Genomic DNA, 57,671 nt, shown 5'->3' with positions numbered 1-57,671 from the left:
CGCGAGCGTGACCAGGTCCAGATAGCTCTCGTTCCAGAGGTCCTCCACGCCGTCGGGCAGCAGGACAACGCGCTCCGGGTTCAGCGCTTCCACTGCCCCCTCGTCGTGGCTGACCATGACCACCGCGCCGCTGTAGTTGCGCAGCGCGCCGAGGATCTCGGCACGGCTGGCGGGGTCGAGGTTGTTGGTGGGCTCGTCGAGCAGCAGTACGTTGGCCGAGGACGCAACAATGGTGGCCAGCGCCAGACGGGTCTTCTCACCGCCGGAGAGTACGCCGGCAGGCTTGTTGACGTCGTCGCCGGAGAACAGGAACGAGCCCAGGATGTTGCGTACTTCGGCGTCCTGCAGATCCGGGGCGGCCGTGCGCATGTTTTCCAGCACGCTGCGTTCGGTGTCGAGCGTTTCATGCTCCTGCGCGTAGTAGCCGATCTTCAGCCCGTGCCCGGGAATGACCTCGCCGGTATCCGGCGAGTCCACGCCGGCGAGCATCCGCAGCAGCGTGGTCTTGCCCGCACCGTTCAATCCCAGAATCACTACCCTGGAACCGCGGTCAATGGCCAGGTCCACGTCGGTGAAGATTTCCAATGAGCCATAGGACTTGCTCAGTCCCTCGGCCGTCATCGGGGTCTTGCCGCAGGGAGACGGATCCGGGAAACGCAGCGCTGCGACCTTGTCGCTGGCACGTACGGCATCCAGTCCGCTGAGCAGCCGCTCGGCCCGCTTGGCCATGTTCTGCGCTGCTACGGCCTTGGTGGCCTTGGCGCGCATCTTGTTGGCCTGATCCATCAGGACCCCGGCCTTCTTCTCCGCATTCGCTCGCTCACGCTTGCGGGCGCGCTCATCGGTTTCGCGCTGGAGCTGGTAGCGCTTCCAGTTCATGTTGTAGATGTCGATGGTGGCGCGGTTGGCATCGAGCAAGAAGACCTTGTTGACGGTGGCTTCGAGCAGCTCGGTGTCGTGGCTGATCACGATCAGCCCGCCGTGATGGTTCTTCAGGAACTCGCGAAGCCAGCTGATGGAATCGGCGTCCAGGTGGTTGGTGGGCTCATCGAGCAGCATGGTGTCGGCGCCCGAGTACAGGATCCGGGCCAGTTCAACACGGCGGCGCTGGCCGCCGGAAAGAGTTTTGAGCGGCTGGTTCAGGATCCGCTCCGGCAGCGCCAGGTTGGAGGAAATCGCGGCCGCTTCCGCTTCCGCAGCATAGCCGCCGCCAGCAAGGAACTCGGCTTCGAGCCGGTCGTAGCTGCGCATGGCCTTGGCCTGGACCTCCGCATTCTCGCTGGCCATGTCGGCCTGCGCGGCGCGGAGTTTGCCGGAGACGATATCCAGCCCACGGGCGGAAAGAATCCGGTCACGTGCCAGCTGGTCCATGTTCGGCGTCCGCGGGTCCTGCGGCAGGTAGCCAATGTCTCCGCTGCGGGTGACCTGGCCTGAGGCCGGAATGCCCTCGCCGGCGAGAACCCGGGTCAGGGTGGTTTTGCCGGCTCCGTTACGGCCCACCAGCCCGATCTTGTCGCCCTTGTCCACACGGAATGACACCGCGTCCATGAGCAGACGGGCTCCAGCGCGCAGCTCAAGATCATTAACGGTAATCACAGGTGGGACCTCTCCAAAGGGAATATAAGGGAATGTGCAGTACACGATGCTGCAGAAATCAGCCTTTCCAGTCTACCGGCCCGTATGACTTCGAAGGAAACCTACAAACGATCCTTGGCGCGCAGGCGCTATTCTCGGTAGTTGGGGTAGACATGTTGTCCCCATGCCATAGAAGGAGCTTTCGATGCCGAAGCAGTCCGCCCACAATCGGAACCTTGCAGCCTCCGACGTCGTCGGCGGCTCCCCTGCCGCCGGAAACGCACCCCGCCGCCGCTCCTGGAACGGCACCGATCTCGCCCTCATCGGCGTCTTCGCCGCCCTGACCGCCGCATCGATCGCAGTTCCCCCGATCCCGGCTGGCAATATCCTCGGTGTGCCCATAACGCTCCAGACCATGGTGGTTGCCTTGGCCGGACTGGTTCTCGGCGGCGCCCGAGCGTTCGCCGCGGTGGGACTGTATGTGCTCCTTGGCCTGGTCGGCCTGCCCATTTTCGCCGGCTACCAGGGCGGCCTGGGCGTGCTGGCGATGGGTTCGGCCGGCTACCTGCTTTCCTTCCCCTTCGCGGCGGCTCTCATCGGGGTGCTGGCGCGGCCGGCGCTCCGGCGGGCCCGCAAACTGACGACGCTGACCACGCTGTGGCTGTTCGCGGCGGCCACCGCAGGCACCGTTCTGACGCATCTGTGCGGCATCGCCGGCATGATGCTCAACGGCCAGCTGGCCTTCGGTGCTGCGCTGGTTGCCGACCTGCCGTTCGTCCCCGGGGACCTGGTCAAGAACGCCGCGGCTGCTGCAATCGCCGTCGGCATCCACAAAGCCTTCCCTGATCTGCTTCGCCGGCCCCGCTGAAATGATCAAATTCCGCGACGTCCTGGTCCGTCCTGACTTCGCCGAAGACGCAGCACCGATCCTGTCCGTGCCGCATTTGGCGCTCGGGGAGCAGCGCATCAGCATCATCGGCGCCAACGGCTCCGGTAAATCCACCCTGCTTAAACTGATCAACGGCCTGGTCCTCCCCGACGTCGGTACCGTGGATGTTGACGGCCGTGATACGGCCAAGCACGGAGCCGCGGTACGGCGGAAGGTCGCGTTCGTCTTCACCGACCCTCTGTCCCAGCTGGTCATGCCCACGCCGCTCGAAGACGTCGAGCTGTCGTTGCGGCGGATCCACCGCAACCGTACCGACCGCCGGAACGCGGCAATGGAAATCCTAACCGGTTTCGGCCTCGCCGCCCTGGCCGACCAGAGCATCTACCAGCTCTCCGGCGGGGAGCGTCAGCTCGCTGCCCTGGCCAGCGTGCTGGCAGTGGATCCGGATGTGCTGGTGCTGGACGAACCCTCCACCCTGCTTGATTTGAAGAACACGCTGCTGCTGCGGGACCGGCTGGCCTCGCTGCCGCAGCAGGTCATTCTGGCCACCCATGACCTGGAACTGGCCCGGGACAGTGAACGCACGCTCGTCGTGGACTCAGGCGAAGTGGTTTACGACGGCGATCCGCCCGCCGGCGCGGACTTTTACCGCAGGCTTTGCGCCGGCATCCGGGAGTCGACGCCGTGAGAGGCCGGGCCCACCTGATCAGCGCCTACGTACCCGGGCGGAGCTGGCTGCACCGGGCGCCACTGCTGCTGAAGTTCCTGCTGCTTGCCGCAGCCGGCATCACGGTTCTGGCCCTGCCCGGCGCCCTCCCCCGCACGGCGGTTCTGGCCGTCGTCGTTGTCCTTCATGTAGCCGCGGGCCTTCCGCTCCGGAAGCTCGTGACTCCGCTGCGCGCCATGTGGCTTTTCCTGCTGGTAGTGGTCGCCTACCGCTGGTGGGTCGACTCTCCGGCAGGGGCACTGGCGGTGGTGGCGGCCCTGCTGACCTGTATCTATGCGGCCAATCTGCTGACCTCCACCACCGAGACGCAGCGGCTGCTTGACGGGCTGGTTGCGGCCGTGGCTCCCCTGCGGCGGTTCGGCGCCGATCCCGAGCGTTTCGCCTTGACTATCTCCTTGATGCTGCGCAGCATCCCGTACCTGCTCGGGTCCCTGCACGATGTCCGGGATGCGGCCAAGGCCCGCGGGCTTGGCTCGTCCCCGCGCGCCATCGTGCAGCCCGTCATCATCGGCGCGGTGGCTTATGCCCGGCAGACCGGGGACGCCTTGGCCGCACGCGGACTCGGGGAAAAGGAGCAATAGCGCCTCCACCGGCGGCCGGCGGCGCTATTCTAAGCCCATGAGTTTCAACCAGGGCTCCCGGCTGGACACGTCCCAGGTCCAGGACCGGCGCGGTGGCATGGGCAGCAAGATCGCCATCGGCGGCGGCGGATTGGTGGTGCTCATCGCCTCGCTGCTGGGGGTTCCACCGGAGCTGCTGCAGGGGCTCGGACTTGGCTCCGGAACCTCAGTGCAGCAGGAGGCCACGGGGCCGGACAGCATCTCGGCCCAGTGCGAGACCGGCCAGGACGCCAACACGCGCCGCGACTGCCGGGTAGTGGGCACGGTCAATAGTCTCAACCGGTTCTGGGGCGAGGAACTCCCCCGCTTCAACATGACGTACCCGCGGCCGTCCGTGGTGCTTTTTGACGGCCAGGTCAGTACCGGCTGCGGCACGGCTTCCAGCGCCGTCGGACCGTTTTACTGCCCGGTCGATACCACTGCGTATTTCGACACCGGCTTCTTCGACCAGCTGACCGACCAGCTGGGTGCCGCCGAGGGCCCGCTGGCCGAAGAATATGTGGTGGCGCACGAGTTCGGACACCACATCCAGAACCTGACCGGCGCCATCAATTACTCGCAGCAGGATCCCCAAGGAGTTGCTTCCGGCGCCGTCAGGGTCGAGCTGCAGGCAGACTGCTATGCGGGTGTCTGGGCCGGCAACGCCACCGAGCAGATCGACGAGACGACCGGCCGCCCGTTCATGCAGCCCATCGGCCGGGACGACCTGCGGGACGCGCTGTCGGCGGCAGCCGCCGTCGGCGATGACCGGATCCAGCAGGCCAGTACCGGCCAGGTCAATCCCCACACCTTTACGCACGGTTCGAGCGAGCAGCGGCAGGCGTGGTTTGTCCAGGGCTACGGGACCGGCGATCCGGCACAGTGCGATACCTTCAGCGCCACCGATCTGGACAACCCCTCGTAGCAGCTTCAGCCGGCCGACGGCCTGTCCGGCTGGATCTTCGTACTGGCGGCAACGCCGTCCACATCGGTATCGGTGCCGGAACCGTCGTCGGGACCAAAACCAGGGAGGTAGCCGTCGGGCTCCCGTCCCATCCGGGCGTCCAGGAGCAGAAAGAGGAACCCGGCTCCCAGCCAGATCAGCAGCAGCAAAAGGCCGTTAACAACGACGGCGGCAAGCGGGTTGGCCCCGGCGTCGAGCGGAGGGTAGGGGTACCAGCCGGTGGCGGCGCCGCGGACGAGACTACCGATGAGCCAAATGGCGGGATACAGCAATGACCAGACTATGGTCTGCAGGCTGATCCGTGGGCGGGGCCCGAAGATGAGCCAGCCGGTCACCGCCAGCACCGGGACGGCATAGTTCAACATCCGATCGGCCATTACCGCCGTGCTGCTGAGCGCGGTGAAGTCCGGCAGTCCCCGGAACGCCGTGAACTGGAACAGGAAAACGAGCAGGACGGCTATTAGCGAGACCGCACGCACGGCCCGCCAGACCGGACCCGCCTCGCGGGCAGAGTCCATCAACAGGCTCAGGGAGACCATGAAGATCAGCACACTTGCCTGGACACTGAAGTAGCCCAGATAGTTCCACCACAGGTGCGCCGGTTCAAGGTCATAGGCTGGCGATTCGAGCATGGCGATTATCTGAAGCACCAAGCCGAGGACGGCGGCCAGCGCCACCACCCCGTGGTACATGCGTGCCACGAAAACTTCGTCGTAGCGTCCGCTGGCGGACCTGGTCACGGCGACTTCACCCATAACCTTGATGCTAGCGCCGAAGCTTCGCCGGCGGGGGTTTAACCGACCAGAGGCCGGGTCCCGTTTCCGGTCCCCGGCCCTCTGTCGGGGCGCACTTCTGCAGGGAAGTCCGCCCATCAGCAATGAGGCTGATTAGATATTGAAGCCGAGCGCCCGCATCTGGTCGCGGCCGTCGTCGGTAATCTTTTCCGGACCCCACGGCGGCATCCATACCCAGTTCAGCCGCCAGTCATCGACAACGCCGTCCAGCGCCTGGGCAGTCTGCTCCTCGATGACATCCGTCAGCGGGCAGGCAGCCGTGGTCAGGGTCATGTCGATCAGCAGCGCGCCGTCCTCGGCGTACTTCAGTCCGTAGAGCAGGCCCAGGTCGACGATATTGACGCCGAGTTCCGGGTCAATGACGTCCTTCAGGGCCTCTTCAACATCCTCGAGAGAGGTCTGCGAAATGTTGGCTTCGGTCATGATCAGGCCTTTGCTGCAGTCGGCAGGAAACGGTCGTAGCCTTCTTCTTCCAGACGGTCGGCCAGCTCGGGGCCGCCCTCTTCAGCGATGCGTCCGTCGACGAACACGTGGACGAAGTCAGGCTTGATGTAGCGCAGGATGCGCGTGTAGTGGGTGATGAGCAGGGTGCCCATCGCTCCGGTTTCGTGGACACGGTTGTGGCCTTCGGAGACAACCTTCAGCGCGTCGACATCCAGGCCCGAGTCGGTCTCGTCCATGATGGCGAACTTCGGCTTGAAGAGTTCGAGCTGCAGGATCTCCACGCGCTTCTTCTCGCCGCCGGAGAAGCCTTCATTGACGTTGCGCTGGGCGAAGTCCGCATCGATGCGCAGCTGGCTCATGGCTTCCTTGACGTCCTTGGTCCAGGTGCGCAGCTTCGGAGCTTCGCCATCCAGGGCAGTCTTGGCCGTGCGCAGGAAGTTGGTCATGGTCACGCCGGGCACCTCGACCGGGTACTGCATGGCCAGGAAGAGGCCGGCGCGGGCACGCTCGTCCACGCTCATCTCCAGCACGTCTTCGCCGTCCAGGGTGATGGAACCGGAGTCCACGGTGTAGCGCGGGTGGCCGGCGATGGTGGAGGCCAGCGTGGACTTGCCCGACCCGTTGGGGCCCATGATGGCGTGGATCTCGCCGGTCTTGATCGTCAGGGACACGCCCTTGAGGATTTCCTTCTTGCCCTGCTCAGTCTCAATGCTGACGTGCAGGTCCTTGATTTCCAGAGTAGACATCTGTCTGCTTTCTCCTCTGCGGCCGTTCTGCCCGGCCGCGGTATGAAGTTCGTAAAGTTTTTAGTGCAAATCCGGAGCGGGAGCTCCGTTGGTGACCGTGGTGACGTCGACGTACACATCGTCGCCGTCCAGCTCCAGCGCGAAGACCGGCACCGGCTCGAAGGCCGGCAGGCTCAGCGGTTGGCCGCTGCGCAGGTCGAACTGCGAGCCGTGGCCCCAGCATTCGATGGTGCCGTCTTCGACATCGCCCTCGGACAGGGAATAGTCCTCGTGCGAGCAGGTGTCACCCAGCGCATGGAGGCCGCCCTCGGAGTCCCGGACGATGGCGACCGGATAGTCGTCTACCAGGATGCGCAGCGCCGCCTTCACCTCAATGTCGGAGGCCCTGCACACCAGCTTGCCGCGTGGAGCTTCGGACATCAGAAGTTCCCTGCCGCCAGTTCCCGCTCAACAGCCTCGGTCAGGCGCTCTTCGAGTGCCGGAACCTTGATCTGCTGGATGATTTCGTTCAGGAAGCCTCGTACCACCAGGCGGCGGGCGGTCTTCTCGTCGATGCCGCGGGCCATCAGGTAGAACAGGTGCTCGTCGTCGAAACGGCCGGTGGTGCTGGCATGGCCGGCGCCATCGATCAGGCCCGTCTCGATCTCGAGGTTCGGCACGGAGTCCGCCCGGGCGCCGTCGCTGAGGACCAGGTTGCGGTTGGCCTCGTAGCTGTCGGTTCCTTCGGCTTCCTTGCGGATCAGGACATCGCCCACCCACACGGTGTGCGCGTTCTCGCCCTGCAGGGCACCCTTGTACAGCACGCGCGACTTGCAGTTCGGCACTGCGTGGTCGACGAACAGGCGCTGTTCCAGGTGCTGGCCGGCGTCGGCGAAGTACAGGCCGAACATCTCGACGTCGGAACCGGTCTGCTTCAGCCGTGCGGACGGCGTGACCCGGATCAGGTCGCCGCCAAGGCTGACCACGACGTGCTTGAACTTCGCGTCACGGCCGACCTTGGCCTGCTGCGAGGAAGCGTGTACAGCGTCGTCGTCCCATTCCTGGACGGAAACCACGGTCAGTTCCGCGCCGTCCTGCACGTCGATCTCCACGTTCTGGGAGAGGGTGGCGCTGCCCTTGTGGTCCAGCACGACAACAGCCCTGGAGAATTTCTCCGCGACGATCACGATGTGCTGCGCGGACGGGTCCTTGCTGCTGCCGGTCACCGAGATGCCTACGGCGGTCTCGATGCTGGCCTCGGCCGGGATGGTCACCACGGTGGCTTCGCTGAAGGCTTCCCAGGCCGCCGCGGAAACGCGGTCCTCCGGGATGCCGGCGCTGCCGATGCGCGCGTCGTCGCGGCCCACGGTTTCCACCGTGATGCCGGCCGGACGCTCGGCGCCTTCGGGACCGGTGACGGCAACGGAGGGCGCGGCGCCGGTCAGCGCCTGGGTGTGCAATCCACGCAGCCGCTTGAGCGGGGTGAAGCGCCAGTCTTCTTCGCGTCCGGTCAGGACAGGAAAATCCTCGACCTTGTACGAAGTCAGCCGGCCGGCGCGGGAGCTGTCCGGAACGCCTACACCGCCGCCGTGGCTGTGGCTCTTGGCGCTGGCGCCTGCCAGTGGGGAGTTGTCCGGGTTCGCCGGCGAGAGGTTTTCGCCCTCTTCGGTGAAGCCGTCAATGGCCGGAGCACCGATCCTTGCTTTTTCAGTGATCTCAGTCATTAACCTACGGATCCTTCCATTTGCAGTTCGATCAAGCGGTTCAGCTCAAGCGCGTATTCCATCGGCAGTTCGCGGGCGATCGGCTCGATGAAGCCGCGCACGATCATGGCCATGGCTTCGTCTTCGGCCAGGCCGCGCGACATCAGGTAGAACAGCTGCTCTTCGCTGACGCGGGACACGGTTGCCTCGTGGCCCATGGTCACGTCGTCCTCACGGACGTCGATGTACGGGTACGTATCCGAGCGCGAGATGGTGTCCACCAGCAGCGCGTCGCAGACGACGCTGTTCTTCGAGTTCTTGGCACCTTCGCGGACCTGGACCAGGCCGCGGTAAGCCGAGCGGCCGCCGCCGCGGGCCACGGACTTGGCCACGATCGCGCTGGAGGTGTTCGGCGCGAGGTGGACCATCTTGGAACCGGTGTCCTGGTGCTGGCCCTCGCCGGCGAAGGCGATGGACAGAGTCTCGCCCTTGGCGTGTTCGCCGACCATGTAGACGGCCGGGTACTTCATAGTGACCTTGGAGCCGATGTTGCCGTCGATCCATTCCATCGTGGCGCCCTCGTGTGCAATGGCACGCTTGGTGACCAGGTTGTACACGTTGTTGGACCAGTTCTGGATGGTCGTGTAGCGGACGCGTGCGCCCTTCTTCACGATGATTTCGACGACGGCGGAGTGCAGCGAGTCCGACGTGTAGATCGGGGCGGTGCAGCCTTCAATGTAGTGGACGTAGGAGTCCTCGTCGGCGATGATCAGCGTGCGCTCGAACTGGCCCATGTTTTCCGTGTTGATACGGAAGTAGGCCTGCAGCGGGATTTCGACGTGGACGCCTTTGGGGACGTAGACGAAAGATCCGCCGGACCAGACTGCGGTGTTCAGCGACGCGAATTTGTTGTCGCCCACCGGGATGACGGAGCCGAAGTACTCTTCGAAAATCTCCGGGTGTTCCTTCAGACCGGTGTCAGTGTCCAGGAAGATGACGCCCTGGGCTTCCAGGTCCTCGCGGAGCTGGTGGTAGACAACCTCGGACTCGTACTGGGCGGCGACGCCGGAGACCAGGCGCTCACGCTCGGCCTCGGGAATGCCGAGCTTTTCGTACGTGTTGCGGATGTCCTCGGGAAGGTCTTCCCAGGTCTTGGCCTGCTTTTCGGTGGACCGGACAAAGTACTTGATGTTGTCGAAGTCGATGCCGGAAAGATCCGCGCCCCAGGTCGGCATGGGCTTGCGGTCGAAGTACTTCAGGCCCTTCAGTCGCAGATCGAGCATCCACTGCGGCTCGCTCTTCTTGGACGAGATGTCGCGGACAACCTCTTCATTCAGTCCGCGACGTGCGTTGGCGCCGGCGTCGTTCTTATCTGCCCAGCCATATTCATAGTTGCCGATGCCGTGCAGCTCGGGGTTCTTCTCAAGAATTTCGGAAATGGTGGTGTCCGGCACGTCGGTGCTACCGACGGCATCCTGGACTCGCTGATCCACTTGGTCCGTCATCACGGCCTCTCTTGCAGATTGATGGATACTCTTCTGGTGCCTGCCGTCGGTCCGGAATCCCGGACCGCAGACTTTGTTCGGCCCACTGGTATATGGGTCGTACAAACATGTCCCCCGCTGGCCAGCGTGGACAGACGCCTGACGTCTACCCCCAGCAGGCGGGAGAAAACTTCGGTTTCACTGTCGCAAAAGACAGGGAAATCAGCAGCCAACTGCTGGACGGGGCAGTGCCCCTGGCACAGCTGGACCGCCAGCATGGTGCTGTGTGCGGCCTTGGCTCCCACCACAGTGGTGGACCCGACAAAGCCGTCCTCGTTCAGGGCCTTCGCCAAGGCCTCGGCCCGCGCCTCTACGGACTCCCCGGCGGCTTCGACCACGGGGCGGTACCGCCGCTCCATGTCTTCGTAACGCTGGCGCGCAAACTCCGCTATGGCGTCGGGGCCGGCAATGCTGCCCAGCGTGCTGAGGGCTCCGCGTGCTATGTCAAGATAGTCATTGCCCAGTTTTGACTGGCCCTGCCGGCTGAGGACGTATTTGCGGGCCGGCCGCCCGGCGCCGGTGGCGGAATTGGCCACCATTTTGACCTCGATGAGGCCGCCGCGGGACAGGGCATCGAGGTGGCGGCGGACCGCAGCCGGCGTGAAGCCGAGGCGATCGCCGAGCTCGGCGGCACTAACGGGACCGTGTTCCAGGACTGCGCTCAGCACCCGGTCCCGGGTACGCTCCTCGGATTCCGCGGCCTGGGCGCGCGAAACAGCAGAGTTGTTCATGGAATACACAACACAATCATGACTTATTATCTTCCCGCCCTCCAGTAAGGCTGGCCTTAGCCTCCAAGCCGGAGCGCAAAGCGGCTGGAGGCACCGCCCGCGGCCATCTCTACATCACGTAGAATGATCTGGTGCCTAACACCGAACCGTGCCTCGATATCCAGGGGCTCGTTAAAGATCTTGGGCCGGTATCAGCTCTCGACGGCAAGATGGTCAGGGTTATCGACGGCGTGCATCTGCGCGCCTTTCCCGGCCAGGTAACGGCCCTGCTCGGCGCCAACGGAGCCGGCAAGACCACTACCCTTGAATGCGCCCAGGGCCTGTCCCGGCCGAACGGCGGAACCGTGCGCCTGCTCGGGCAGGACCCCCAAGAAGCTGGCGCCCAACTACGGAGCCGTGTGGGGGTAATGCTCCAGGAGGGCGGCCTGCCCCAGGCCATCCGCCCTATCCCGCTGCTCAGGCACGTCGCGGGCATGTACCGCAGCCCCCGCGATGTGGATGCGCTGGTCAAGCGCCTGGGCATCGACAATTTCGGGAACACACCCGTGCGGCGGCTCTCGGGTGGCCAGAAACAGCGCGTTGCCCTCGCCGCGGCACTGGTCGGAGACCCCGAGGTCCTCTTCCTCGACGAGCCCAGCGCCGGACTGGATCCGCAGTCCCGGGCGGTCGTTTTCGATCTCATCCAGGAACTGCGAACAGAGGGCCTGGGCATCATCCTCACAACCCACCTGATGGACGATGCCCAGCGGCTCGCGGACTACGTTTTCATTATCGACGCCGGCAAGACAGTTGCGCACGGCACCGTCGCCGAACTGACGAAGGCAACCGACGAAAGCAGCGGCGTCGAACGGCTGCTGACCTTCGACTCCCGCCCCGGACTGGATCTCACCGGCCTGGCAAGCCTGTCCGTCCATGAGACGGTACCCGGCCGGTACACCGTAGCGGGGAATCTGATCCCGGCCGATCTTGCCGCGCTGGCAAGGTTCTGGGAAGAACAGGACATCATGCCTACTGCCATCCACATGGCTCCGCGATCACTCGAGGACGTGTTTCTGGACATTTCCGGGAAGGGGCTGCGGTGAACGCGCCTGCCTCCCTGGCCCGCAGGGTCCTCCTGCAGGGCCGTTACGAAACCATGACGATGCTGCGCAACGGCGAACAGTTGCTGATCGCCGTCATCCTGCCGCTCATGGCCCTGATCGGCCTGACGATCACGCCGTTGCTGGACGAGTTCACCGATAGCCGGGTCGATATGGCCGCTCCGGGTGTGCTGGCCCTGTGCGCTGTATCGACCGGGCTGACCGGCCAAGGCATCGCGACCGGTTTCGACCGGCGGTACGGGGTGCTGCGGTTCCTCTCCACTACACCGCTGGGGCAAAGCGGACTGATCCTGGGCAAGGTCATAGCCGTCCTGTCTGTGCTCGCCATCCAGGTGGTCGTCATCGGCACGGCCGCCCTGCTGCTTGGCTGGAGCCCGGAACCGGGCGGGATCCTGCCCGCGGCCGTACAGCTCATTCTAGGTGCCGGGGCCTTCACCTCGCTGGGACTTCTGATCGCCGGCACGGCCCGGCCGGAAGCAACGTTGGCCATCACGAACCTGCTCTGGGTCCTGTTGGCCGCTGCCGGCGGACTCCTGTTTCCCGCGGCAAGCTGGCCCGATGTCTACGAACCCGCCGCCCAGCTGCTGCCCTCGAGTGCTTTGGGAGATGCCTTGCGCGGTGCCCTGATGGACGCCGAGTTCAACCTCACAGCATCGATTGTCCTGCTGGCCTGGACGGTGCTCGCCGGCCTAGCCGCTATCCGCTGGTTTAAATGGAGCTGACCTAAGTGACTATTGAGCAACTGACGCGCCGACTGCCGGGCTCGCCCAACAAGACCGTCCGCGGTCTGGCCGTCGCCTCGCTCGCCTCCGAAATCCTCATCATCGTGACCGGAGGCGCGGTCCGGCTGACCTCCTCCGGCCTGGGCTGCCCCACCTGGCCCAAATGCACGCCGGAATCCCTGGTCGCCACGCCCGAGATGGGCATCAACGGCGCCATCGAATTCGGCAACCGGCTGCTGACCTTCCTGCTGGCGGCCATCGCCTTCGCCATGCTGGCCTCCGTTTGGAAAATGGCGCAGCGTCGCAAAGACCTGTTTTACCTTTCCGTCGCACTGCTGGCCGGTATCCCGGCCCAGGCCATCATCGGCGGCATCACGGTCTGGACGCAGCTCAATCCTTGGGTGGTCGGGTGCCACTTCGTCGTGTCCATCACGATGGTCGCCGCAGCCACAGTCCTCGTCCATCGGGCGTGGCTGGACAATGACCAGGCGGGCACGGTCCAGCAACAGCGCTCGACGGCGACCATACGCCAGCTGCTTTGGGCCAGCGCGGTCCTGACCTTGGTAGCAATCGTGCTGGGAGTCATCGTGACCGGCTCCGGCCCGCATGCAGGCGACGCCGAGGCGCCACGGAACAACCTGGACCCTGACCTGATGACCCGCGTCCATGTGGCACCTGTCTACCTGCTGGTTGCCACCGCCGTCGTACTTCTGGTCATGGTGCACCGGCACGCGCAGCTGGCCGAACTGCGCCGGCCGATGGTGCTTTTCGCCGTCGTTATTCTGCTGCAGGGTGCCATTGGTTACGTCCAGCACTTCACCGGGCTGCCCATCGTGCTAGTAGGCCTGCACATGCTTGGCGCCGCGCTGCTCGCCGCCGCCTGTACACATGTTGTGTACGTGGGCGTCACCCGGCAGCCGCTCTCCGCGCAAGGCGCGCACTCAGCCGGTCAGAAGCAGGTTCACAGCAGCTAGACGGAGGCGGGGTCCGGCAGGGCGTCCAGCAGCCGGGCCAGCTCACGCTGGCTGCTGCCGGGCAGCGGGAGCAAAGGCCGCCGCGGATCGCCGGCGTCCACCCCCGCGGCGCGAGCCAGAGCGTAGAGGTTGCTCAGTTTCCGCAGACTGTTAAAGTAGTTCAGCAGCGGCGCCAGGACCTGCCGGGCCTCGTCCAGTTGTTCCGTATCCGCGTTGACCACCGCATCGCGCAGGAGGCGGTAGTGATGCGGCAGCACCGAGGCCGGCCCGCTGTGCCAGGCATCCGCAGCTGCACCGGCTTCGCCGATGAGGACATCACCGCTCATCCCGTGGCTGAAGCCCTCCGGAACCATCCGCCGCAGTTGTTCATCCCGGTGCAGGAAGGTATCGGCATCGGCGGCGGATTCCTTCACTGCCACGATATTGCGCACCCGGGCCAGCTCGGCGATGAGTTCCAGGCTGAACGAGAACTGCGTTGTCACGGGGTTGCTGTAGAGACAGATGGGCAAGGCGGTGGACGCTGCCGCTGCCAGGGATTGGGTGTGCACCTCATCCTCATTGAGCGGCACGTAGGACACCGTGGAAACCAGGAGCCCGTCCACACCGGCTGCCTGCGCGTCCTCGATGTTCAGCAACAGCTCACGCGTTCCCACGGCGCTGACCCCGCCAATCACCGCAAGGTCAGGATTTGCTATCTTAATTGCTTTGACACCGACCTCCAGGACCTGCCGCCGTTCAGCACGGTCCAGGTAGGCGAAGCTGCCGGAGCTGCCCAGGATGGCGATTGAATCAACCCCGGAGACAGCCAGCTCCGCCAGGTGGCGTTCGAGTTCGTCGAAGTTGATCTCTCCGTCCGGCCGGAACGGAGTGATGGGATACGCAATGAGGCCGCGGAAGACTGTCATTGGGCCATCCTAGAACACCGATGGCCCAATCGAGCGGGCTAGAGCGCGGCGAAGACCGGGCCGCCCACAAACGGATCCACGGCGAGGGCCAGGAACAGTACCGTCAGGTAGCTGATGGAGCCGTGGAAGACCCGCATGGCGGACTTGTTGGTGGTCTCCACCGTCTCGGTTCCGCGCTTGGCCAGGCTGTAAAGCCGGTGGGATTCGTAGACAAACCAACCGCCACCGAGCAGCGCGGCGATGGTGTATACCCAACCGGCGCCGCCCACCGGGGCAAGCAGCAGCGAGCAGGCCAGTGTGGCCCAGGCGTAGAGAACTACCTGGACGGACACCTGGCGTGCGCTAGCAATGGCGCCGAGCATCGGGACGTTGGCAGCGTTGTAGTCGTCGCTGTACTTCATCGACAGCGGCCAGTAGTGCGGCGGAGTCCAGAGGAAGATCACCATGAACAGGATCACGGCAGGCCAGGCAACGGTATTGGTCACCGCGGCCCAAGCGATTAGTACCGGGAAGCAGCCGGCCGCGCCGCCCCAGACAATGTTCTGCGCAGTGCGGCGCTTGAGGATCAGCGTGTAGATGACCACGTAGAAGAAGATGGCGCCGACCCCGAGCATGCCTGCCAGCGGATTGGCCCCGAACCACAGCAGTACCACTGCCACGATGCCAAGAATCCAGGAGAATACCAGCGCCTCACGCGGAGTCACCTCGCCGGTCACCAGCGGCCGGTTCTCGGTCCGCTGCATGAGCTTGTCCATGTCCCGGTCGATATAGCAGTTGAATGATCCGGCCGATCCGGCTGCCAGGGCTCCGCCGATCATGGTGGCCGCCATCAGCCAGATATCCGGAAAGCCGCCTTGCGCGAAGATCATCGTGGGCAGCGTCGTGACGAGCAGCAGCTCCATGACACGAGGCTTGGTGAGCGATACATAGGCCTTGGCCTTGCGTCCGAAACCGGTCTTTACGGGTGCGTCAGCTACCTGTTCCGGAGCGCTCTGGATCTTCAAGGAAAAAACCACTCAGTTCTGCTGGAGATGATCTGGGTATCAGCGTAGCCAGCGCGGCCACGGCACGCGGCGCCGCCCATCCGGGCAGGCAAGGGCCAAAGTGCATCTTCATTATACGCTCTATCGCTTGTAGAAATCTCCCGGCATCCAGAACGGCCGCTGGACCGGATGCTCGCGGGCCATGCTGTGTGTCCGACTGTTACTCATCCCACCCATGCACCTCCTCTGTACGCGACCCGCTGAGACGCTAAGGTGGGACTTGATGGCCATGCGGACTGTGGCGGGCGCCATACCGGGCAAACCCCGGTGAAGCGCACGACGTCCGGTGTAATGGCCACGTAGCAGTCTCATGACTGGAACTGCATGGGACCTTCATCCGGGTTCCTGCTGGCCGAACGATTAGAGAGGGGCCCGCAACGGTGCCACATACGGAAGAACTGTCCTGGACAGACCTGGACCAGCGCGCGGTAGATACCGTACGCGTACTGGCGGCAGACGCCGTGGAAAAGGTCGGCAACGGCCACCCCGGTACCGCAATGAGTCTGGCCCCTGCCGCATATCTGATCTTCCAGAAGATGATGCGCCACGATCCGGCCGATCCGGCCTGGGTTGGCCGCGACCGCTTCATCCTCTCCCCCGGGCACACGTCGCTGACGCTCTACATCCAGCTTTTCCTCTCCGGCTACGGCCTGGAAATCGAGGACCTGCGCCGGCTCCGAACCTGGGACTCGCTGACTCCGGGACACCCCGAGTACGGCCATACTGCCGGCGTCGAAATCACCACCGGTCCGCTGGGCCAGGGCCTGGCGTCCGCGGTGGGCTTCGCGTACGCGCAGCGCCGCACCCGCGGTCTTTACGACGCAGACGCTGCCGCCGGCGAAAGCCCGTTCGACCACACCATCTGGGTCATCGCCTCCGATGGCGACCTACAGGAAGGTGTGACGTCAGAAGCTTCTTCGCTGGCGGGGCACCAGGAACTGGGCAACCTGGTGGTGCTCTACGACGAGAACCACATCTCCATCGAGGACGACACGGACATTTCGTTCACGGAAGACGTGCTCAAGCGCTACGAGGCCTATGGCTGGCACACCCAGCGTGTGGACTGGACGAAGACGGGCGATTACAAAGAAGACATCGAGGAGCTGTACAACGCCCTCAAGACCGCGAAGGCCGAAACCACCAAGCCTTCCATCATTTCGCTGCGGACCATCATCGGCTGGCCGGCGCCGAAGAAGCAGAACACCGGCAAGATCCACGGCTCGGCCCTCGGCGCTGAAGAAGTTGCCGCGGTGAAGGAAGTCCTCGGCTTCGACCCGGAGCAGCGCTTCGAGATCGCTTCCGAGGTGCTGGACCACGCGCGGCAGGTTGCTGCCCGCGGCAAGGAAGCCCGCGCCGAATGGGAGAAGAGCTACCAGGACTGGCGCCAGGGGAACGCTGACGCTGCCGCCCTGCTGGACCGGGTCCAGAAGTACGAACTTCCGCAGGGCTGGGAAGAAGCCCTGCCGGAGTTCGAGGCGGGCAAGGACGTCTCCACCCGGGCCGCCTCGGGCAAGGTGCTCAACGCCATCGGTCCGGTGCTGCCGGAACTGTGGGGAGGCTCGGCCGACCTGGCGGAGTCAAACAACACCACCATCGAGGGCTCCCCGTCATTTGTGCCGACCGGCAAGCAGACCGATGCCTGGTCCGGCAATCCGTATGGCCGGGTCCTGCACTTCGGAATCCGCGAACACGCGGCGGCGGCCATCGTCAACGGCATCGTGCTCAGTTCCAAGACGCGCGCCTTCTCCGGAACCTTCCTGATCTTCAGCGACTACCAGCGTCCGGCTATCCGGCTTGGCGCGCTGATGGGTGTGCCCTCGATCTATGTCTGGACCCACGACTCGATCGGTCTGGGCGAGGATGGCCCCACGCACCAGCCGGTGGAGCAGTTGGCGAGCCTTCGCGCGATCCCGGGTCTCGACGTCGTCCGCCCTGCTGACGCCAACGAGGTAGCGCAGGCCTGGAAGACGATTCTGGAAAACCATGAGCACCCGGCCGGCATCGTGCTGACCCGCCAGAACCTGCCGGTCTTCGACCGTGGCGAGGGCGGATTCGCTACTGCCGACAATGTTGCCAAGGGCGCCTACGTCCTGGCTGAAGCCCAGGCCGAAGGATCCGACGTGCAGCCGCAGGTCATCCTGCTGGCTACCGGTTCCGAGGTCCAGCTGGCGGTCGAGGCGCGCGAGGCGCTGCAGGCCGACGGCGTTGCCACTCGGGTAGTCTCCGTTCCCTGTGTGGAATGGTTCGACAAGCAGGACCAGGCATACCGGGATTCCGTGCTGCCTGCCGAGGTCAAGGCACGCGTTTCCGTCGAGGCGGGAATCGCCCAGAGCTGGCACCGCCTGGTGGGCGACGCCGGACGTTCGGTCAGCCTTGAACACTACGGCGCTTCTGCCGACTACAAGACGCTGTTCCGCGAATTCGGTATCACGGCCGAGGCTGTTGTGGCCGCTGCCCGTGAGTCGCTCGCCCAAGCCACTGCCTCTTAAGGAGATCCCCCCATGTCAAACAAGAACACCCAAGCCCTCTCCGACGCCGGAGTCTCGATCTGGCTTGATGACCTGTCCCGCGAACTGATCACCTCGGGCTCGCTCAAGGACCTGATCGCGGAGAAGAACGTTGTCGGCGTGACGACCAATCCGTCCATCTTCGCCGCCGCGCTTAAGGACGGCGAGTCCTATGCTTCGCAGGTAGAGGAACTCGCTATCGAGGGTGCGGACGTCGACTCGGCGGTCTTCGCCATCACGACGGACGACGTTTCAGAAGCCTGCGATGTCTTCTCCGGGCTCTCGCGGGCCACCGGCGGCGTTGACGGCCGTGTGTCCATCGAAGTGGATCCCCGCCTTTCCCGCGATACCGCAGGAACGATTGCTGAGGCCAAGAAGCTCCATGCCAAGGTCAACCGCAGCAACGTGCACATCAAGATTCCCGCTACGGTAGAAGGTCTTGAAGCCATCACCGCCACGCTCGCGGAAGGCATCAGCGTCAACGTCACGCTGATCTTCTCCCTGGAGCGCTACCGCGAAGTCATCAACGCGTTCATGCTCGGGCTGGAGCAGGCCAAGGAAAACGGCCACAAGCTCTCGCACATCCACTCGGTTGCTTCCTTCTTCGTGTCCCGCGTGGACACCGAGATCGACAAGCGCCTGAATGCGGTCGGAACGGACGAGGCGAAGGCACTCAAGGGCAAGGCCGGCATCGCGAATGCGCGGCTGGCCTACCAGATCTACGAAGAGCAGTTCAGCAGCGAACGGTGGCAGGTCCTGGCCGAGGCCGGAGCGAAGCCGCAGCGCCCCCTCTGGGCGTCCACAGGTGTCAAGGACCCGTCCTACCCGGACACGATGTACGTGACCGAACTCGTTGCCAAGGGCGTTGTCAACACCATGCCGGAGAAGACACTCGAAGCCATGGTTGACCACGGCGAAGTCACCGGGGACACTGTTTCCACCACCTACGCCGATGCCAACAAGGTCCTCGATGCAGTGGATGGCCAGGGCATCTCCTATAAGGAAGTTGTTGAGCAGCTCGAGGAAGAGGGCCTGGATAAGTTCGTAGTCAGCTGGAATGAGCTGCTGGGAACCGTCCGCACCGCCCTGGACGACGCGGGACAGGACTAAGCGGATGGGGTCGTTGTCATTCCAGGCAGCGGGGGCCGCGCTGGCAGCCGTTGACCAGCACGTGCCCAAACTGGCCGAGAATAAGGTGGCCTCGCGGATAGCTGCCAAGGACCATACGCTTTGGGGACCCGACGCCGAACCGGAGGCATCAATCCGTCTGGGCTGGGTCGAGGCCGTGGAGGTTTCCCGGCCGTTGATCCCTCGGATCCTGAAGCTGCGTGACGAACTGCGCACCGAAGGCGTGACGCGTATTGTGCTGGCAGGCATGGGCGGTTCCTCGCTCGCGCCCGAGGTCATCAGCAACACGGCCGGCGTCGAACTGACCGTCCTGGACAGCACCGATCCCCAGCAGGTCGCCGCCGCGTTGGCCGAACGTTTGAGCGAAACCGCGATCGTGGTGTCTTCCAAGTCCGGTTCAACGGTGGAAACGGACTCGCAGCGGCGCGTTTTTGAAAACGCGTTCAAGCAAGCAGGCATCAATGCGGCCGAGCGGATCATCGTCGTGACGGATCCCGGCTCCCCCATGGACTCCGCGTCCAGGGGAGCCGGATACCGTGCCGTCTTCAACGCGGACCCGAACGTCGGCGGACGCTACTCTGCGCTCACCGCCTTTGGCCTGGTTCCGTCGGGTCTTGCCGGCGTGGACATCGACGCACTGCTCGCCGACGCGGAAGAGGCAGCCGAGATACTGTCCGAAGACGCGGCGGAAAACATGGCGTTGGCCTTGGGCGCTGCCCTTGGTGGCACCGAGCCTCTCCGCAACAAGATCGTCATTACGGATGAAGGCTCCGGCATCGTTGGCTTCGCCGACTGGGCGGAGCAGCTGATAGCCGAATCGACGGGCAAGCAAGGGACCGGAATCCTGCCGGTGGTCGTGGAGCCTGAAGCTCCGGAGCTGTCGATGGATGCGGCAGATGTGCTGGTCATCCGGCTGGTAGACACCGAGGCGGAAATCGAACTGGGCGCCAACGAAGTAGCGGTTGCGGGCAGCCTCGGCAGCCAACTCCTGCTGTGGGAGTACGCCACCGTGGTCGCCGGGTTGCTGCTGGGCATCAACCCCTTCGACCAACCGGATGTGGAAGCGGCCAAGACTGCTGCCCGAGGAATGCTGGACGAACGTCCGGAAACACCGGAACCTGCGGCCGTGGACCGTGCCGTGGAAATCCGTGCCAACGGCACCTGGCTCAAGGGCGCCGGCACGGTGGCCGAAGCCCTCGAGGCGCTGCTGGCAACCCTCGACACGGACAGCTACCTCAGCGTGCAGGCGTATCTGGACCGGTTTGGCCAGGCAGAGCTGGCGCAGCTGAGGCCGCGTCTGGCGTCGCTGGCCCAACGCCCGGTCACCTTTGGCTGGGGTCCTCGTTTCCTGCATTCCACCGGGCAATTCCACAAGGGTGGCCCGGCCGTGGGCGTGTACCTGCAGATCACCGGGGCGAGCGATGAAGATGTCCGGATTCCGGACCGTCCGTTCACTTTCGGGGAGCTGATTTCCGCACAGGCTGCAGGCGATGCACAGGTCCTTATTGACCATGGCCGGCCGGTCCTCAGGCTCCATTTCACGGACCGCGAGGCAGGAACGAAACAGCTGCAGGAGGCCGTGGCCTCCCTCTCCGACGGAAAGCCCTAATGCCAGGAACTGAAAGTGCGCGGCGCGTCAATCCTCTTCGGGACCCGCGGGACAGAAGACTGAACCGGATCGCGGGTCCCTCCTCGCTGGTACTCTTCGGCGTGACCGGGGACCTGTCGCGGAAGAAGCTCATGCCCGCGGTGTATGACCTTGCGAACCGGGGGCTGCTGCCGCCGAGCTTTGCACTGGTCGGTTTCGCCCGGCGTCCCTGGACGGACGAGGACTTCGCCGCGGAGGTCAAGGCCTCCGTGCAGCAATATGCACGCACGCCCTTCAACGAGGACGTGTGGACCCAGCTGTCCGGGGGCATCCGTTTCGTCCAGGGCGAGTTCGGCGATGCCGAAGCCTTCGCCCAGTTGAAGCAGACCGTGGCGGACCTGGATGAGCAGCGAGGGACCCAGGGCAACCATGCCTTCTACCTGTCCATCCCGCCCAAGGACTTCGAGCAGGTGTGCCAGCAGTTGTCTGCCAACGGGCTGGCGCAGGCGGAGCCGGGGACCTGGCGCCGCGTGGTGATCGAAAAGCCGTTCGGCCACGACCTCGAGTCCGCACGCGAGCTGAACAATATTGTCGAGTCGGTCTTCCCGCCGGACTCGGTCTTCCGCATCGACCATTATCTGGGCAAAGAGACGGTCCAGAATATCCTGGCATTGCGCTTTGCCAACCAGATGTTCGAGCCGCTGTGGAATGCCAACTTCGTGGACCATGTCCAGATCACCATGGCCGAGGACATCGGAATCGGCGGCCGCGCGGGTTATTACGACGGCGTGGGCGCGGCCCGCGATGTCATCCAGAACCACCTGCTTCAGTTGCTGGCCCTGACCGCTATGGAAGAGCCGATCTCCTTCAACGCCGAGGACCTGCGGACCGAGAAGGAAAAGGTCCTGGCCGCGGTAAGGCTGCCCGAGGACCTGTCCACGCACTCGGCTCGGGGACAGTACACCGGCGGCTGGCAGGGCGGCGAGAAGGTCAAGGGATATCTGGAGGAGGAAGGGTTCAATCCGGATTCCACCACTGAGACGTATGCTGCCCTGCGACTGGATATCCATACCCGTCGCTGGGCCGGGGTGCCGTTCTACCTCCGGGCGGGCAAGCGCCTCGGACGGCGGGTGACGGAAATCGCCGTCGTGCTCAAACGCGCGCCTAACCTACTCTTTCGGGACCACAACGACGACGATTTCGGCCAGAATGCCGTGGTTATCCGGGTCCAGCCGGACGAAGGGGCAACCATCCGATTCGGTTCCAAAGTACCCGGGACACAGATGGAAGTCCGCGACGTCACGATGGATTTCGGCTATGGACACGCCTTTACCGAATCCAGCCCCGAGGCCTATGAACGCCTGATCCTGGACGTGCTGCTGGGAGAACCGCCGCTGTTCCCCCGGCATCAGGAGGTGGAGCTCTCCTGGAAGATCCTTGATCCATTTGAGGAATATTGGGCCCGCAGCGGCACCAAGCCCGAGACTTACTCACCCGGAAGCTGGGGACCGGCCTCGGCCGATGAACTCCTAGCCCGCGACGGACGCACCTGGAGAAGGCCGTGATTGTTGACCTGCTTGATACGACCTCCTCCAAGGTCTCCAAGGAAATCGTCGCGATGCGCGAACGCGGTGGCGTTGTTGCACTCGGCCGCGTTCTGACCTTGGTGGTGCTGACTACTGCCGGCCACGAGGAAACCGCCATTCAGGCCGCCAACGTGGCCAGTCGTGAACACCCCTGCCGGATCATCGTCCTGGTCGACGCCGGAGCGGCCGAAGCGACGAGGCTTGACGCACAAATCCGGGTAGGCGGCGATGCGGGCGCCTCCGAGGTCGTCGTCCTGTATGGGCACGGCCAGCTGGCCACAGAGAGCGAATCCCTGGTGTCGGCCCTGCTGCTACCCGATGCCCCCATCGTCGCCTGGTGGCCGCACGGCATGCCCGAGGCTGCGTCCGCCACCTCGATCGGCAGGATTGCCCACCGCCGGATCACGGACTCGGCGAACGAGCCGGATCCCAAGACAGCGCTGGACTCGCTGCGGCGCACCTATGCAGCCGGTGATACGGACTTGGCTTGGACGCGCCTGACGAACTGGCGCATCCAACTGGCAGCGGTACTCGACCAGGTGGATCACTCCCCCGTGACCTCCGTTGCCGTGGAAGGCGCATCCGACTCCCCCAGCACGGTGCTGCTGGCAGCCTGGCTGACGCTGGCCTTAGAGGCTCCGGTGACCATCATCGAAGACCCCGCCGGCACCGGTATCCGGGGCGTGCGTCTATGTCGGCCCAAGGGCGACATCCGGATCCTCCGGCCAGGCCTTAGCGTCGCGGAACTGATCCAACCGGGCCAGCCCGTTCAGCGCATTACCCTCCCCCGCCGATCGGTGGAAGAGTGTCTGGCAGAGGAACTGCGCAGACTCGACCCGGACGAAGTCTTCGGGGAGGTCATTACCGAGGGTCTGCCCCGCACGAATCTAAGGAGTGTACGCCGCAGTGAACGCTGAACCAGTTCTCCACGTCCATCCCGATCAGGAAATCCTTGCCGCTGCCGCAGCGCGCAGATTGGTCGGCCGGCTGGCGATTGCCCAGCGCGAACGCGGTGAAGCCACCGTGGTCCTCACGGGCGGTACCTTGGGCATTAATACGCTCAAGGCGGTCGCGGCCGAACCCTCCCGTACTGACGTGGACTGGAGCCGGGTGAACTTCTGGTGGGGCGATGAACGTTTTGTGGCCAAGAACAGCCCGGACCGCAACGAACTGCAGGCACGGCAGGCATTGCTGGATCTGATCGAGGTAGATGAGTCGCGGGTTCACCCGTTCGGCTCCGCCGACGAGCACGCCACGCCCTTCGACGCTGCCGCTGCCTACGCTGACGAGCTCCGCGAAGCCGCCCGGTTGGAAGGCGGCGACGGCGCGGCGCAAGTCCCGACGTTCGACGTCCTGTTGCTGGGGGTGGGCCCCGATGCCCACATTGCATCGCTGTTTCCCGAAATGGCGGGCATTCGCGAGGAAGAGCTCACTGTTGTCGGTGTGGAGAACTCGCCCAAACCGCCGCCGGAGCGTGTATCCCTGACCCTGCCCGCCATTAACTCCGCAACGGAAATCTGGCTAGTAGTCGCAGGCGATGACAAGGCCGGAGCCGTCGGACTCGCACTTGCCGGAGCCGGTCCGGTGCAGGTTCCCGCGGCCGGACCAAAGGGCCGCCAAGAGACTTTGTGGATGCTGGACCAGGCCGCCGCGAGCCAGCTCCCGGAATCGCTGCTGGCTGGCGGGGAGACGTTCTAGCCGATGTGATGATCGCGGCGACCACCGGACCGTACTCCGGCAAGCATGGCTAGCTTGGTGCGGTCCGGTGTCGTCGCAGTTCCGCCAAAGCGCGGTCCAAGGCCTCAGCGGCCTCCGCCGGTGTGCGGCGCTCCTTGACATACTCCAGGTGGCTTTTGAAAGGTTCATCGCTGCTCCGTTGAACCAGCAGCCCGCGTTCGCGCCCTGCTGTCTGCCCGCATTTGGGACAGTCCCAGGACTGGGGAATCTCTGCTTCCGTCAGGTCAGCAAAAACGGGGACGGTCTCGTGGCCCTGCGGACACCAGTAACGGACGGGTACCTTGCGGACGAGATTGTGCGAGCGTCCGGAGTTGGCCTGCCATCCGGCGAGCCCTGCGCCTGTGACTGAGCCGACCCGGACTGCGCGTAGCCCATGCGAGGGGTGCATGACGTTCATCTCCGGTCGATTGAGTAGATCTGGAACCAGTCTACGACCGGCCGGAGACAAACGGGAGAAAACTTCCTTATGCCTCGGCGCCGAAACGCATAATGAGCCCAAGGGCAACAATGACCGCACCCCACGTCAGGCCGAGAATAACGGTGAACCGGTTGAGGTTCTTCTCGGCGACACCAGAAGAACCCAGGGAAGTGGTCATTCCGCCACCAAACATGTCGGACATGCCGCCGCCACGGCCTTTATGCAGCAGAATCAGCAAGGTTAGCAACAGACTGGTGATGCCCAGCAGGATTTGCAACGTGATCTTAAGAGCGTCCACAGTCGCCTTTCGAGTTAGTCCGTCACCAAGTGGTGTTCGAACCTGACAATATTAGCAAATTCGGCGGCGTCCAAGCTGGCGCCACCCACGAGCAGGCCGTCGACGTCCCGTTCCTTCAGGATCGAGGCGGCGTTGGCGGCCTTGACCGAGCCACCGTACAGCAACCGGACGCCGGCGGCCGTGGCGTCGTCGTACAACTTGGCGATTTCGGCGCGGATCGCGGAGCACATTTCCTGGGCGTCCTGCGGGCCGGCAACCTCGCCGGTCCCGATTGCCCACACCGGCTCATAGGCAATGACAAGTCTGGCCGCATCGTCCGCGCCAAGCCCGGCCAGATCCGCGCGTACCTGCTCCAGGGTGTGGGCAACGTGGTTGCCGGCCTGACGCACCTCGAGGCCCTCGCCGACACAGAGCACGGGCACCAGCGAGTGGCGGTAGGCGGCCTTCACCTTGGCATTGAGCAACTCGTCGGACTCGCCGTGGATGGTCCGCCGCTCGGAGTGACCCACCAGCACATAGCTGCAGCCCAGCTTGGCGAGGAACTGTCCGGAAATGTCCCCGGTGTAGGCGCCGGAGTCGAATTGGGAAAGATCCTGGCCACCGTAAACGATCTTGAGGTCGTCGCCCCGGACCAGGGTCTGGGTGCCGCGCAGGTCGGTGAAGGGAGGGAAGACCGCCACTTCCGTCCGGCTGTAGTCGTGCCGGGCGTCGCTGAGCGTCCACGCCAGTTTCTGCAGCAGGGTGATGCCCTGGACATGGTCCATGTTCATCTTCCAGTTGCCGGCGATCAGCGGTGTGCGGTCAAACTTGCCGTTGGTCGAGGTGGTCACAAAGGTCTCCAGTCATGTCGGTGCAGTGCAGCGCGGGTTCCGCAAGCAGTTCCCACGCTGCACGGGTGCAGGTGGTTGGCGCGTTGCGCGCCTAGCGGTCCAGTGCGGTGAGTCCTGGCAGCGCCTTGCCCTCGAGGTACTCCAGGCTGGCCCCGCCGCCGGTGGAGATATGGCCGAAAGCGTTGTCGTCGAAGCCCAGGCTCCGCACTGCCGACGCCGAGTCCCCGCCGCCGACAACGGTGAATCCGTCGCTGCCTGTCAGCGCCTTGGCCACGGTCCGGGTGCCGTGGGCGAAGGCGTCGAATTCGAAGACACCCATCGGCCCGTTCCAGAACACGGTGTTGGCCGAGTGGATCTGCTGGGCGAATGCCTCGGCCGAATCGGGGCCGATGTCCAGGCCAATGCCGCTGGCACTGAACCGCGAACCTTCCATCTCGTCGGCCCGGACCACTTCGTGCGCCGCGTCGGCAGCGAACTTCTCGGCCACGACGATATCCGTCGGCAGGATGAAGTTGCAGCCGCTCTCCTTGGCCTTGGCCAGGTAGCCGCGCACGGTGTCCAGCTGGTCTACCTCCAGCAGGCTCGCGCCGACCTTGTACCCCTGCGCCGCAAGGAAGGTGAACACCATTCCGCCGCCTACCAGGATGTAGTCCGCCCGGCCCAACAGATTGTCGATCACGGCGAGCTTGTCCGAGACCTTGGAACCGCCTAGGACGACCACGTAGGGCCGCTGCGGCGCGTCGGTCAGACGAGTGAGGACCTCGAGCTCGGTCCGGACCAGATCGCCTTGGAAGGCGGGCAGCTTGGCCGCGATGTCGAAGACGCTCGCATGCTTGCGGTGCACGGCGCCGAAGGCATCGTCAACGTAGGCGCCGTTACCGTCCGTCAGAGCAGCGAGCTCTTCGGCAAACGCCTGCCGCTGCGCGTCGTCCTTGCTGGTTTCCCGCGCATCGAAACGGAGGTTCTGCAACACCAGCACCTCTCCGTCCTGCAGTTCCGCCGCCAGCGACTGCGCATTGTCGCCCACGGTATCTTCGGCAAACTTGACGGTGAACGGGGCAAGATCTTTCAGGCGTACGACGGCGGGGCGCAACGAGTACCGCTCCTCCGGCTCACCCTTGGGGCGGCCCAGGTGGGCCATCACGATGACACGCGCCCCTGCGTCGGCCAGCTTCTGCAGGACGGGCAGGGATGCGCGGATCCGTCCGTCGTCGGCGACAGCGAGGGAATCCCCTTCGCCTTCCAGCGGAACGTTCAGATCCGAGCGGACCAGGACGTGGCGTCCGCGGACGCCTTCGGCGAGCAATTCATCAAGAGCGCGTGCAGTCATACCTACCCTTAGCGGTTAGCGAAGTCAGCTGAGTTTGGAAGAGACCAGTTCGGTCAAATCCACCAGGCGGTTGGAGTAGCCCCATTCATTGTCGTACCACGCGACTACTTTGACCTGGTTACCAATAACCTTAGTCAGTCCGGAGTCGAAGATCGAAGATGCCGGGTCTGTGACGATATCGGACGACACCAGCGGATCCTCCGAGTAGGTCAGGATGCCGGCCAGCCGTTCCTCGCCTGCGGCCGCCTTGTAAGCCGCATTGACCTCTTCGGCGGTGACTTCCCTGGACACGGTGGCGGTCAGGTCCGTCGCCGAGCCGGTAGGTACCGGAACGCGGATTGCGTAACCGTCCAGTTTGCCCTTGAGCTCGGGCAGGACCAGGCCGATGGCCTTCGCGGCTCCGGTGGAGGTGGGAACAACGTTGATTGCCGCGGCGCGGGCACGGCGGAGATCGCGGTGCGGGCCGTCCTGGAGATTCTGGTCCGCCGTATACGCGTGGATGGTGGTCATCAGGCCACGCTCGATGCCGAACTTTTCGTGCAGGACCATAGCGAGCGGACCAAGGCAATTGGTTGTACAGGAGGCGTTGGAGATGATGTGGTGCGATCCGGCGTCGTAATCCTTCTCGTTGACACCCATCACTACGGTGAAGTCCGCGCCGGAGGCCGGGGCGGAAACGATGACCTTCTTGGCGCCGGCGTCGATGTGCTTCTTGGCGTCCTCCGCTTTGGTGAAGAACCCGGTGGACTCGATCACGATATCCACGCCGAGGTCCTTCCACGGCAGCTGGGCGGGGTCCTTCTCCCCCAGCACCTTGACGATTTGTCCGGCCACGACCAGGTCGCCGTTTTTGAGTTCGATGCTTTCGGACAGGCGTCCCATGACGCTGTCGTACTTGAGCAAATGGGCCAGGGTCTTGGCGTCCGTCAGATCATTGATTGCCGCTATTTCCAGATCGGCGCCCTGAGCCAGCGCTGCCCGGAAAAAATTGCGGCCGATACGTCCGAAACCGTTGATTCCAACACGAGTTGTCACAGTTCTAGCTCCTTGATAGGCGGTAGCCGGATTTGTGCGCCGGCCCTTCCTCGGGACCCTTTGCTGGTCCTTGACGTGCCGCTGGCCTCCTTTTCCTCCCAGGGTATGGAAAAGTCCGGAAGGCAGCCGTCCCGATGCATAGCATCGTGACGGGCCTCCCGGACTTCATCTTACGCAGTTCGGACCGCGTGAGAAGCGTTCCTTGCTACTTTCCGAGGGTCACCAGGGACGAAGCACCCTTGCGTGCAGCTTCGAGGCGTTCTGCTACGTCCGCCCAGTTCACGATGTTCCAGAAGGCCTTGACATAGTCGGCCTTGACGTTGACGTAGTCCAGGTAGAACGCGTGCTCCCACATGTCCAGCATCAGCAGCGGGATGGTGCCGACCGGGACGTTGCCCTGCTGATCGTAGAGCTGCTCGATGATGATGTTGCCGCCCAGCGGCTCGTACGCCAGTACGGCCCAGCCCGATCCCTGCAGGCTCAGTGCGGCGGCATTGAAGTGTCCACGGAACGCGTCGAAGGAGCCGAAGGCGTCGTCCAGCGCTGCTGCCAGCTCGCCCTCGGGCTTGTCGCCGCCTTCCGGAGACAGGTTGTTCCAGAAGATGGAGTGGTTGGTGTGGCCGCCCAGGTGGAAGGCGAGATCCTTGGAGAGCTTCGGGATGTTGCCGAACTCACCCTTGTCACGGGCCTCGGCCAGCTGCTCCAGCGCGGTGTTGGCGCCGGCAACATAGGTCGCGTGGTGCTTGCTGTGGTGCAGCTCCATGATCCGGGCGGAGATATGCGGCTCCAGCGCTGCGTAGTCGTAGTTGAGTTCGGGCAGTACGTACTTGCTCACGAATATCCTCCGTTTAGTTCGGCGGCCGGCATGCGGCCGTGATCGGATTGATCATCCGGGCAGCGGACCCGCCCGGAAAATTATCTTGTTCCCAAAGCCTCTCCGGGCCAACGCCCGGACATCCCCATCCTAAGCACACGTCCTACTCATCGAACATCTCCGGAGTCACATTCGCGTCCGTCCCCGGAATGCCCATGTCCGAAGCGCGCTTGTCCGCCATCGCCAGCAGGCGCCGGATCCGCCCGGCGATGGCATCCTTGGTCATGGGCGGGTCGGCCAGGCGGCCCAGCTCATCCAGGCTGGCCTGCTTGTGTGCCACGCGCAGTTCACCGGCATACCTGAGGTGCTCGGGAACATCATCACCAAGAATCTCCAGCGCGCGGTCCACCCGTGCCCCGGCGGCGACAGCAGCCTGGGCCGAACGGCGAAGGTTGGCGTCGTCGAAATTCGCCAGTCGGTTGGCGGTAGCCCGGACCTCCTTGCGCATCCGCCGTTCCTCCCAGACCATGAGTGCATCATGGGCCCCCATTCGGGTCAGCAGCGCGGCGATGGTGTCGCCGTCCCGGATCACGACGCGGTCCACACCCCGGACCTCCCGCGCCTTGGCGGTGATGTCGATGCGGCGGGCGGCGCCGACCAAGGCCAATGCGGCCTCGGGCCCGGGACAGGTCACTTCGAGGGAGGATGAACGGCCTGGTTCGGTCAGTGACCCGTGCGCCAGGAACGCTCCGCGCCAAACCGCCTCGGCGTCGGCTGCGGAGCCATTGACGACTACCGAAGGCAGCCCGCGGACCGGACGTCCGCGGGCATCGAGCAGCCCCGTCTGGCGGGCCAGCGATTCCCCGTCGCGGACGACACGGACCACGTAGCGGTTGCCGCGGCGCAACCCGCCGCCGGAGACGACGATGATTTCACTGCCGTGGCCGTAGACCTCGGCAATGGCAGCACGTAGGCGCCGTGCCGTGGAGGCAAGATCAACTTCGGCCTCGATGACTATCCGGCCTGAGATGATGTGAAGCCCGCCGGCAAAGCGAAGCATCGTCGAGACTTCGGCCTTCCGCACCTGGGACTTCTTGATGTCAAGGCGTGAAAGTTCATCCTTGACTGCTGCAGTCAGCGCCATGCACCCTGTCCTAACTTATGTCTTACTGTCCCGCGAAAATGTCATGGTAGGCCGTTGCGAGCCTTAACGGGTCATGTACGGCATGACCGCCGGGAGTTCCCACTCTACCCAAGACAACGCGCGCTCCGAGCCCGGCGGCCGCGGCTTCGAACCGTGCACGGTCCCCAATGGTGTCCGGATCTGCGAGCACGACGTCAAACTTCAGCTCCGGGGCATACCGCTGCACCACGGACAGATGGTCCGCTGCGGTCATCCCGGACGTTTCCTTGGTATCCATGGCAAGATTCATGGTCAGGATCCTCCGTGCGCTGGTCCGGCACAGGGCGTCCCGCAGCTGCGGGAGCATCAAATGCGGCAGCACCGAGGTGTACCAGGATCCCGGCCCGAGGATCACCCAGTCGGCGGTCTCAATGGCCTGGAGGGCCTCGGTACAGGCCGGCGCATCGTCCGGTATCAGCCGCACATCGTTGACATGCGTATTCCGGCCGGCTTCCGCTAGCCTCGACTGGCCTGAAATCGTCACGTTGCGCAATTGCCCGCCGGGTTCCTCCGTCAGCACGTCGCCTTCGATGGTCAGCGGGACGGTTGCCATCGGCAGCACCTGGCCGCGTGCCCCCAACAGTGCTCCGGCCCACTGCAGACCGGCAACCGGGTCCCCCAGCAGTTCCCACAAGGTGACGATCAGCAGGTTGCCGACCGCGTGGTTGTCCAGGCTGCCTTCAACGTTGTCCAGGGACTTGAACCGGTGCTGCATCACGTCCCGCCACGTCTGCCCCCATTCGGTGTCGTCGCACAACGAGGCAAGCGCCATCCGCAGGTCGCCCGGCGGGAGGACGCCAAGCTCGCGGCGAAGACGGCCGGAGGACCCGCCGTCGTCCGCTACGGTCACCACTGCCGTCAGTTCCGTGGTCAGCAGCCGCAGGGCAGCCAGCGACGCCGACAGTCCATGGCCGCCACCCAGGGCCACGACGGACGGCGGATTCTGTCCGCGGACGCTTCCCGGCCGGTCCGTCTGCGGCAGCGGTACGCGCGGAAGCGGGCCCGTCAAAAGGGCCACTATTCGCGCCCCAGATCCCGATGCTGCACCGCAACTTTCACGCGCGGCAGCTGGGCAAGCCGTTTGGCCAGCTCTACAGCCACGGCGACGGAGCGGTGTTTGCCTCCGGTGCAGCCGACGGCGATCGTCGCGTAGTGCTTGTTCTCGCGGCGGTACCCTTCGAGCACCGGTTCGAGTGCATCAACATAGCGCTTGATGAATTCCTCCGCCCCGGATTCCTGCAGCACGAATTCGCTGACCTGCCGTTCCAGCCCCGTGTGCGGGCGGAGCTCGGGAATCCAGTGCGGATTGGGGATGAAGCGCGCGTCGGCCACAAAGTTCGCGTCCACCGGAAGGCCGTACTTGAAGCCGAAGCTCATTACGTTCAACCGCAGCACGATCGGGCCGGAGTCGGAAAAGAGCTCGGTGATGTTGGTCGCAAGGGCGTGGACATTCATGTCGGTCGTGTCCAGGACCAAGTCGGAGGCGTCCTTGAGCCTGGCCAGGAGCTCGCGTTCCGCCGTAATACCGTCCGAAATCCGGCCGTCACCCTGCAGCGGATGCGGCCGCCGGCCTTGTTCGAAACGGCGGACCAGCACGTTATCCGCGGCATCCAGGAAGATGACCCGGTAGTTGATGCCGCTGGATTTCAGTCCGTTGAGCGACTCGCGGATATCGCGGAACAGGTTTTGGCTGCGCACATCAACAACGACGGCGAGCCGCGGCATCGATTCGGGCATGCGCGAGACAAGCTCGGCCAACGTGCCGAGCATTTGCGGCGGGAGGTTGTCCACGACATACCAGCCGTGGTCTTCGAGCGCGTGCGCGGCGGTGGTACGGCCTGCGCCCGACATACCCGTGACCACCAGCAGTTCGGATTCCACCGGTTTGATCGGCGTGAAATCCTCTTCGTCTGACATTGAGCCGTCCTGTTCTTAGGTTCGTCCCGCAGCCTTGCACGGGTTTCCTAGCCTAGCTAAGATTCGATGATTTCGCCGGTCGCCATGTTGACCGCCGGCGCCTCAGCGGCAGGTTCCGCCGCCGGATTGAGCTGCCGTTTGATGGAGGCGGCCAGGGCGGGACCGACGCCGGGTACCGCCTGGAGTTCCTCGGTGCTGGCGGCCTTGAGTTTCTTGGCCGAGCCGAAGTGCTTGAGCAGCGCCTGGCGCTTGGCCGGCCCCAGCCCCTGGATCCCGTCCAGTACCGACACGGTCATCGACTTTCCGCGCTTCTGGCGGTGGTAGTTAATCGCGAAGCGGTGAGCTTCGTCCCGGATGCGCTGGAGCAGATACAGGCCGTGCGATGCACGGGGCAGGATGACAGGGAAGTCGTCGTCCGGAAGCCAGACTTCTTCCAGCCTTTTGGCCAGTCCGACCACGTAGACATCGGTGATCCCCAGATCGGCCAAGGCGCGGGAGGCGGCCGAAACCTGCGGCGGCCCGCCGTCCACCACGACAAGATTCGGCGGATAGGCGAACTTGGTGCGCGGCGCCGGCGTCGTCGTATCCGTCAATACACCGTCCCCGGCGGGAACGCCGTTGGAGTCGATGACATCGGCAGCAAGGGGTGCTTTCGTGCCTCCCGGCGCCGCGGCTGCCTCGGGTTCCGGGACCGCCGTCTTGTCCGCCAGATAGTTCCGGAACCGGCGGCTGATGACGTCGTACATCGCGGAGGTGTCGTCCCGCGCAGCATCGCCGGTAATGGAAAACCGCCGGTAGTCAGACTTCTTGGGCAAGCCGTCCTCAACGACCACCATGGAGGCCACAACGTTGGTTCCCTGGACATGCGAAATGTCGTAGCACTCGATGCGCAGCAGGGCCACGGGCAGGTCGAGCGCCTCCTGCAGCTCCTGCAGCGCGGCGGAGCGGGTGGTCAGATCTCCGGCGCGGCGGCTCTTGTGCAGCGCCAGCGCCTGGGTGGCGTTCTCCTGCACGGTGCCGAGCAGCGCGGCCTTGTCGCCGCGCTGGGGCACCCGCAGTTCGACCTTGCTGCCGCGCAGGCCGCGCAGCCACTCCTCCAGCTCGGGCCGGTTCTCCGGCTCGACGGGCAGCAGCACCTGCTTGGGGATCCTGTCCGGTCCCTCGCCGTCGCCGTAGACCTGCTGCAGCAAGTGCTCGGTCAGGTCGGCCGGGGACGCGTCCTCGACCTTTTCGACAACCCAGCCGCGCTGGCCCCGGATCCGCCCGCCGCGGACGTGGAAAACCTGGACCGCGGCCTCAAGCTCGTCTTCGGCCAGCGCGAAAATGTCCGCGTCCGTGTCCTCGCTGAGCACCACTGCATTGCGTTCGAAGACGCGCTTCAGGGCAGCGATGTCGTCGCGGTACCGTGCCGCCGATTCGTAGTCGAGCTCGGCAACGGCGGCGTTCATCTTCTGTTCCAGCGCACGGATGAAACGGTCGGCTTCACCGCCCATGAAAGCGCAGAACTCGGCGGCGAGGGCCTTGTGGTCTTCAGGGGAAATCCGCCCGACACACGGTGCGGAGCACTTGTCGATGTAGCCGAGCAGGCATGGCCGGCCGGTCCGCTGGGCACGGTTGAAGACGCCAACGCTGCAGGTGCGGACCGGGAACACGCGCAGCAGCGTGTCGACGGTTTCCCTGATCGCCTTGGCCGGATAGAACGGGCCGAAGTACTTTGTGCCCTTCCGCCGGTCCCCGCGCATGACCTGCACGCGCGGGAACTTCTCGGACATGGTGACAGCCAGGTAGGGGTAGGACTTATCGTCCCGGAACATGATGTTGAACCGGGGCGTGAACTCCTTGATCCAGGTGTACTCGAGCTGGATGGCCTCCAATTCGCTGCCCACCACGGTCCATTCGACGGACGCCGCGGTATGCACCATTGCCCGGGTGCGCGGCATGAGTCCGTCGGGATTTGCGAAGTAGCTGTTGAGGCGGGACCGGAGGTTCTTGGCCTTACCCACATAGATGACGCGCTTGTTGTCATCCCGGAACCTGTACACCCCGGGCTGGGTAGGGATCTCCCCCGGCTTCGGCCGGTAAGACGAGGGCAGTGCCATTACTGTGCCTGTTTGGATTGGTTGTAGGTGCCGGCCCGTTCCTGCCCGCTCAGTTCGGCAATGGCGTCCATGATCTTATCTGTGGCGGCACGGCGGGCAGGCAGGGAATGCCCCGGGCCCGTCTTGTCGAAATACAGCGGCGCGCCGACCTTCAAGGTGAAATGCTGCGGCTTAATCATCTTCTTGTCCGCTGGCTGGAGCCTGTCGGTTCCGATCAGTCCCACCGGCACCACAGGAGCACCGGTGGTCAGGGCAAGCCAGCCAACCCCTGTTCTTCCACGGTACAACAGACCGTCGCGGGAGCGGGTGCCTTCGGGATAGATACCGAACGCCTCTTTCCGTTCAAGAATTTCCACAGCTGTCTGCAGCGCCGCAACGCTGGCAGCCTGTTCCCCGCGTTCCACCGGAACGGAGCCTACGCTGTTGAAGAACCAGCGCATCGCGGAGCCCTTCGGCCCCTTCGCGGTGAAGTACTCAGCCTTCGCAAAGAACGCCACCTTGCGCGGCATCAGGGCCTGGACGATGATGCTGTCGAAAAACGACTGGTGATTCGGGGCGACGATGACCGGGCCCTCCGGCGGGAAGTTTTCCAGCCCCTCGACCGTGGGCCGGCAGGTTCCGGAGATCACGGAACGGAACGCAGCACGGGTGCCTTCGAAAAATTCCATTCCCTTACCTCTCCGTTCCTTGTGTGGCGGCCGCTTGCTGCAGTGCCAGTTCCTCCGCTAGTTCCCGGGTATTGACGACGACGGCGGCAGCACCGGCGGCTTCCAGCTCACCGTCGGCCGCAAATCCCCAGCCAACTCCGATAGCAGGGATCCCGTGGTGGACCGCGGCAATGATGTCGTAGTGCCGGTCCCCCACCATCACCACGCTGCCGTAGGCCCCGGCGTACTGTCGCAAAGCCTCCGCCAGAATCGGGATTTTGCCTGCATCGGCTGCGACACTGCTGCCCGGATCGTCAAAGCCTGCGCCATGGATGCTGTCGAAATAGGGGTTCAATCCCTGTACACGCAGTAGTTCGTCCGCGATCGGAGTGGGCTTCTGCGTAGCCACTGCCAGGATGGTACCTTCGGTCTTCAACTGCTGCAGCAGCCCTTCCACTCCGGGATAAACATGGCTGGCTGCCATCCCGGAAAGGCGGTACTCGGTCCGGTAGAGCCTAATGACTTCAGCCAGGTCGCTCTCCGGAACACCCGCCTTCTCCCGCAGGGACTGTCCCAACGGCGGACCGACCATGGAATCGAGGACGTCCTGCTGCGGGACCGGCAGGCCGGCGAGCTGCAGGGCTCGGCTGATACCCCCGGTGATGGCCCCCGCGGGATCCACCAGAGTCCCGTCAAGGTCAAAGAGAACCAGCGCCGGCAAAGAAGTCACCTAGGCATTTTTCCATACCTTGAACGTTATGCGTTACACGCATTCCCTTCGAGGTATATACCGCAGTTCTTATCAGGCCGTTTCGAGCACATCCGCGAGGAACCGGCCGGTATGGCTGACCTCCGCCTTCGCCACCTGTTCAGGGGTGCCGGCTGCAATAATCCGGCCGCCGCCGGAACCTCCGTCCGGCCCAAGATCTACTACCCAGTCGGCACTCTTGATGACATCCAGGTTGTGTTCGATGGTGATGACGGTGTTGCCCTTGTCCACCAATGACTGGAGTACCAGCAACAGCTTGCGGATGTCCTCGAAGTGCAGCCCGGTGGTGGGTTCGTCCAATACGTAGATACTCCGGCCGTTGCTTCGCTTCTGCAGCTCGCTCGCGAGCTTCACTCGCTGCGCTTCGCCGCCGGAGAGGGTGGTAGCGGGCTGGCCGAGCCGGACGTACCCCAAACCGACGTCCACCAGGGTATTCAAGTGGCGGGCAATTGGGGTGAAAGCCGCGAAGAATTCCGCACCTTCCTCGATCGGCATGTCCAGCACATCCGCAATGGTCTTGCCCTTGTAATGGACTTCAAGGGTTTCTCGGTTGTAGCGGGCGCCGTGGCAGACCTCGCAGGGCACATAGACGTCCGGCAGGAAGTTCATCTCGATCTTCAGTGTGCCGTCACCGCTGCATGCTTCACAGCGTCCGCCCTTGACGTTGAACGAGAACCGTCCGGGCTGGTAGCCGCGCACCTTGGCCTCGTTGGTTTCGGCGAAGAGCTTACGGATATTGTCGAAGACACCGGTGTAGGTGGCCGCGTTGGACCGCGGCGTGCGGCCGATCGGACTCTGGTCGACGTGGATGACCTTGTCCAGGTGCTCGAGTCCCTCGACCCGCGTATGCCGTCCGGCGACCTGCTTGGCCCGGTTGAGCTTGTTGGCCAGTACCTTGTACAGGATGTCATTGACGAGGGTGGACTTTCCGGAGCCACTCACCCCGGTGACCGCAGTGAAGACGCCAAGCGGGAAGACCGCGTCGATGCCCTGCAGGTTGTTTTCCCGGGCAGCAACCACCTTGAGCTGCCGCTTCTTATCGATCTTGCGGCGCTTGGCTGGGATGTCGATACGGCGCCGGCCGGCCAGGTAATCACCGGTAATGGACTGCTCATTATCCAGCAGTTCCTTGAGCGAACCGGAATGGACTATCTGGCCTCCGTGCTCGCCCGCGCCCGGACCGACGTCGACAATCCAGTCGGCTTCGCTGATGGTGTCCTCGTCGTGCTCGACCACGATCAGTGTGTTGCCAAGGTCGCGCAGGCGGGTCAGGGTTTCGATCAGCCGGCGGTTGTCGCGCTGGTGCAGGCCGATGGATGGCTCGTCCAGAACGTAGAGCACGCCGACGAGGCCGGAACCGATCTGTGTGGCCAACCGGATGCGCTGCGCTTCACCGCCCGACAGGGTGCCGGCAGCGCGTTCGAGGTTCAGGTAGGAGAGGCCTACGTCCAGCAGGAAGCGAAGCCGGGCCTGGATCTCGATGAGCACCTGCTGGGCAATTTGTGCCTCACGCGGCGTCAGCTCCAGCGAATCCAGGAAGTCGCGGCATTCCTGCAGCGGCATCGCAGACACTTCGGCAATGGACCTGCCGTTGATGAGCACCGACAGGGACGCCGGGTTCAGGCGCGCGCCCTTGCACTCGGGACAGGGAACCTCCCGCATGTACTGCTCGTAACGGTCCCGCGCATTGTCGGACTCGGTTTCCAGGTGCTTGCGGTGGATGTACTGCACGGCGCCTTCAAAACCGGTGCTGTACTTGCGTTCGCGGCCAAAGCGGTTGCGGTACTGAACCACCACCTTATGGTCCTTGCCGTAGAGCACCGCCTTGCGCGCTTCCTTGGACAGCTCATTGAAGGGAACGTCCATGGAGAATCCGAGTTCATGGGACAGGCCTTCAAGCAGCCGGTTCCAGTACTGCTGCGTTGCCGTGCCCAGAGCCCAGGGCGCGATCGCGCCGTCGCCGAGGCTGAGCTCCGGGTCCGGAACGACCAAGTCTTCGTCCACCTCGAGCTTGCTGCCGATGCCGGTGCAGACCGGGCAGGCACCGAACGGATTGTTGAACGAGAAGGACCGCGGCTCGACTTCATCAATGGCCAGCGGGTGCTCATTGGGACAGGCAAGGTGCTCCGAAAAGGCCCGGGTACGTCCCGGATCACTTTCGTCCAGGTCCACAAAGTCTGCCAGCACACGGCCCTCGGCCAGGCCCAGCCCGGTCTCGATCGAGTCGGTCAGCCGCTGCTGGATGCCGTCCTTGACCACCAGCCGGTCGATGACCACTTCGATGGTGTGCTTGAACTGTTTGCCGAGCTTGGGCGGCTCCGACAGCTGGATCAGTTTGCCGTCCACCTTGGCGCGGGAATAGCCCTTGGCGGAAAGTTCCTTGAACAGGTCCACGAACTCGCCCTTGCGCCCGCGGACTACCGGGGCGAGGATCTGGAACCGCGTACCACTCTCAAGCTCCAGCAGCTGATCCACAATCTGCTGCGGAGTCTGCCGTGTCACCGGCTGGCCGCACACCGGGCAGTGCGGGCGGCCTACACGCGCCCAGAGCAGGCGCATGTAGTCGTAGATCTCGGTGATCGTGCCCACCGTGGAACGGGGGTTCTTGCTCGTCGATTTCTGGTCGATGGAAACTGCCGGGGAAAGGCCTTCAATGAAGTCGACATCCGGTTTGTCCACCTGGCCCAGGAACATGCGTGCATAGGCCGACAGCGATTCGACATAGCGGCGCTGCCCCTCCGCGAAGATCGTGTCGAAGGCCAGGGAGGACTTGCCGGAACCGGACAGCCCGGTGAATACGATCATGGAATCCCTGGGCAGGTCCAGGTCGACATTGCGCAGGTTGTGCTCCCGCGCGCCCTTCACGACCAGCCGGGATAGGTCCGTCCGGGCATCCTCGTGGGATCCGGGTCCAGTTGATTCAGTCGCTTTTAGCACGGTTTCCACTCTAATCGAAAGTCCGTTCGAAAATGTATTGCGTTCAGCACATTGGTGCGCACACGGACGATAGTTGTCCGCGTTGCCTCAACGCTGACTGGGCTTCTTTCTCTGGCCCGGCCGGTCCGCTGGATCAGCGTTCCAGGGCTGCCTTGACCGCGGCCAAGGCAGTCTTCACCGTGGCACCCTGTGCCCGGGCCGTCTCGGCGAACGTGGCGGCGGCCTCGGCCAGCAGCCGCGAGGACTCGTCCCCGCCGGCACTGATCACGGTGCCGGCCCGGCCTCCGGTTGTCACCCGGCCGGCCGTCTCCAGTTCCCGGTAGGCGCGGGCCACGGTGTTAGGCACAATGCCGAGATGGTCCGCCAGCCGCCGCACCGGCGGCAGCTTGGTTCCGATAGCCAACTCCCCGCCGTCGGACGCCTCGATAATGCGCAGGCGCAGCTGCTCGAACAGCGGCACCGAGCTCTGCTTGTCCAGCCGCCAGTCGAATTGGTCAGCTTCCATGTACCGCTGCCTGCCCTTCTGCAATTGTCCGTTCCCGGACCAATCGAATTTACGCCAGTTTCCCTACGGCGGACAAGGACTTTCACTCTGGGCGCAGACCCGGCCCGGGCAACCGCGGGCCTGTGATTAGACTGGGCGCATGTGGGAACTTGATGCCATCACCATCCGCTCGGCGTCCGTCAGCGAGATGGACAACAACGTCTATGTGATCACGGCCAAGGGCACCGGCACACAGGTGCTTATCGACGCCGCCGATGATCTGCCCGCCATCGAAAAGCTGCTGGCCGAAGGGGCGCAGGACAGCCCGGCTCCCGCCAAAGTGGCAATGATCATCACCACTCACAGCCACTGGGACCATGTGCGCGCCCTTGCCGGGACGGTGAAACTCACCGGCGCCCGCACCGCGGCCGGATCCGAAGACATCGCGCAGATCGAGGTTCCCACCGACGTCGCACTCGATCACGGCGACGTCGCGGAATTCGACGGGTTCTCGCTGGAGGCCATCAAACTGCGCGGCCACACGCCCGGCTCGGTTGCCCTCCTGTACCGCAACGCGCACGGGCCCTCGCACCTGTTCACCGGGGACTCGCTGTTCCCGGGAGGCGTTGGCAACACCCAGCAGGACCCGCAGCGCTTCGCCTCGCTGATTGACGACATCGAACGCCGCCTTTTCGGCTACCTGCCGGACGATACGGTGGTCCACCCGGGCCACGGCAAAGGCACCACGCTCGGCGCCGAACGGCCGCATCTGGCCGAATGGCGCGAGCGGGGCTGGTAGTCAGCGCTTGCGCGCAACGCAGAAGATCCGCCTGAAGGGGAAGACCGTTCCGTGCGGCCCGGCCGGATAGGCATGGCGCAGCGCCTCGGCATATTCCGTCTCGAATTCGGAGGCCTCCTGGGGTTCCAAGGCGGCGAGCACCGGGCGTAAGCCCGTCCCCCGGACCCACTCCAGCACCGGATCCGTCCCCTGCAAGACGTGGAGGTAGGTGGTCTCCCAGGCATCGGCTTCGAATCCCGCCTCCAGCAGCAGCGCGAGGTAATCCGCGGGCTCGCTGACGGCATCTTCGTGCCGGAGTACGCCGTCGAGCCGGGAATGCCACTTGCCGGACGCCGCCTGTCGGCGCATCAGCACGTGCGACGGCGCCGAAAAGTTGCCGGGAACCTGGAACGCCAGCCACCCGCCGGAGCCCAGCGCTGACGCCCACTCACGCAGCAGGTCCTGGTGCCTCGGAAGCCACTGGAGGGCCGCGTTCGAGACGAGCACATCCAGATCCTCCGGCGGAGTCCAGGCCGCGATGTCGCCGACCTCGAAATCCAGGTTCTGCGGTTGTGAAGCGGCACTGGCTGCGGCGATCATGACCGCGGACGAATCCAGTCCCGTCACCCGCGCCCTGGGCCAGCGGTCCGCAAGCGCCGCGGTCAGGCTGCCCGGACCGCAGCCCAGGTCCACCACCCGGCGCGGCTCCTCGGCGGCGATCCTGCCGGTCAGGTCGAAGAAGGGGCGGCTGCGGTAATCCGCAAACTCGGCGTACTTGGACGGATCCCATTTCATGTCCCCAGCCTACGGCTGCCGCTGCCCCAGTCCCCCGGCGGAGCACCGACCGATAGGCTGGAGGGGACATGAACCTACTTGAACAGCTCCCCGCAGCCGCCACCGCCAGCCCGGACGAAATCTACACCGCCTTCATCGACTGGGTAGAGGGCCGTGGCATGGCGCTGTATCCGGCCCAGGACGAGGCGGTGATGGAGCTGGTCACGGGCAACAACGTGATTCTGGCTACGCCGACCGGCTCGGGTAAGTCCATGGTGGCCATCGCCTCGCATTTCCACGCGATGGCCCACGGTAGGCGCAGTTACTACACAGCCCCGATCAAGGCCCTCGTCTCGGAAAAGTTCTTCGCCTTGTGCGATATCTTCGGTCCGGACAACGTCGGCATGGTTACCGGCGACTCGTCGGTGAACCAGGACGCTCCCATCATCTGCTGCACCGCGGAAATCCTCGCCAACATCGCCCTGCGCGAGGGCTCGGAGGCCGAGCTGGGAACCGTGGTCATGGACGAATTCCACTACTACTCGGATCCGCAGCGCGGCTGGGCATGGCAGGTACCGCTGCTGGAGCTGCCGCAGGCGCAGTTCCTGCTGATGTCCGCCACCCTGGGCGACGTGACTCGGTTCGAGAAGGAGCTGACCCAGCGCACCGGGCGGCAGACCACCACCGTCAGCTCGGCCGAGCGCCCCATCCCGTTGCATTACTACTACGTCCAGACGCCCGTGCAGGAGTCGCTGGAGGAGCTCCTGAGCACCCGCCAGGTGCCGGTGTACGTGGTGCACTTCAGCCAGCTGGAGGCGATCGAACGCGCCCAGAACCTCATGAGCATAAACGTCTGCACCCGCGAGGAGAAGGACCGGATCGGCGAACTGATCGCCGGCTTCCGGTTCGCCCCGGGCTTCGGCAAGACCTTGAACCGGCTGGTCCGCCACGGCATCGGCGTCCACCATGCCGGCATGCTGCCCAAGTACCGGCGGCTGGTCGAACAGCTGGCCCAGGCCGGCCTGCTGAAGGTCATCTGCGGTACGGACACGCTCGGCGTGGGCATCAACGTCCCCATCCGTACCGTCCTGATGACTGCGTTAAGCAAGTACGACGGCGTCCGGACCCGGCTGCTCAACGCGCGGGAATTCCACCAGATCGCCGGCCGCGCAGGACGGGCCGGGTATGATACGGCCGGCACCGTCGTCGTCCAGGCGCCGGAGCACGTGGTGGAAAACACCAAGGCGATGGCCAAGGCGGTGGCCAAGTTCGGTGATGACCAGAAGAAGCTGCGCCAGGTGGTCAAGAAGAAGCCGCCGACCGGCTTTGTCAGCTGGGGCGAGCCGACCTACCAGAAACTGGTGGACGGCCAACCGGAGCCGCTGACGTCCAGCTTCACGGTGAGCCACTCGATGCTGCTGAACCTGCTGGAGCGGCCCGGGGATCCCTTTGCCGCCGCGAAACGGTTGCTGACCGAGAACCACGAAACCCGTGCCTCGCAGCTCAAGCTGATCAAGCGCGCGCTGGGCATCTATCGTGAACTGGTCGCCTCCGGCCTGGTCGAGCGTCTGCCGGAGCCGGACGAAGACGGCCGCCTGGTGCGGCTGAAAATCCATCTGCAGGCGAACTTCGCGCTGAACCAGCCGCTGTCCCCGTTCGCGGTTGCCAGTCTGGAACTGCTGGATCCGGAGAGCGGCAGCTACGCCCTCGACGTCGTTTCGGCCATCGAAGCGATCCTGGAGCAGCCCCGGCAGGTGCTCTCCGCACAGGAGAAGAAGGCCCGTGGGGAAGCTGTTGCCGCCATGAAGGCGGACGGCATCGAGTACGACCAGCGCATGGCCATGCTGGAGGAGGTCAAGTATCCCCAGCCGCTGGCCGAGCTGTTGTTCCAGTCCTTCGATGTGTACCGGAAGAGCGCCCCTTGGCTAGGCGACTTCGAGCTCGCGCCGAAGTCAGTAATCCGGGACATGTACGAACGGGCAATGAACTTCAGCGAGTACGTGCAGTTCTACTCGCTGGCACGCTCCGAGGGCATCCTGCTGCGCTACCTCACCGACGGATACAAGGCGTTGCGCCAGACGGTGCCGACCGAGGCGCTGCGCGAAGACCTGGAAGACATCATCGCCTGGCTCGGCGAACTGGTGCGCCAGGTGGACTCGAGCCTGCTGGACGAATGGGAAGAGCTGACCTCCGGCGCCGGAGCCGCGGATCTGGCAGCGGAACATGCCGCCGAGTCCGTCCTGACCAAGGCGCCGCCGAAGCTCACGGACAACGTCCGTGCGTTCCGGGTCATGGTCCGCAACGAGCTCTTCCGCCGGGTGGAGCTCTTCGAAGCCGAAAACGAAGAGGCCCTCGGCGAACTGGACGCGGACAACGGCTGGGATACGGACCGGTGGGCAGAGGCCATGGACGCCTACTTCGACGCACACGATGACCTCGGCATCGGGCCGGACGCCCGTGGGCCCAAGTACCTGATCATTGAAGAGGCCCCCGCGGAGTGGAAGGTCCGGCAGATCTTCGACGACCCGGCCGGGGACCATGACTGGGGCATTAGCGCCGTCGTTAATCTTGCCGAATCCGACGAACTGGGCACGGCCGCGGTGCGGATTACCGCCGTGGGCCCGCTCTGATTAGGATGCCAGTTATGACCAGTATCCGGCGTGCCCGCGAATCCGATGTTCCCGTCATCCTTGAGCTCATCCGCGAGCTCGCCGTCTACGAAAAGGAACCGGATGCGGTCAAGACCACCGAGAATCAGCTGAGGCAGGCCCTCTTCGGCGACAACCCGTCCGTGTTCGCCCACCTCGCCGAGGACGACGGCGGCGTGCAGGGTTTTGCGCTGTGGTTCCGCAATTTCTCCACCTGGGAGGGCGTCCACGGCATCTACCTCGAGGACCTGTACATGCGCCCGGAGTCGCGCGGCGCGGGACACGGCAAGGCACTGCTGCGCACCTTGGCACAGCACGCCGTCGAGAACGGTTATGCCCGGGTGGAGTGGGCGGTGCTGAACTGGAACGAGCCGTCCATCAGCTTCTACCGCAGCCTGGGCGCGCTGCCGCAGGATGAGTGGTCCACCTTCCGCCTGACCGGCACCGCGCTGCACGAATTCGGCTCCACCGTTCCTGCCCGGACGGCATAATGCACGACGGCGCAGCCCACCGGATCGCCGCCTCGCACGTCATGCACGGGGCCAGGACCGTGGAACACTGGTTCACCGTTCCGCTGGTCCACGGGGACGCGGACGGCGGCAGCATCGAGGTCTTCGCCCGGGAATACACGTCCCTGGAACACAGCGACGAGGCAGTGGAATCCCTGCCCTGGCTGCTGTTCCTGCAAGGCGGTCCCGGCGGCCGCGGCAACCGGGTGACGTCCCTGGGCAGCTGGATGAAGGAAGCCGCGCGGCACTTCCGCATCCTGATGCTGGACCAGCGCGGAACCGGGCTGTCCGCTCCGCTCTCACGCCAGAGCCTTCCGCTGCAGGGTGACGCGGCGGCGCAGGCGGCCTATCTGGCCCACTTCCGGGCGGACTCCATTGTGGCGGATGCCGAGCTCATCCGGCAGGAGCTGGCCGGCGCGCCCTGGAGCATCTTTGGCCAGAGCTACGGCGGTTTCTGCGCCCTGAGCTACCTTTCCTTTGCACCGGAAGGACTGCGCGAGGTCCTGATCACCGGCGGCTTGGCGCCGCTGGCCTGCCACCCGGACCGGGTGTACCAGGCCACCTTCAAGCGGGTCGAGGCACGCAACGCGGAATACTTCGCCCGCTACCCGGAGGACCGCCTGCGGGTCACCCGGATAGCGCGGCACCTGGAACAGGTGCCGGAATTCCTGCCCACCGGCGAGAGACTGAGCGTGCGCCGCTTCCAGATGCTCGGCTCCTTCCTGGGCGGCAATACCCGGGTGGACGCCCTGCACTACCTGCTGGAAGACGCGTTCACCGCCACGCCGGGCGGCCCGCGGCTCACCGATAGCTTCCTCGAACAGGTAGGCCATCAAGTCAGCCGGGCCGCGAATCCGCTCTACGCGCTGCTGCACGAATCCATCTACGCCCAGCACGAAGCCACCGCTTGGTCCGCCTGGCGCGTCCTTGAGCAGTATCCGCAGTTCAGTCCGGAAGCGGAGCCCCCTTTGCTCACCGGCGAAATGGTCTACCCGTGGTACTTCGAGGAGGACCCGGCGCTGGTGCCGCTCCAGGAGGTGGCCGGGCTGCTTGCCGCCAAGGACGACTGGCCCGCGCTCTACGACCTCGAACAGCTGGCCGTCAACACCGTGCCGGCCGCAGCTGCGGTGTATGCCGAGGACATCTATGTGGACCGCGACCTGTCGCTGGAAACTGCCGACCGGGTCAAGGGACTGCAGGTCTGGGAGACGGCCGATTTCCATCATGACGGTATTTCGGACGACGGCGAGTCCATTTTCCGCCGCCTGCTCGCCCTGTGCCGCAGCCAGGGTGGCGCGGTCGAATAATCCAAGGTGCCGGGCGCTTGCGGGAAACAGCGCGTGCGCGCCCTACGTTTGTCGTTGACTCCCGCGGTTCCGGGCGGCCCCATGGTTCCGGGTGGCCTCCACGACAGCGAAGACCAGGACGACGGCAGCCGCCAGTGCCGCTGCCAGGTTCAGCCCGGCGAAGCCAAAGAACGCAAGCGCCACGCCGGAGAGCGCGGCACCCAACGCGCCGGCAGCTCCCATGCAGGTATCAGAGACGCCCTGCACCAGCACCCGGTCCGCGTCGGAGACCGATTCCGACAGCAAGGTGGAACCGGCGATGGTTGCAGCCGACCAGCCGACGCCCAGGACTGCCAGTCCGGCGCCTACCCACAACTGGTTCCCGTGCCCGATCCCCGCCAGCCCGACGGCGGCCAGCAGCACCAGCTGGGCGGCCATGATCATCCGCGGCCTGCCCAGCCTGTCGGTGAGCAGGCCGATCACCGGCGACAGCGCGTACATGCCGGCGATGTGCAGGGAGATGGTGAATCCGATGAACGCGAGTGTGTCGGCCTCGCTGTGGTGCAGGCCGGAGGCCTGGTCGAGCGCCTGCAGATGGACGGGTGTCATGGACATCACGGCAACCATGACCAAGTGGGCTCCGACCACCGTGACCAGGCCCAGCTGAGCCATCGGCGACCGTCGGACCGCCGCCAGGCCGGCGCCCAGCGAACCGCCGCGCAGCTTTCGGGGCAAGGCGGAGTCCGGTGCGGCCGCAGTCGCCGTTGCGGCACGGCGAGCGGCCGGAGGTGCGGGGACCGGGACAGGGCCGGCGGCCACGCTCCGGGCCACGAGCAGCGGATCCGGACGCAGCCCGACGAACAGCAGAACCGCTCCGATCGCCAGCCCCGCCATGGAAAACAGGAACGGACCGGACGTCTCCGGCAGGGACAGCGCTAAGGCCAGTTCGGCCCCAGGCTTGATCAGGTTTGGTCCTGCCACCGCTCCGATGGTGATGGACCAGACCACGAAGGACAGGTCGCGCCCACGGTGCTCCGGGCGCGCCAGATCGACGGCTGCGAACCGGGCCTGAAGGTTGACTGCAGCGCCGACGCCCAGCAAGGCGGAGCCAGCCAGCACCAGCAGGTAGGAACGCATAATCGGCGCCATCACCATGAGTGCGGCGCCCAGGAGGGCCAGCAGCAGGCCGGAGATCAGCGCCTGCCGCCGGCCTCGCCGAGCCGCCAGACCGGCCAGCGGCAGGGCGACCAGGGCACCGGCCAGAGACAGGGCCATGGTGGATGTGCCGGCTAGTTCTTCGTTGCCGGAAAGCTCCACGGCAAGAAGCGAACCGATCGCCAGCGCGGCACCGTTGCCCACGCCGCTGAACAGTTGGGCGAGGGCGAGGGTTAAAACAGTACGGCGCTGGATGCGTCCAAGCCGTGCTTGGGCATCCAGCGCCGCGTCGACAGGAAAACTCACACTGCGAGCATAACGCCGTTGCGCGCCGCGCGCTTCCTGTTGTTCAGCTGGTTACTGCTCGTTGAGTTTGTCTTCCTCGCGCTCCTCGCGGCGGCTGGCCTCCAGGTCCGCAGCGAGTTCGGCGTCGAGCTTTGCGGCTTTGGCCGCAGGGCTCAGCAGGCTCGCCACGGTGGCGATGACAATCGTTCCAACGATGACCGCCAGGGAGACGAAGGTCGGAATCTCCGGTGCCCATTCGATGGGCTGGCCGCCGTTGAGGAAGGGCAGTTCATTCACGTGCATGGCGTGGAAGATCAACTTGACGCCAATGAAGACGAGGATGAAGGCCAGGCCGTGCTTGAGGTAGACCAGGCGCGTCATGAGACCGCCCAGCAGGAAGTACAGCTGGCGGAGTCCCATCAGCGCAAAGATGTTGGCGGTGAAAACAATGAAGGCGCTCTGCGTCAGACCGAAGATTGCCGGGATGGAGTCGACGGCGAAGAGCAGGTCGGTCAGGCCGATGGTCACGAACACGATGAGCATCGGGGTGAAGACCTTTTTCCCGTTCACCACGGTGCGGAGCTTGTTGCCGTCGTACTTGTCGCTCATCGGCACCACGGTGCGCAGCTTGGCGATCAGCGGGTTCTCCGCGCCCTCTTCTTCGTCTTCGCCGTCGTCCTTGGCCTGCTTGTAGCCGGTCCAGAGCAGGAAGGCACCGAAGATGTAGAAGATCCAGCTGAAGTTCTCCACCAGCTCTGCGCCCAGCAGGATGAAGATTCCGCGCAGGACCAGCGCGATGATGATACCCACCATCAGCACTTCCTGCTGGTATTTACGCGGCACGGAGAAGCGCGCCATGATGATGATGAAGACGAACAAGTTGTCGATACTGAGGCTGTATTCCGTCACCCAACCGGCCAGGAACTGCCCGCCGAATTCAGGCCCGGTGAACGCGAACATCATGGCGCCGAAAATCAGGGCAAGCGTCACGTAGAACGCAACCCAGAGCCCGGCTTCCTTCATGGAGGGCTCATGCGGGCGTTTCACCACATAGAGAAGGTCGAACAACAGGACAAGTCCGAGCACCACAAAGGTGCCGACTTCAAACCAAACGGGTAATTCGAGCACGAAAAAGGCCTTTCGAGGGTACGAGTGGTTGCCGCAAGTCTCTCCGCCGGCAACCAGAGGCCGGCCGCTGTGCCCGGCCCGGCTACTTCGCCGGGCGTGTTGACGTTCACAGCACTTGGGATACTCCCCTACGCCTCAACGAGTGTACCCGATTGGCCGCTGTGGGGTCAGGCGTGACCGGCTGCACGCATCTGCCGGAGGTCCTTCTTTAGATCTGCAATTTCGTCCCGCAACCGGCCGGCCAACTCGAACTGCAGTTCCGCCGCTGCCGCATGCATCTGTGCGGTCATCTCTTCGATCAGAGAGGTAAGGTCTTCGGCTGGTACCGCGGCAAGACCGTCCTTACGGATCTTTTCCTTCGGCTTAGCGGCCGAGTATCCGCGCTTGCCCTTTCCGTAATCAAACTCACCCAGCAGCTCGGCGGTATCGGCGTCCTCGCGGGCCAACTGGTCGGTAATGTCCGCAATCCGTTTGCGTAGCGGCTGCGGGTCCACCCCGTGTTTTTTGTTGTAGGCCTGCTGGATTTCGCGGCGCCGGTTGGTCTCTTCGATGGCGTTCGCCATGGAATCGGTGATCCGGTCCGCATACATGTGGACCTCGCCCGACACATTACGTGCCGCGCGGCCAATGGTCTGGATCAGCGACGTGCTGCTGCGCAGGAACCCTTCCTTGTCTGCATCGAGGATGCTGACCAGGGAGACTTCAGGCAAGTCCAGGCCTTCACGCAGCAGGTTGATCCCGACCAGTACGTCGAAGATGCCCATCCGCAGTTCCCGCAGGAGCTCCACCCGGCGCAGGGTATCGACGTCCGAGTGCAGGTATTGGACTTTGACGCCGTGGTCCATGAGGTATTCGGTCAGGTCCTCGGCCATCCGTTTGGTCAGCGTGGTGACCAGGACGCGCTCGTTCTTCTCCACCCGGGTGTTGATCTCGCCCAGCAGGTCATCGATCTGGCCCTTGGTCGGCTTCACCACGACTTCCGGGTCGATCAGGCCGGTGGGACGGATGATCTGCTGCACGTACCCGTCGGCCTTGCCCAACTCGTATTTGCCGGGCGTGGCCGAGAGGTACACGGTCTGGCCGATCCGCTCAAGGAATTCATCCCATTTCAGCGGCCGGTTGTCCATTGCCGAGGGCAGCCGGAAACCGTGGTCCACGAGCGTGCGCTTGCGTGACATATCGCCTTCGTACATGGCGCCGATCTGCGGAACAGTCACGTGCGATTCGTCAATTACCAGCAGGAAATCGTCAGGGAAGTAGTCCAGCAGGCAGTGCGGTGCGGTGCCGGAACCACGGCCGTCGATGTGCCGGGAGTAGTTCTCAATGCCGTTGCAGAATCCCATCTGCTGCATCATTTCGAGGTCATAAGTGGTGCGCATGCGCAGCCGCTGGGCCTCCACGAGTTTGTTCTGGGATTCCAGGACCTGCAGCCGGGCCGCCAGCTCATCCTCGATCTCCTTGATTGCCCGGCTCATCCGCTCCGGCCCGGCCACGTAGTGCGAGGCAGGAAAAACATACATCTCGGTTTCCTCGCGGATAACCTCGCCGGTCAGGGGATGCAGCGTATAGATGTTCTCTATTTCGTCCCCGAAAAATTCGATGCGCAGGGCCTGTTCCTCATACATCGGAATGATTTCCACTGTATCTCCGCGAACCCGGAAGGTCCCCCGGTGGAAGTCCATGTCATTACGCGCGTACTGCATCGACACGAATCTGCGCAGCAGCTCATCACGGTTCATCTCCTCGCCCTGGCGAAGCGTGACCATGCCTGCCACGTACTCCTCGGGCGTACCCAGACCATAGATACAGGAGACCGTAGCAACGACGACGACGTCGCGCCGGGTCAGCAAGGCGTTCGTCGCCGAATGCCGGAGCCGTTCGACCTCCTCGTTGACGGAGGAGTCCTTTTCGATGAAAGTGTCCGTCTGGGGCACGTACGCTTCCGGCTGGTAATAGTCGTAGTAAGAGACGAAGTACTCCACTGCATTGTTCGGCAGCAGTTCCCGGAACTCGTTCGCCAGCTGGGCTGCCAGCGTCTTGTTCTGGACCATAACCAGCGTGGGCCGCTGCACCTGTTCGATCAGCCATGCCGTCGTGGCGCTCTTACCGGTGCCCGTAGCACCCAGTAGGACGATGTCCTTCTCCCCCGCCTGGATCCGCTCGGTGAGTTCCTTAATGGCTCCGGGCTGGTCACCCGCTGGTTTGTAATCACTGATTACTTCGAAAGGAGCTACAACCCTGTTGATGTCCTGCGCAAGACTCATGGCATTAACGGTAGCCCCAATTGCGGCCAGCGCGCGTCCGCGATTGCTCCCGGCTGAACATCAGGGCAGAACTGGTGTTGTCCGCCGCCGGCGCTGATCCAGCAAGGAGAATTTGCCAAAATGGTTGGCCTCGGCGCTCTGCCGGTGGATACTGTGAGCTAATAGCGACGTCAATCGACCCGAACAGAAGATGAGGATCTGCATAGATCACTGATCTGGATGGAGAGACAGTGCCAACCGATGAACGATCGCCTGAGCCGGAGCCGGGTCAGAGGCCCGGCCAGGACGACGCAAACCCCCAGCAGAACGCTGAGTCTAAGCCCGTGGAGGAAAAATACGCGGCGCCCACAACTGACACCCTTGAGGGCAGGAAAACCATCCGGAAAGCCATCGGAGCGTCGGCGATGGGTAACGCCACGGAGTGGTTCGATTACGGCATCTATGCCGTAGCTATCACGTACATCACCGCCAACTTCTTCCCCACGGAGGGCGGCCTTGGCACCGCCCTCGCGCTGGCCACGTTCGCCATCTCATTCCTGGTCCGTCCGCTGGGCGGGCTGGTATGGGGTCCGCTCGGTGACCGGCTGGGCCGCAAGGCCATTCTCGCTCTGACCATTATTTTGATGGCCGGTGCCACCTTTGCCATCGGCCTGATGCCTAATTATGAAACGATCGGCGTCTGGGCCCCGATCCTGCTGATCCTTCTCCGCATGGTGCAAGGGTTTTCCACCGGCGGCGAATACGGCGGTGCAGCCACCTTCATGGCCGAATATTCGCCGGATAAGAAGCGCGGTTTCTTCGGAAGCTTCCTGGAATTCGGCACCTTGTTCGGCTTCATCCTCGGCACGGCCCTGGTGTTGTTCTTCCAGATAGTGCTGGGCGAGCAGGCGATGACCGATTGGGGCTGGCGTCTGCCCTTCCTGGTGGCGGGTCCCATGGGGCTGATCGGCCTCTATCTGCGTACCAAGCTCGAAGATACGCCGGTCTTCCGTGATCTGGAGGACCATCATCTGGAAGAGCCGGATGCGAAGACGGAGCTGCGCGACCTGGTCGTGAAGTATTGGAAGCCGCTGCTGACCATGGGCGGGCTGGTCGTAGCGCTGAACGTCACGAACTACACCCTGCTGAGCTACATGCCCACCTACCTGCAGACTGAAATCAATCTGCCCGCCAACAACGCCCTGACGCTGCTGCTGCTGGGCCAGCTGGCCATGATGATTGTCATCCCCTTTGCCGGGAAGCTCTCCGACAGGATCGGCCGAAAACCCATGTGGTGGGCCTCGCTGCTGGGCCTGTTTGTGGCCGCCATACCGATGTACCTGCTCATGCGGATCAACTTCGGCACGGCCCTGATCGGCTTCGCCGTGCTGGGTCTGTTGTACGTACTTCAGCTGGCAACTATTTCCGCAACATTCCCGGCCATGTTCCCCACGCAGGTGCGGTATGCCGGTTTCGCCATTACCTACAACGTGTCAACGGCGCTCTTCGGCGGCACGGCGCCGCTGGTGAACGATCTGCTGATTCAAGCTACCGGCGACACGCTGGTTCCCGCCTACTACATGATGGTGGCCTGCGTCGTCGGCGCCGTTGCGCTGAAGTTCATCCCGGAAACAGCGGGTTGCTCCATCCGTGGGACGGAAATTCCCAGCGTCGAACGGGACCGGGCAGAAGCGGCCCGCTGACGGATCACGGTTGGGTAGCGCGCCGGGCGGCGCTACCCAGCCGCGCTCTCCGGCTGCCAGTGGACACGGCGCATCCAGTCCTGCATCCCTGGTTCCGCTACCTCCGTGAACCACCGTTCCTTATCTTTCGCGTAGCGGCCGGTTGAGCTGTCCTTTGCATGCAGGTCGGCCAGCCGTTCCTTTTCCGCCAAGTACTCCTGCGCCATCTGCGGGTTGTCGCGCAGCCAGTCACGGAAACCGAGTGCGAACCGCCAGCCAGGGGATCCTGTCACCCGGACATGGACGTTTGCGCTCCGCCCCGGGTCGGCGTTGCCGTGCAGCCGCTTCTCCCAGTCGGCCGGGTCCGGGTGCGACGGCTTGGGGATGTCCCGCCACAGTCCCCGACGACGGGGGAAGCCAGCCGACGCCAAGCTGCCTGCAACGGCGTCGGCTTCAGCCAACGAACGCACGCTGACCTGCAGATCGATGACGTCCTTCGCCGGCAACCCCGGAACAGCGGTGGAACCGATGTGGTCCACCGCCAGAATCCGTTCATCCGCCGACCTGATCCGGTCCGCCAGCCGCTTCGCCTGCTGCGGCCAGTCCAGGCGGGGTTCGGCCAGGACGGGCCCGCCACGGGGGGCGGCCACCCGGGCCGCCGCAAGATTCGCCGCGAAGGGTTCCAGGCGCTCCTCCCACAGGCGGTCTACCCGCGCAAGGATGGCTTCCGGCGATTCCACGTTTTCCAGTACGACGTCGGCCGCGGCCAGCCGCTCGGCATGCGTCGCCTGCGCGGCAATGCGTGCCCGGGCGTCGGCCTCAGCCATGCCGCGGTCAGCGACCATGCGCCGGATCCGGACATCCTCGGGCGCGTCCACCACAAGGACCAGGTGGAACCGCGACCCCTGCCCGGTTTCCACGAGCAGCGGAATGTCCTGAACGACGATTCGTTCCGGCTCTGCCTCTGCAACCAGCTGCGCCGAACGTGCACGGACCAGCGGGTGGATGATGGCGTTGAGCTGTTCGCGTTTCGCATGATCACCGAAAACCGCAGCGCCGAGCGCCGGACGGTCCAGTCCGCCGTCGTCGGTCAGAATCTCCTTCCCGAACGCCGCCACCACGGCCTGCAGTCCGGGCGTCCCCGGTTCGACGACTTCGCGAGCGAGCACGTCGGCATCGATGAGCAGCGCGCCACGTTCACGCAGCCGCCGCGCCACCAGAGATTTACCCGCGGCAATGCCGCCTGTCAGACCGACCTTGAGCACAGCATCAGTCTAGCCAGACTCCCGGCCCTCCCCCGCCAACCACTTGGTCCAGCCACAGACAGGCCCGAGGCACGGGCGCCGGTGGGAGGGCAGGATGGCGTTAGCCGTACTAGGCTGGTTGGGTGCACCCAGCCTCCCAGTCCACGGTTACCAGCTATACGACCATTGCTGGCGAACACCGGCACGAAATCGAGATCAAGCGCTCCCGCTTCATCACGGTACTTCGCCGGGTCGAGACGGAGGAAGCCGCGCGTGATCTTGTTGCCGGCCTGCGCAAGGAATTCCACGACGCCCGGCACCATTGTTCGGCCTTCGTCCTGGGCCCGGACCGCAGGGTGCAACGTTCCAACGACGACGGCGAACCCTCCGGTACCGCCGGACTCCCGATGCTGGAAGCTCTGGCCAGGCGCGAGACAGCGCCCGGGGTGACGGATCTTAGCGACGTTGCGGCCGTCGTCGTACGCTATTTCGGCGGTATCCTGCTGGGCGCCGGCGGCCTGGTGCGCGCCTACTCAGAGTCTGTGTCGGAGGCCGTGGCCTCGGCCCGATTGGTAAAGCGGCGGCGCATGCAGCTGTACGCAGTCGCTGCGGAACACGCCCAAGCCGGCCGGCTCGAGAACGAGCTGCGCGCGGCAGGCGTCACCGTGCTCGGCAGCGACTATGGCGCGGCCGGGGTCGATATCAACGTGGCCCTCACGGACGAACCCGAGGTGCTGGCCCGCTTCCATGAACAGCTCGCTTCGCTCACCGCGGGCGGAGAACCAGCCGTGCGGCGCGGCACCGAGTGGGTGGATCTTGCCTGAACTGAACTTGGCCCTCTTGCGCCGCTGGCCGGATGTGGAGGCGGAGAACCTCTACGCGGCAGATGCGGCGGACCGGCTGCTGCTCGACACTGCCGCCCCGATGCTGGCCGGATTGCAGGGCAACGAGATCGCCGTGGTCAACGACCATTACGGCGCGCTGACCCTATCCCTGGCCACCGCTGGCTTCACCGGGCTGCGGGTCCACCAGGATCCGCTCTCTGCCGAACAGGCGCTGGAGAACAATGCCCATGCGCTCGGACTCGGCGGCTTTACCCACCGCTCTATGGGCCCGGAGCTGTTTAGGGGCACCCGGCTGGTGCTGATGCAGCTGCCCCGGTCACTGGACGCCCTTGAAGAAACGGCAGCTTTCATCGCCGCCGCGGCGGCGCCCGATGTGACCGTGCTCGCCGGCGGGCGCGACAAACACATGTCCCCCGCCATGAACCAGATGCTGGCAACGGCCTTCTCGTCGGTGAGCGCTGGGCGTGGCCGGCAGAAGGCGCGGGTACTGACGGCAACCGAGCCCCGCGACAAGGTCAGCACGCGTTTCCCGGTTCAGGAAGAGTACGACGTCGGGCTGCCGGCTCCGCTGCGGATCGTCGCCTTCGGCGCTACCTTCGGCGGCGCCAAGCTCGATGTGGGCACGCGGTTCCTGCTACCGGCGCTTGCCGGTGCCCGCGCTGCCGGGCGGGCCGTAGATTTGGGCTGCGGCAACGGGACGATTGCCGCGTACCTCGCACTCTCGCGCCCGGACCTGGCTGTCCTGGCCACAGACCAGTCCGCGTCCGCCGTCGCCTCGGCGCGGGCAACCGCTGAGGCAAACGGTGTCAGCGCGCGGGTGACCGTCCAACGGGACGATGCACTGTCCGCGCTTCCAGACTCCGCCGAGGAACTTATTGTGCTCAATCCCCCGTTCCATATCGGGAATGCGGTGCATGCCGGCATCGCCCTGAAGTTGTTCGCCGATGCCGGCCGAGTGCTCGCTCCCGGCGGCGAGCTGTGGACGGTGTGGAACAGCCATCTCGCGTATAAGCCGGCACTCAACCGGCTGGTTGGGCCGACCCGCGAGGTCTCCCGCAACCCGAAATTCACCGTTACGGTCAGTACGCGCCGGCCCTAGAGAAAGTTCCCGGCAGCCAAAAGAACCCCTGTCCGAGGACAGGGGTTCTTTTGGCTGCTTACCCGTTAGGGCCGGCGGAATTAGTTGCCGGTGAGCTTCTCGCGCAGTGCGGCGAGGGCCTCATCCGAAGCGAGCGTTCCGCCACCGGTGCTGGGGGTCTCCGTCTGAGCGGGCTCAGAGGAGTAGCTGGTTGCAGCGGATTCGCCGGTCTCGGAAGTAGCCTGGGTGTCTTCCTGCAGGTGCTGGGCAACCTGCTTCTTGTGGGATTCCCAGCGGGCCTGGGCGTCAGCGTACTGCTGCTCCCAAGCGGCACGCTGGGTCTCGTAACCCTCAAGCCACTCGTTGGACTCCGGATCGAAGCCCTCCGGGTACTTGTAGTTGCCTTCTTCGTCGTACTCGGCAGCCATACCGTACAGGGCCGGGTCGAACTCGGTACCCTCCGGGTCAACGCCCTCGTTGGCCTGCTTGAGGCTGAGGGAGATGCGGCGACGCTCGAGGTCGATGTCGATGACCTTGACGAACAGTTCGTCGCCAACGGAGACAACCTGTTCGGCCAGCTCAACGTGGCGGACGGCCAGCTCGGAGATGTGAACCAGACCTTCAATGCCGTCTTCAACGCGGACGAAAGCACCGAACGGAACCAGCTTGGTGACCTTACCCGGAACAACCTGCCCAAGGGCGTGGGTGCGGGCGAAGGTCTGCCACGGATCTTCCTGCGTGGCCTTCAGCGACAGGGAGACACGCTCGCGGTCCAGGTCGACTTCCAGAACCTCGACGGTGACTTCCTGGCCAACTTCGACAACCTCGGACGGGTGGTCGATGTGCTTCCAGGACAGCTCGGAGACGTGAACCAGACCGTCGACGCCGCCCAGGTCCACGAATGCACCGAAGTTGACGATGGAGGAAACGACGCCCGGACGGACCTGGCCCTTTTCCAGCTTGTTGAGGAAAGTGGAGCGGACCTCGGACTGGGTCTGCTCGAGCCATGCACGGCGGGAGAGCACAACGTTGTTGCGGTTCTTGTCCAGCTCGATGATTTTGGCTTCGATCTTCTGGCCGATGTACGGAGCCAGGTCGCGCACACGGCGCATCTCGACGAGGGAGGCGGGCAGGAAGCCGCGCAGGCCGATGTCGAGGATAAGACCACCCTTGACGACCTCGATGACGGTACCGGTGACGACACCGTCCTCTTCCTTGACCTTCTCGATGTCGCCCCAGGCACGCTCGTACTGAGCACGCTTCTTGGAGAGAATGAGGCGGCCTTCCTTGTCTTCCTTGGTAAGGACAAGGGCTTCGACCTGATCGCCTACGGCGACAACTTCGCCGGGATCAACGTCGTGCTTGATGGAAAGCTCGCGGGACGGGATGACACCTTCGGTCTTGTAACCGATGTCGAGCAGAACTTCATCGCGGTCAACCTTGACGACGGTACCTTCGACGAGATCACCGTCATTGAAGTACTTGATGGTGGCGTCGACGGCAGCGAGGAAGTCTTCGGCGGTACCAATGTCGTTGATGGCGACCTGAGGGGTACCGGGCTTCTCGGTGGAGGTGATGGTCATGTAGTAGGGGCTCCGATGTGGATAGATTTCTTAGTTCCGGACGGTTTGACTCCACGTTCGGCACCAGCACAAAATAGCTGCAGCCTTGCGGTTATTGACCGTCCGGAGGTGGACTTTAATAAAAAGGGTAGTGCGTACGCATTACGCGCCCGATAAGTCTAGCCGCATGAGCCAACTGCGGTCAAAGCGTTGCAGCCCGTGGCGTCGGTTACCTTCAGGGCTCCCGGCCGGGCAGGCGCTGCTCAGAAGTGCGTGATGCAGTACGGCTGTGCCGTGGTGGCGAAAATCCGCTCCAGCTTTCCTACGGCGTCCTCGGTTGCGCCGGGCAGCCTGCCGGCCGCTGCGAGCGTCCCGGCCCTGACGCCGCCCAGATAAAGCGAGCCCAGCGCATCGACATCCACGCTCAGGTCCAACGCGTCGTCCGGTGCCAGCGGTTGCACGCGTGCGTTTCCGCCGGCGGCCTCCAGCAAGAACCGGCCTGCAGCCAACCCGAACGGATCAACAATCTCCAGCGCGAGCCGGCCCTCGCCGTCGTAATGACGCGCTTGGAGCGCATTGACCGGATCCAGAATACGCAGCCAGAGCACGTCTTCGGCTGCTTTCGTTGTGTGACCCCGGCCGTCCTGCAGCGCCCACGGCAACGGATCTTCGACCGGGGCAAGGGACCAGCTGACCCGCTGCACCAAGTCGATGGAGCCCAGGTACCGCCACAGTTCCCGATAGCTTTCCGTGGTGGTGGCCACCAGATCCACGACCTTCATCGTGTACGGTTCCTTGGATCAACCGGCGAACCTGTAGCTCACGTATCCCTGTGGCGTCCCGCTGCTGTCGTAGTGGACGGCCGCCCGGATCGACCTGTCCGGCTCCGGTTTGTCATGCCCCCATCGGCCGGAGATTCTCTTCGCGTAGGAATACTGCCTGGCCACCGAGCCCGGAGTCCTGGCGTGGAACCGGGCAAAGATCTCCGGCCCGAGCTGCTGCAGGGCTGCCGGGTCCGCCATCTCGACTGTTCCGGCCGGCGGCGTGCGGAGGCCGAAACGCTCCTGGACGTCCACCTCCACCTCGCGGGTGAAGGTTGCTGCGCCGAAGCCAAAGCGCCCGTAGATCGTCGCCTCGGATGCGGTCAGCGCCGCGATGCCCAGACCGGAGCGTGCGGCCTGCTCGAGATCGCTGGTGATCAAGCGCCGCAGCAGTCCGCGCCGGCGATGGGTGGGCCGGACGGTAACGGCGGTGATCTGGTGGGCATCGAGCAGTCGGCCGCCGCCAACATTCATGCTGTTCACCATGGTGGCGTAGGTGGCTACCGGAATATCGGCACTCCACACGCCTGGACGGGGCTCGTCGTCGTAAACTCCCCACAACACGCGGTTGTCCGCGGCGTAGCCCTTTGCATATTCGGCTACGTGCGCTGCCTCGAGAGAACTTTCATGGAAACCTGCATCGACGGCCTCGAACCAGCCCCGGAACCGGGCCGAGGGAACGCCACCCTCAACATCAGCAGGAAATTGTTCAATCCGCAGGTTACGAGCCTAGTGGGCATTTTCCACTTCCACCAGACCCCGCGTTGACTCATCAAAGATGCCCGCGTAGCTGCTATCGAAGAATCATTGGATAATGCCCGCGTAGCGGTGTGTCTGCCGGGCAGGTTGTTGCCTGCCCGGCACTCTGAGCCATGGAGCTTACGATG

The 57,671-nt window shown here is 64.5% G+C and carries 52 protein-coding genes (1 of these 52 running past the window's edge); 20 read left to right on the top strand and 32 right to left on the bottom strand.

All coding sequences use genetic code 11. The features are described from left to right. On the bottom strand, positions 1 to 1,596 hold the 5' portion of the coding sequence (locus AC3A4M_RS09985) for an ABC-F family ATP-binding cassette domain-containing protein (RefSeq protein ID WP_498735626.1). It extends 3 nt beyond the left edge of the window; the window shows 1,596 of its 1,599 coding nt (coding positions 1-1,596); the start codon lies at positions 1,594 to 1,596; the stop codon falls past the left edge of the window. Positions 1,597 to 1,780: 184 nt separating this feature from the next. On the opposite strand from AC3A4M_RS09985, the gene AC3A4M_RS09980 reads away from it, so the two are divergent. The 4 genes from AC3A4M_RS09980 to ypfJ are packed head-to-tail and all read left to right on the top strand — an operon-like array spanning position 1,781 to position 4,715. After that, positions 1,781 to 2,443 carry a biotin transporter BioY gene (locus AC3A4M_RS09980; protein ID WP_498731985.1) on the top strand — a complete coding sequence of 221 codons (663 nt, stop codon included), beginning with the start codon at positions 1,781 to 1,783 and terminating at the stop codon, positions 2,441 to 2,443. A gap of 1 nt (position 2,444) precedes the next feature. Continuing rightward, a complete protein-coding gene (locus AC3A4M_RS09975; RefSeq protein WP_498735625.1) occupies positions 2,445 to 3,152 on the top strand; it encodes an energy-coupling factor ABC transporter ATP-binding protein in 708 nt (235 codons plus the stop codon). Beyond that, positions 3,149 to 3,772 carry a CbiQ family ECF transporter T component gene (locus AC3A4M_RS09970; protein WP_498735624.1) on the top strand — a complete coding sequence of 208 codons (624 nt, stop codon included), beginning with the start codon at positions 3,149 to 3,151 and terminating at the stop codon, positions 3,770 to 3,772. The genes AC3A4M_RS09975 and AC3A4M_RS09970 overlap by 4 nt, the downstream gene beginning before the upstream one ends. Before the next feature lie 37 nt (positions 3,773 to 3,809). Beyond that, positions 3,810 to 4,715, top strand: a complete 906-nt coding sequence (gene ypfJ / locus AC3A4M_RS09965; protein ID WP_498735623.1) for a KPN_02809 family neutral zinc metallopeptidase — start codon at positions 3,810 to 3,812, stop codon at positions 4,713 to 4,715. 5 nt (positions 4,716 to 4,720) lie between these two features. Here ypfJ and AC3A4M_RS09960 read toward each other — a convergent pair whose 3' ends face one another. From AC3A4M_RS09960 to AC3A4M_RS09930, 7 genes are all read right to left on the bottom strand, one after another. After that, positions 4,721 to 5,509 (bottom strand): Pr6Pr family membrane protein, encoded by a 789-nt coding sequence (locus AC3A4M_RS09960; RefSeq protein WP_498735622.1) that lies wholly within the window; start codon positions 5,507 to 5,509, stop codon positions 4,721 to 4,723. Positions 5,510 to 5,641: 132 nt separating this feature from the next. Continuing rightward, the gene (locus AC3A4M_RS09955) at positions 5,642 to 5,971 is read right to left on the bottom strand and encodes a metal-sulfur cluster assembly factor (RefSeq protein WP_074702443.1); all 330 of its coding nucleotides are present in this window, start codon (positions 5,969 to 5,971) and stop codon (positions 5,642 to 5,644) included. A 2-nt stretch (positions 5,972 to 5,973) separates the two neighbouring features. Then, positions 5,974 to 6,738, bottom strand: coding sequence for a Fe-S cluster assembly ATPase SufC (gene sufC / locus AC3A4M_RS09950; protein WP_139003598.1), 765 nt, complete (start codon positions 6,736 to 6,738; stop codon positions 5,974 to 5,976). A 60-nt stretch (positions 6,739 to 6,798) separates the two neighbouring features. Beyond that, complete coding sequence (locus tag AC3A4M_RS09945; protein WP_498735621.1) at positions 6,799 to 7,158, bottom strand: non-heme iron oxygenase ferredoxin subunit; 360 nt, start codon at positions 7,156 to 7,158, stop codon at positions 6,799 to 6,801. Further along, on the bottom strand, positions 7,158 to 8,441 hold the full coding sequence (gene sufD / locus AC3A4M_RS09940) for a Fe-S cluster assembly protein SufD (protein WP_498735620.1): 1,284 nt from the start codon (positions 8,439 to 8,441) through the stop codon (positions 7,158 to 7,160). Before sufD ends, AC3A4M_RS09945 begins: the two co-directional genes overlap by 1 nt. Beyond that, positions 8,441 to 9,925 (bottom strand): Fe-S cluster assembly protein SufB, encoded by a 1,485-nt coding sequence (gene sufB, locus AC3A4M_RS09935; RefSeq protein WP_498732008.1) that lies wholly within the window; start codon positions 9,923 to 9,925, stop codon positions 8,441 to 8,443. Before sufB ends, sufD begins: the two co-directional genes overlap by 1 nt. Beyond that, positions 9,925 to 10,695: a helix-turn-helix transcriptional regulator gene (locus AC3A4M_RS09930; RefSeq protein WP_498735619.1), complete on the bottom strand. Its 771-nt coding sequence runs from the start codon at positions 10,693 to 10,695 to the stop codon at positions 9,925 to 9,927. Before AC3A4M_RS09930 ends, sufB begins: the two co-directional genes overlap by 1 nt. Before the next feature lie 131 nt (positions 10,696 to 10,826). On the opposite strand from AC3A4M_RS09930, the gene AC3A4M_RS09925 reads away from it, so the two are divergent. From AC3A4M_RS09925 to AC3A4M_RS09915, 3 genes are read left to right on the top strand one after another with little or no spacing between them, the layout of a single operon-like run. After that, complete coding sequence (locus tag AC3A4M_RS09925) at positions 10,827 to 11,777, top strand: ABC transporter ATP-binding protein (protein ID WP_498735618.1); 951 nt, start codon at positions 10,827 to 10,829, stop codon at positions 11,775 to 11,777. Continuing rightward, entirely contained in the window at positions 11,774 to 12,517 is a 744-nt protein-coding gene (locus tag AC3A4M_RS09920; protein WP_498735617.1) for an ABC transporter permease, read from the top strand. Before AC3A4M_RS09925 ends, AC3A4M_RS09920 begins: the two co-directional genes overlap by 4 nt. Before the next feature lie 5 nt (positions 12,518 to 12,522). Next, positions 12,523 to 13,491, top strand: coding sequence for a COX15/CtaA family protein (locus AC3A4M_RS09915; protein ID WP_498735616.1), 969 nt, complete (start codon positions 12,523 to 12,525; stop codon positions 13,489 to 13,491). Here AC3A4M_RS09915 and AC3A4M_RS09910 read toward each other — a convergent pair. Beyond that, a complete protein-coding gene (locus tag AC3A4M_RS09910) occupies positions 13,488 to 14,396 on the bottom strand; it encodes a dihydrodipicolinate synthase family protein (RefSeq protein WP_498735615.1) in 909 nt (302 codons plus the stop codon). The two genes, AC3A4M_RS09915 and AC3A4M_RS09910, sit on opposite strands and share 4 nt — an antisense overlap. Positions 14,397 to 14,434: 38 nt before the next feature. Beyond that, positions 14,435 to 15,400, bottom strand: coding sequence for a heme o synthase (locus AC3A4M_RS09905; RefSeq protein ID WP_498731974.1), 966 nt, complete (start codon positions 15,398 to 15,400; stop codon positions 14,435 to 14,437). A gap of 419 nt (positions 15,401 to 15,819) precedes the next feature. Here AC3A4M_RS09905 and tkt point away from each other — a divergent pair, with 419 nt between their 5' ends. Genes tkt through pgl form a run of 6 tightly spaced genes read left to right on the top strand, consistent with a single transcriptional unit; the run spans position 15,820 to position 23,946 of the window. After that, positions 15,820 to 17,928 (top strand): transketolase, encoded by a 2,109-nt coding sequence (tkt, locus tag AC3A4M_RS09900; protein ID WP_498735614.1) that lies wholly within the window; start codon positions 15,820 to 15,822, stop codon positions 17,926 to 17,928. A 12-nt stretch (positions 17,929 to 17,940) separates the two neighbouring features. Further along, positions 17,941 to 19,056, top strand: a complete 1,116-nt coding sequence (gene tal, locus AC3A4M_RS09895; protein WP_498735613.1) for a transaldolase — start codon at positions 17,941 to 17,943, stop codon at positions 19,054 to 19,056. Positions 19,057 to 19,060: 4 nt separating this feature from the next. Beyond that, positions 19,061 to 20,683 (top strand): phosphoglucose isomerase-related protein, encoded by a 1,623-nt coding sequence (locus AC3A4M_RS09890; protein WP_498735612.1) that lies wholly within the window; start codon positions 19,061 to 19,063, stop codon positions 20,681 to 20,683. Beyond that, positions 20,683 to 22,227, top strand: coding sequence for a glucose-6-phosphate dehydrogenase (gene zwf, locus AC3A4M_RS09885; RefSeq protein ID WP_498731970.1), 1,545 nt, complete (start codon positions 20,683 to 20,685; stop codon positions 22,225 to 22,227). Before AC3A4M_RS09890 ends, zwf begins: the two co-directional genes overlap by 1 nt. Further along, positions 22,224 to 23,165 carry a glucose-6-phosphate dehydrogenase assembly protein OpcA gene (locus AC3A4M_RS09880; protein WP_498735611.1) on the top strand — a complete coding sequence of 314 codons (942 nt, stop codon included), beginning with the start codon at positions 22,224 to 22,226 and terminating at the stop codon, positions 23,163 to 23,165. Before zwf ends, AC3A4M_RS09880 begins: the two co-directional genes overlap by 4 nt. Then, positions 23,155 to 23,946 (top strand): 6-phosphogluconolactonase, encoded by a 792-nt coding sequence (gene pgl / locus AC3A4M_RS09875; protein WP_498735610.1) that lies wholly within the window; start codon positions 23,155 to 23,157, stop codon positions 23,944 to 23,946. Before AC3A4M_RS09880 ends, pgl begins: the two co-directional genes overlap by 11 nt. A 49-nt stretch (positions 23,947 to 23,995) precedes the next feature. Here the strand turns inward: pgl and AC3A4M_RS09870 are convergent, their stop codons facing one another. From AC3A4M_RS09870 to AC3A4M_RS09805, 14 genes are all read right to left on the bottom strand, one after another. Next, on the bottom strand, positions 23,996 to 24,373 hold the full coding sequence (locus AC3A4M_RS09870) for an RNA polymerase-binding protein RbpA (RefSeq protein ID WP_498735957.1): 378 nt from the start codon (positions 24,371 to 24,373) through the stop codon (positions 23,996 to 23,998). 76 nt (positions 24,374 to 24,449) lie between these two features. Next, on the bottom strand, positions 24,450 to 24,701 hold the full coding sequence (secG, locus tag AC3A4M_RS09865; RefSeq protein WP_074702459.1) for a preprotein translocase subunit SecG: 252 nt from the start codon (positions 24,699 to 24,701) through the stop codon (positions 24,450 to 24,452). Positions 24,702 to 24,715: 14 nt separating this feature from the next. Then, positions 24,716 to 25,531, bottom strand: coding sequence for a triose-phosphate isomerase (gene tpiA, locus AC3A4M_RS09860; protein WP_498735609.1), 816 nt, complete (start codon positions 25,529 to 25,531; stop codon positions 24,716 to 24,718). 91 nt (positions 25,532 to 25,622) lie between these two features. Further along, positions 25,623 to 26,861, bottom strand: coding sequence for a phosphoglycerate kinase (locus tag AC3A4M_RS09855; protein ID WP_498735608.1), 1,239 nt, complete (start codon positions 26,859 to 26,861; stop codon positions 25,623 to 25,625). A gap of 24 nt (positions 26,862 to 26,885) precedes the next feature. Continuing rightward, positions 26,886 to 27,896: a type I glyceraldehyde-3-phosphate dehydrogenase gene (gene gap / locus AC3A4M_RS09850; RefSeq protein ID WP_498735607.1), complete on the bottom strand. Its 1,011-nt coding sequence runs from the start codon at positions 27,894 to 27,896 to the stop codon at positions 26,886 to 26,888. A 205-nt stretch (positions 27,897 to 28,101) separates the two neighbouring features. After that, on the bottom strand, positions 28,102 to 28,731 hold the full coding sequence (locus AC3A4M_RS09845; RefSeq protein ID WP_498735606.1) for a superoxide dismutase: 630 nt from the start codon (positions 28,729 to 28,731) through the stop codon (positions 28,102 to 28,104). Between the two features lie 142 nt (positions 28,732 to 28,873). Further along, positions 28,874 to 29,854: a DNA-binding protein WhiA gene (gene whiA / locus AC3A4M_RS09840; RefSeq protein ID WP_074702464.1), complete on the bottom strand. Its 981-nt coding sequence runs from the start codon at positions 29,852 to 29,854 to the stop codon at positions 28,874 to 28,876. Between the two features lie 22 nt (positions 29,855 to 29,876). Further along, a complete protein-coding gene (locus AC3A4M_RS09835) occupies positions 29,877 to 30,911 on the bottom strand; it encodes a gluconeogenesis factor YvcK family protein (protein ID WP_498735605.1) in 1,035 nt (344 codons plus the stop codon). Next, positions 30,911 to 31,810: an RNase adapter RapZ gene (gene rapZ, locus AC3A4M_RS09830; protein WP_074702466.1), complete on the bottom strand. Its 900-nt coding sequence runs from the start codon at positions 31,808 to 31,810 to the stop codon at positions 30,911 to 30,913. The genes AC3A4M_RS09835 and rapZ overlap by 1 nt, the downstream gene beginning before the upstream one ends. Before the next feature lie 56 nt (positions 31,811 to 31,866). Beyond that, positions 31,867 to 33,909, bottom strand: a complete 2,043-nt coding sequence (gene uvrC / locus AC3A4M_RS09825; RefSeq protein WP_498735604.1) for an excinuclease ABC subunit UvrC — start codon at positions 33,907 to 33,909, stop codon at positions 31,867 to 31,869. Next, positions 33,909 to 34,577: a lysophospholipid acyltransferase family protein gene (locus AC3A4M_RS09820; protein WP_498735603.1), complete on the bottom strand. Its 669-nt coding sequence runs from the start codon at positions 34,575 to 34,577 to the stop codon at positions 33,909 to 33,911. Before AC3A4M_RS09820 ends, uvrC begins: the two co-directional genes overlap by 1 nt. A gap of 4 nt (positions 34,578 to 34,581) precedes the next feature. After that, positions 34,582 to 35,286, bottom strand: a complete 705-nt coding sequence (locus AC3A4M_RS09815) for an HAD hydrolase-like protein (RefSeq protein WP_498735602.1) — start codon at positions 35,284 to 35,286, stop codon at positions 34,582 to 34,584. A gap of 72 nt (positions 35,287 to 35,358) precedes the next feature. Next, positions 35,359 to 38,262, bottom strand: a complete 2,904-nt coding sequence (uvrA, locus tag AC3A4M_RS09810) for an excinuclease ABC subunit UvrA (RefSeq protein WP_498735601.1) — start codon at positions 38,260 to 38,262, stop codon at positions 35,359 to 35,361. 133 nt (positions 38,263 to 38,395) lie between these two features. Further along, positions 38,396 to 38,767: a GntR family transcriptional regulator gene (locus AC3A4M_RS09805; RefSeq protein ID WP_498731958.1), complete on the bottom strand. Its 372-nt coding sequence runs from the start codon at positions 38,765 to 38,767 to the stop codon at positions 38,396 to 38,398. A 139-nt stretch (positions 38,768 to 38,906) separates the two neighbouring features. On the opposite strand from AC3A4M_RS09805, the gene AC3A4M_RS09800 reads away from it, so the two are divergent. Continuing rightward, positions 38,907 to 39,545, top strand: coding sequence for an MBL fold metallo-hydrolase (locus tag AC3A4M_RS09800; protein ID WP_498735600.1), 639 nt, complete (start codon positions 38,907 to 38,909; stop codon positions 39,543 to 39,545). Here AC3A4M_RS09800 and AC3A4M_RS09795 read toward each other — a convergent pair whose 3' ends face one another. Continuing rightward, complete coding sequence (locus AC3A4M_RS09795) at positions 39,546 to 40,319, bottom strand: trans-aconitate 2-methyltransferase (RefSeq protein WP_498735599.1); 774 nt, start codon at positions 40,317 to 40,319, stop codon at positions 39,546 to 39,548. Positions 40,320 to 40,387: 68 nt separating this feature from the next. Between AC3A4M_RS09795 and AC3A4M_RS09790 the strand changes: the two genes are divergently transcribed. Genes AC3A4M_RS09790 through AC3A4M_RS09780 form a run of 3 tightly spaced genes read left to right on the top strand, consistent with a single transcriptional unit; the run spans position 40,388 to position 44,762 of the window. Further along, positions 40,388 to 42,928 (top strand): DEAD/DEAH box helicase, encoded by a 2,541-nt coding sequence (locus AC3A4M_RS09790; RefSeq protein WP_498735598.1) that lies wholly within the window; start codon positions 40,388 to 40,390, stop codon positions 42,926 to 42,928. A 14-nt stretch (positions 42,929 to 42,942) separates the two neighbouring features. Beyond that, on the top strand, positions 42,943 to 43,437 hold the full coding sequence (locus AC3A4M_RS09785; protein WP_498735597.1) for a GNAT family N-acetyltransferase: 495 nt from the start codon (positions 42,943 to 42,945) through the stop codon (positions 43,435 to 43,437). After that, positions 43,437 to 44,762, top strand: coding sequence for an alpha/beta fold hydrolase (locus AC3A4M_RS09780; protein ID WP_498735596.1), 1,326 nt, complete (start codon positions 43,437 to 43,439; stop codon positions 44,760 to 44,762). Before AC3A4M_RS09785 ends, AC3A4M_RS09780 begins: the two co-directional genes overlap by 1 nt. Before the next feature lie 42 nt (positions 44,763 to 44,804). Here AC3A4M_RS09780 and AC3A4M_RS09775 read toward each other — a convergent pair whose 3' ends face one another. From AC3A4M_RS09775 to uvrB, 3 genes are all read right to left on the bottom strand, one after another. Beyond that, complete coding sequence (locus AC3A4M_RS09775; RefSeq protein WP_498735595.1) at positions 44,805 to 46,202, bottom strand: MFS transporter; 1,398 nt, start codon at positions 46,200 to 46,202, stop codon at positions 44,805 to 44,807. Positions 46,203 to 46,253: 51 nt separating this feature from the next. Continuing rightward, complete coding sequence (locus AC3A4M_RS09770) at positions 46,254 to 47,309, bottom strand: TerC family protein (protein ID WP_498735594.1); 1,056 nt, start codon at positions 47,307 to 47,309, stop codon at positions 46,254 to 46,256. A 167-nt stretch (positions 47,310 to 47,476) separates the two neighbouring features. Then, positions 47,477 to 49,573 (bottom strand): excinuclease ABC subunit UvrB, encoded by a 2,097-nt coding sequence (gene uvrB, locus AC3A4M_RS09765; RefSeq protein ID WP_498735593.1) that lies wholly within the window; start codon positions 49,571 to 49,573, stop codon positions 47,477 to 47,479. A 404-nt stretch (positions 49,574 to 49,977) separates the two neighbouring features. Here uvrB and AC3A4M_RS09760 point away from each other — a divergent pair, with 404 nt between their 5' ends. Beyond that, positions 49,978 to 51,255 carry an MFS transporter gene (locus AC3A4M_RS09760; protein WP_498735956.1) on the top strand — a complete coding sequence of 426 codons (1,278 nt, stop codon included), beginning with the start codon at positions 49,978 to 49,980 and terminating at the stop codon, positions 51,253 to 51,255. Positions 51,256 to 51,287: 32 nt separating this feature from the next. Here AC3A4M_RS09760 and coaE read toward each other — a convergent pair whose 3' ends face one another. Next, a complete protein-coding gene (gene coaE / locus AC3A4M_RS09755) occupies positions 51,288 to 52,499 on the bottom strand; it encodes a dephospho-CoA kinase (protein ID WP_498735592.1) in 1,212 nt (403 codons plus the stop codon). 122 nt (positions 52,500 to 52,621) lie between these two features. Between coaE and AC3A4M_RS09750 the strand changes: the two genes are divergently transcribed. Next, entirely contained in the window at positions 52,622 to 53,302 is a 681-nt protein-coding gene (locus AC3A4M_RS09750) for a YigZ family protein (RefSeq protein WP_498735591.1), read from the top strand. Then, on the top strand, positions 53,295 to 54,422 hold the full coding sequence (locus AC3A4M_RS09745; RefSeq protein WP_498735590.1) for a class I SAM-dependent methyltransferase: 1,128 nt from the start codon (positions 53,295 to 53,297) through the stop codon (positions 54,420 to 54,422). The genes AC3A4M_RS09750 and AC3A4M_RS09745 overlap by 8 nt, the downstream gene beginning before the upstream one ends. Before the next feature lie 80 nt (positions 54,423 to 54,502). Here the strand turns inward: AC3A4M_RS09745 and rpsA are convergent, their stop codons facing one another. From rpsA to AC3A4M_RS09730, 3 genes are all read right to left on the bottom strand, one after another. After that, complete coding sequence (rpsA, locus tag AC3A4M_RS09740; RefSeq protein WP_498735589.1) at positions 54,503 to 55,984, bottom strand: 30S ribosomal protein S1; 1,482 nt, start codon at positions 55,982 to 55,984, stop codon at positions 54,503 to 54,505. Positions 55,985 to 56,226: 242 nt separating this feature from the next. Then, positions 56,227 to 56,745, bottom strand: a complete 519-nt coding sequence (locus AC3A4M_RS09735) for a sterol carrier protein domain-containing protein (RefSeq protein ID WP_498735588.1) — start codon at positions 56,743 to 56,745, stop codon at positions 56,227 to 56,229. An 18-nt stretch (positions 56,746 to 56,763) separates the two neighbouring features. Next, a complete protein-coding gene (locus AC3A4M_RS09730) occupies positions 56,764 to 57,498 on the bottom strand; it encodes a GNAT family N-acetyltransferase (RefSeq protein WP_498735955.1) in 735 nt (244 codons plus the stop codon). Positions 57,499 to 57,671 lie beyond the last annotated feature (173 nt).

This window comes from Arthrobacter sp. Soil_C_60, from assembly GCF_057656375.1.
Note: the sequence above shows the minus strand (reverse complement) of the source record. Positions and strands in the feature narration are given on the sequence as shown.

Bases quoted from the DNA above. Each gene is read 5' to 3' on its own strand.
- AC3A4M_RS09980 (WP_498731985.1), top strand. From the start codon at position 1,781: ATGCCGAAGCAGTCCGCCCACAATCGGAACCTTGCAGCCTCCGACGTC.
- AC3A4M_RS09975 (WP_498735625.1), top strand. From the start codon at position 2,445: ATGATCAAATTCCGCGACGTCCTGGTCCGTCCTGACTTCGCCGAAGAC.
- ypfJ (WP_498735623.1), top strand. From the start codon at position 3,810: ATGAGTTTCAACCAGGGCTCCCGGCTGGACACGTCCCAGGTCCAGGAC.
- AC3A4M_RS09960 (WP_498735622.1), bottom strand. From the start codon at position 5,509: ATGGGTGAAGTCGCCGTGACCAGGTCCGCCAGCGGACGCTACGACGAA.
- AC3A4M_RS09955 (WP_074702443.1), bottom strand. From the start codon at position 5,971: ATGACCGAAGCCAACATTTCGCAGACCTCTCTCGAGGATGTTGAAGAG.
- sufC (WP_139003598.1), bottom strand. From the start codon at position 6,738: ATGTCTACTCTGGAAATCAAGGACCTGCACGTCAGCATTGAGACTGAG.
- AC3A4M_RS09945 (WP_498735621.1), bottom strand. From the start codon at position 7,158: ATGTCCGAAGCTCCACGCGGCAAGCTGGTGTGCAGGGCCTCCGACATT.
- sufD (WP_498735620.1), bottom strand. From the start codon at position 8,441: ATGACTGAGATCACTGAAAAAGCAAGGATCGGTGCTCCGGCCATTGAC.
- sufB (WP_498732008.1), bottom strand. From the start codon at position 9,925: ATGACGGACCAAGTGGATCAGCGAGTCCAGGATGCCGTCGGTAGCACC.
- AC3A4M_RS09930 (WP_498735619.1), bottom strand. From the start codon at position 10,695: ATGAACAACTCTGCTGTTTCGCGCGCCCAGGCCGCGGAATCCGAGGAG.
- AC3A4M_RS09910 (WP_498735615.1), bottom strand. From the start codon at position 14,396: ATGACAGTCTTCCGCGGCCTCATTGCGTATCCCATCACTCCGTTCCGG.
- tal (WP_498735613.1), top strand. From the start codon at position 17,941: ATGTCAAACAAGAACACCCAAGCCCTCTCCGACGCCGGAGTCTCGATC.
- AC3A4M_RS09890 (WP_498735612.1), top strand. From the start codon at position 19,061: ATGGGGTCGTTGTCATTCCAGGCAGCGGGGGCCGCGCTGGCAGCCGTT.
- zwf (WP_498731970.1), top strand. From the start codon at position 20,683: ATGCCAGGAACTGAAAGTGCGCGGCGCGTCAATCCTCTTCGGGACCCG.
- AC3A4M_RS09870 (WP_498735957.1), bottom strand. From the start codon at position 24,373: ATGCACCCCTCGCATGGGCTACGCGCAGTCCGGGTCGGCTCAGTCACA.
- AC3A4M_RS09855 (WP_498735608.1), bottom strand. From the start codon at position 26,861: ATGACTGCACGCGCTCTTGATGAATTGCTCGCCGAAGGCGTCCGCGGA.
- whiA (WP_074702464.1), bottom strand. From the start codon at position 29,854: ATGGCGCTGACTGCAGCAGTCAAGGATGAACTTTCACGCCTTGACATC.
- rapZ (WP_074702466.1), bottom strand. From the start codon at position 31,810: ATGTCAGACGAAGAGGATTTCACGCCGATCAAACCGGTGGAATCCGAA.
- uvrC (WP_498735604.1), bottom strand. From the start codon at position 33,909: ATGGCACTGCCCTCGTCTTACCGGCCGAAGCCGGGGGAGATCCCTACC.
- AC3A4M_RS09820 (WP_498735603.1), bottom strand. From the start codon at position 34,577: ATGGAATTTTTCGAAGGCACCCGTGCTGCGTTCCGTTCCGTGATCTCC.
- AC3A4M_RS09805 (WP_498731958.1), bottom strand. From the start codon at position 38,767: ATGGAAGCTGACCAATTCGACTGGCGGCTGGACAAGCAGAGCTCGGTG.
- AC3A4M_RS09800 (WP_498735600.1), top strand. From the start codon at position 38,907: ATGTGGGAACTTGATGCCATCACCATCCGCTCGGCGTCCGTCAGCGAG.
- AC3A4M_RS09795 (WP_498735599.1), bottom strand. From the start codon at position 40,319: ATGAAATGGGATCCGTCCAAGTACGCCGAGTTTGCGGATTACCGCAGC.
- AC3A4M_RS09790 (WP_498735598.1), top strand. From the start codon at position 40,388: ATGAACCTACTTGAACAGCTCCCCGCAGCCGCCACCGCCAGCCCGGAC.
- AC3A4M_RS09785 (WP_498735597.1), top strand. From the start codon at position 42,943: ATGACCAGTATCCGGCGTGCCCGCGAATCCGATGTTCCCGTCATCCTT.
- AC3A4M_RS09780 (WP_498735596.1), top strand. From the start codon at position 43,437: ATGCACGACGGCGCAGCCCACCGGATCGCCGCCTCGCACGTCATGCAC.
- uvrB (WP_498735593.1), bottom strand. From the start codon at position 49,573: ATGAGTCTTGCGCAGGACATCAACAGGGTTGTAGCTCCTTTCGAAGTA.
- AC3A4M_RS09760 (WP_498735956.1), top strand. From the start codon at position 49,978: ATGGGTAACGCCACGGAGTGGTTCGATTACGGCATCTATGCCGTAGCT.
- rpsA (WP_498735589.1), bottom strand. From the start codon at position 55,984: ATGACCATCACCTCCACCGAGAAGCCCGGTACCCCTCAGGTCGCCATC.
- AC3A4M_RS09735 (WP_498735588.1), bottom strand. From the start codon at position 56,745: ATGAAGGTCGTGGATCTGGTGGCCACCACCACGGAAAGCTATCGGGAA.